We start from the raw sequence: 57,671 nt of genomic DNA, 5'->3' as shown, positions 1-57,671 counted from the left end.
TGATGCGCACGCTGTGCCGCATCTCCCTGTCGCCCGATTCCTGCGTGAAGCAGTCGGAGCTGCGCTTCCAGCGCTGGCGCGGCGGCATGCTGGTGATCGCCAAGTTCGTGCCGGGGCTGTCCACCGTGGCGCCGCCGCTGGTGGGTGCCATGGGCCTGCGCCCGGCCGCTTTCCTGCTGCTCGACGGGTTCGGATCGCTGCTGTGGGTGGGCGCGGCAGTGGCGCTCGGCCGCGCCTTCACCACCCAGGTCGACCAGGTGCTGGCCGCGATCGAGCAGGCCGGCGCGCTGGCGCTGCAGCTGTTGCTCGGCCTGCTGGCGCTGTATATCGCGATCAAGTGGTGGCAGCGCCATCGTCTGCTGGTGGCCTTGCGCATGGCGCGGGTCACGGTGGACGAGCTCAACCACGACATCGCCGCAGGTCGCCAGCCGGTGGTGGTGGACGTGCGTTCGGCGGCATCCCGGCTGCTCGACTCGCGGGTGATCCCCGGCGCCGTGCTGGCCGACCTGGACAGCGTGCACCGGGCGCTGGCAGAAGTGCCGCGCGATCGCGACCTGGTCATCTACTGCACCTGCCCCAACGAGGTGTCGGCGGCGAAAGCGGCGCGGCTGCTGACCTCGCTGGGCTTCCGCCGGGTGCGGCCGCTGCTGGGCGGGCTGGATGCCTGGGATGCCGCCGGCTACACGCTGGACCGGCTGCCGCCGCCGCAGCAGGGCGGCGCCCCTCGCGACGCGGCGGCCTGAGGGAATCTCACTGCAGTTGATCCTGCGCACCTTGGCGCGGGACGTTCCATGCAGCATGAAGCGGTCTGAGCGGGTGCCGCCCGTGCCCCGCGGGCACACGGGTAGCCGGTGTGCAGGCGTATGGATCGCTTGCGGAGGTCGTGGTGAGAGCCAGACAACAGGTACTGCTGGGTGCACTGGTCGGGGCGCTGGCGATCTTCGTGGCGGGCGGCGCGTTGACCGCTTGGGTGGTGTCGCGCACCCGGATCGACGCACAGGACGTCCGTGACAGCCAGTTTCGCCAGGCAGCCGGGCAGCTGCAGCTGGAGGTGTCGCGGCGACTGGCCATGCCGGCCTACGGGCTGATGGGGCTGCGCGGCACCGTGCTGGCCATGCAGCGGGTGCCGGATGCGCCGGCGTTCCGCCGGGCGATGCCCAGTGGCGACCTGGCGCGGGATTTCCCCGGCGTCTACGGCTTCGGCTTCATCGAGCCGGTGCCCGTCGCGCAGCTGGCGGCATCCACCGCCCGGTTGCGCGTGCAGCAGGGCAGCGGATTCCGCGTCGACTCGCAGGGGCGGCCGGCGTGGCTGTACGTGGTGCGGGCGATCGAGCCGATCGATCGCAACGCGGCAGCGCTGGGCCTGGACGTGGGCGCCGAGGCAGTTCGCCGGGAGGCCGTGCAGCGGGCGATTGCCAGCGATGCGCTGGCGGTGAGCGCGCCGGTGTTCCTGCGCCAGGGCAACGAGAAAGAGCGCGGCGCGCATTACTACCTGCCGGTGTTTGCCGGCGATCCGGATGCCCGCCAGTTGATCGGGCTGGTGTACGCGCCGGTGAACTACCCGCAGATGCTCTCTTCGCTCATCGGCGCGGGCCAGATGCTCGATTTCTCGCTCGTCGACATCACCGGCAGCGAGCCGGTCACGGTGTACCCGGGGCTGGATGCGGCACGCGCTCCCTACCGCGCCCGCTACAACCTGGTGCGGGTGCTCGAGGAGGGAGGGCGACAGTTGCAGCTGACCATCAGCAGCACCGCGGTGTTCGACCGCGCCGCCCGGGCGGACGAGGTCCAGGAGGGGCGCTTCGGCGCACTCGGCGTGCTGCTCAGCGCGATGCTCGCCTTGCTGATCTGGATGCTGGTGACCGGTCGACAGAGTGCCATCGACCTGGCCGGCTCGATGACTGCCGAGCTGGAGCGGCTGGCTACCGTGGCACGGCTGACCAGCGACGCGGTGGCGATCGTCTCCGCCGCCGGCGTGGTGGCCTGGACCAACCCCGCCTTCGCCCGCCTCACCGGCTACGTCGCCGACGAAGCGAGCGGGCGGCCGCTCGGTGAGCTGCTGGGCGGCGAGCCCGGGCTGCACGATGCGGCCGATGCCGTCACCCGCGCGGCCGCGCTGGACATGCCGTATCAGGGCGAGACCTCGATGCGCAATCGCAGCGGCAAAACGCTGTGGGTGGATGTGGACGTGCATCCGCAGCGGGGTAGCGGCGGCCAGTTGCAGGGGTTCGTGGTGATCCTCAGCAACATCACCGAGCGCCGTGCTGCGCAGGAGGAGCAACGCGAGAGCCTTGCGTTCCTGCAGCGCACCGGCGTGGTCGCCGGCATCGGCGGCTGGCAGATGGACCTGGCCACCCGCCGCCTCTACTGGACCGGGCAGATCCGGCGCATCTACGAGGTGCCGGACGACTACGAGCCGGAGTTCGAGAGCGCCATGCAGTTCTTTCCGCCGGAGGCGCGGCGGGTGCTTGCGGTGGAATTCGAGCGCGCGCTGGAGAGCGGCCAGGGCTGGGACCTGGAGCTGCCGTTCACCACCTTCACCGGGCGTGCGCTGTGGATCCGCACGATCAGTGCCGTGGAGATCGAGCACGGCCGACCGGTGCGCATGGCCGGGAGCTTCCAGGACATCACCGCGCGCAAGCGCGCCGAGATCGCCCTGGCCGAACATCGCGAGCTGCTGCGCGTGACGCTCAATTCTATCGGCGACGCGGTGGTCACCACCGATGCCCAGGCCCGGGTCACCTGGATCAATCCGGTGGCCGAGTCGCTCACCGGCTGGTCCGCCGCCGAGGTCAGCGGCCGGTCGATCGGGGAGGTGGTGCGCCTGGTCAACGAGGAGACCGGCGATCCGGTGCCCAACCCGGTGGAGTCGGCGCTGGCCGAGCAGCGCATCACCTCGCTGGCGCGCCATATCGTGCTGGTGGCGCGCGACGGGCGCGAGCGTGCCATCGACGACTCCGCGGCGCCGATCAGGAACGAGGCCGGGGTGGTGATGGGCGCGGTCATGGTGTTCCACGACGTCACCGCAGCGCGTGCGCTGAGCCGGGAAATTTCCCATCAGGCGCGGCACGACTCGCTCACCGGGCTGCCCAACCGGATGGAATTCACCGAGCGACTGGGCCGGTTCCTGGAACGCGCCGACCGTGATGGCGAATACGGCGCCGTGCTGTTCATCGACCTGGACCACTTCAAGATCATCAACGACAGCTGCGGTCACCACGCCGGCGACGAGGTGCTGGTGCAGGTGGCCGGCCTGCTGCAGGCGTGCGTGCGCAGTCACGACACCGCCGCGCGCCTGGGCGGCGACGAGTTCGCCGTGTTGCTGGAGGGCTGCCCGCCGGAGCAGGCCGAGCGCATTGCCCGCGCTGTCTGCATCGCGGTCAACGAGTACCGCTATGTCGCCAGCGCCGAGCAGAGTTTTCGCATCGGCACCAGCATCGGCGTGGTGCCGGTGGAAGGCGGTGGGCGCGCCATGGACGAGGTCATGCGCGCGGCCGACACCGCCTGCTATATCGCCAAGTCCGGCGGACGCAATCGCTTCCACACCTGGCGCGCCCAGGACAGCTCGGTGCAGGCACTGGTGGGTGATGCGGCGTGGGCCGCGCGGCTCGCGCGCGCGCTCGAGCACGAGGGTTTCGAGCTGCATGCGCAGCGCTTCGGCCCGCTATCGACGCGGGCGCACGACGCCGGCGGCCTGTGCGCCGAGGTGCTGCTGCGCCTGCGCGAGGACGATGGGCGGCTGATCGGGCCCGGCGCGTTCATGGCGGCGGCGGAGCGTTATCAACTGGCCAGCCGCATCGACCGCTGGGTGGTCAAGAGCGTGTTCGCGCGGCTCGGGCAGCTGCCGCCAGGGCATTCGTCGCCGGCGCTGGTGGCGATCAACCTCTCGGTCCAGTCCATCGGTGACCCGGGGTTCCACGAGTTCGTCAAGGCGCTGCTCGACCGTGCGACCTTCGACGTGCGCATGCTGTGCTTCGAGATCACCGAGGCGACGGCGCTCAGCCACATGGCCGACGCGCGGCAGTTCCTGCAGGCGATGCACGAACGCGGCGTGCGCATGGCGCTGGACGAGTTCGGCGCCGAGCTCGCCTCGTTCGGTTACCTGCGCAACTTTGCCGTGGACTTCCTCAAGATCGACGGCCGTTTCGTGCTCGGGCTCACCAGCGATCCGCTGGATCGGGTGTCGGTGCGCAGCTTTTGCGAGGTGGCCGCGGTGCTGGGCATGCAGACCATCGCCGAGTTCGTCGAGCGCGAGGAGCTGTTGCCGCCACTGGCCAAGCTGGCGGTGGATTTCGCCCAGGGCTTTGTGATTCATCGCCCCGAGCCGCTGGCGCATCTGCTGCCGGCCGTGCCGACCGCGCCCTAGCCGCTCAGGGAATCGGGCAGCGACCGTCCAGCGGCGCGTTTCGGGCAGCCTGCAGCTCGGCCGCCGTGGCAGGGCGCTCGCGTGCGGGGTCGAACACGATGGTGGCGCGCACCCCGCCGCCGTCGCTGGCGTGGATGTTGGCGGTGCCGACGAAACGCAGCAGGTCGCGGCTGCGCGCGTCATAGGCGACATCCACGTGCGGCAGGGCAAAGCCCACCCAGCTGGCCAGGCCCAGCCGGTACTGCCGCGCCGGACGGCCGCCGACGACGGCATCGTCGAGCCGCTTCACGTTGATGGTGAGCGTGCCCAGCCGGCCGGGCAGCACGAACGGCGCGCTGTCGTTGCCGCCGCGGCCGAGCGTGTCCCAGTGGCCGCGGATGTAGGCATCGAACCCGGCGTCGATCACCGGCGGCGGCGTGGTGTCCAGTGGGGCGCTCTTTTCCGCCGCGCCGCGGCGCTTGCGCACGAACACCTCGCGCCCACCGCCGGGCCGCTGGCGCACGCCCTCGCGATAGCCGGTGCGGCCGTCGTCGAGCTCGAAGTCCGGCGCCTGCGGCACGTCGGTGACATGCAGCAGCTTGCGCGCGAACGGCGCGCCGTTCGGGCACCGGTAGAGCACCAGCCGGGTCGGGCGGCCGCCGTCCTCGAACAGCCAGTGCGTTTCGCGATACATGAGATGTCCATCGCCCGTCGCAAACGCCTCGCCTTCACGCTGGACGATGCCGTCAGCGATTGCCGGCCGGGCGCCCGCGCCGAGGCAGGCGATCCCCAGGCACAGCGCCAGGCCGAGGGTGCGGGCGCGCAGCGAACGATTGGTCAAGAGGTGTCTCCATGGGTGATGGCGTCGCGGCTCGGTCCCGGCCGCGGCGGCGCCCGCGGGCGCTGGAACTGTCTACGCAACGGGGCGGGTGCCGGATGCGGCCCGCAACCCCACGGCGCAGCGCGGGGACACGCCGAAATCGGGACAGCCAGTTATGATGGGCAGCCCGTCGGGTGCTGCCGCAGCGTGCAGCCCCGCCACAACGACAGTCGGCCGGGCCATGCGCGCACCGGCCCCGCACAGTGAGGAAATCCCATGGCACGCGGCATCAACAAGGTCATTCTGGTCGGCAACCTGGGCGCGGATCCGGAAGTGCGCTACACCTCCAGCGGCACCGCGATCACCTCGCTCAGCGTGGCCACCTCCGAGAGCTGGACCGACAAGCAGAGCGGCGAGAAGCAGGAGCGCACCGAGTGGCACCGCGTGAAGCTGTTCGGCCGGCTCGCCGAGATCGCCGGCGAGTACCTGAAGAAGGGCCGCCAGGTCTACATCGAAGGCTCGCTGCGCACTGACAAGTACACCGACAAGGCCGGCGTGGAGAAGTACAGCACCGACATCGTGGCCAACGAGATGCAGATGCTCGGCGGCGGCAGCGAAGGCGGCGGCATGGGCGGCGGTGGCGGCGGCGGTTTCCAGCAGCGCAGCCAGGGCGGCGGCGGTCGCCAGGGTGGCGGCGGCGGTGGCGGCGGCAACCGTAGCGGTGGCGACTACAACCGCGGCGGCAATGACATGCCGCGCCAGGCGCCAGCCCCGGCCGACAACGGCAGCTTCGACGACGACGACATTCCGTTCTGAGGCATCGCGGTCACGCAAAAGCAAAACGGCAGCCGGAAGGCTGCCGTTTTTTTCTTGGGGCCGCCCGGTTTATCAGCCAGGGCATGCCGTGCGGGCAGCTTCAGGCGGCGAATCCCGTGCGGAACGCACCGCCGTGAGTCGCCAGTCGGACGCTGCGGCAACGGCTGGAAGCGACTTCGTACGCGGCCTTCAGCGTGGCGATCTCGTTCGCGCTGCGGCCCTCCGAACGCGCGGCCAGATAGATGCGGAAGGCGCGCCCCGCGGCGTTCTCCAGCCTTTCGCTCTCCCGCTCGCTTTCGCGCCGGACCATGCTCATGGGCATCTGATTGTCAGACTGCATGCGAGTCATAGATGTTCTCCCTTATGGCGCCGGCTGCCGGGAAACCGCGGCGCGTCACACGAGATTCTCACCGCGATCATGAAAGAACCGTCTATGGCATTGATCGGCGGATCCGCGGAGTGTGCCAGCGCCAGCCTCCACGGGCTTGTCCCGGCTGGCATCAGACGCCACCGCAGTGCCGCCGGCCGCAGCAAGGCAAGACGGCCGCCAGGCACGGCGGTCGCGGGCGCCCCGGGTCCGGTCACGGCAACGAGGCGCCGCCGGGGCGTGGCAAAGCTGCGGGGAGACGCTGCCGCTGCGCCTGTGCGTATCAGGAACCTGCCATGGCGCGGACCGCTGTCACACCCGCGGCGACGTCCTGGCGCGCGTCTGCGCAGCAAGCGGGCGGCGACTGCCGGGGCGTGGCTCAAGCGCGGGCAGCGGCGGAGGCAAGCCGCTCGGCATCAGTCAGCTGCAGCGCCACGGCACGGCCTTCGCGCCCGGAGGCGAAGCCCGCCTCGATCACGGCCATCGTCGCCAGCGCTTCAATCGGCCTCACCGGCCACGGCGCATGCCCCGCGATCGCATCGCGCAGAGCGGCGTAGTAGCGACGCTGGTCGCCGGCGGCCACCGGCAGTGCGCGCGCTTCGCCATGCGCGTCGATGGCAATGAGTGGATCGGCATCCTCGCCCCAGCCGATTGCGCCGGGAATCATGCCGGCCAGGATCTGGGCTTCCTGGCGGTCGGCGCCAGCCTTGATCAGGCTGCCGCGCGTGCCGTGCACCACGAAGCGTCGCGCGCCGCCGGCTACCAGCATGCTGGCGTGGAGGATCACCTGGCGCGCGCCGTAGTCCAGCCGCACGTGCGCCCAGTCGTCGCTCAGCCCGCCTGCGCGCTGGATCGCCAGCGCGCCATGCACGCGCTCGGGCAGGCCGAACAGCTGCAGCACCTGGTCGACCAGATGGGGACCGAGGTCGTACCAGATGCCCGCGCCGGGGCCGGCCGACTCGCGCCAGCGGTCGCGCACGGCGGGTCGGTAGCGGTCGATGTGCGATTCGAAATGCGTCACCTCGCCGACCAGTCCGTTATCGATGGCCTGTTTTACCGCCAGATAGTCGCTGTCCCAGCGGCGGTTGTGAAACACCGAGAGCTGGCCTGTGGAGCGATCGGCAAGGGCGACCAGCGCGCGCGCTTCGGCCCGGTCCAGCGCCATTGGCTTGTCGATCACCACGTGCCTGCCGGCGCGCAAGGCATCGGCGGCCAGCGGCGCGTGGGTGTCATTGGGGGTGGCGATCACCACCACGTCGAGGCTGTCGTCGGCGATGAGTGCGGCGGGCGTTTCGTGCACGCGGATGTGCGGCAGATCGGCGTGTACCTTGGCGGCATCGCGCGAGGCGACGGCCGCGAGCTCGAGGCCGGGCGTGGCGCGGATCAGCGGCGCGTGGAAGGTCTTGCCGGCGTAGCCGTAGCCGATCAGGCCGAGGCGGATGGGGTGGGGCATGCTCGTGGCCGTTTCGGTGCGGAATGTTGCGTGGCTTTTAGAGCAGATACGTTAAATGATGGGCTGTCGCCGTTGAGAAGCGTCTCCGGCTTTCGCGGGTATGACGGCTGTTGGTAGTGCGCTTAAGAGTGACGATTCGCCATGAAGCAAAGCTCTCCCCAGGGAGATAAGCCCTTTCAGGCGTGCGACGTCTAGTGTGGCGCCGAAATAAAGCAAGTCGTGAAGCGGCTGCGATCTCAATGAGTCTTTATTTCCCATCGGGATCATAGATAACCAAAGGGATTGCAACCCACTCGTGGAATGATGTGTTGGCCGAAAATACACGCAGCAATGCTCGGCAAGGCATCGACAGGCGATTAATTACTAAATGCGAAAGCCCCTTTAATGCAGAGATTCCGGGGACGAAGTACTCGTCCGTTGGTGAGAGGGCAAATTGGGTTTCTCCGCTCTTGATCGCGAAGAATGCTTCTTCGCCGATGAACTCCTCGGTCCTGCGAGGCTTTTTTGGATCTGGTCTGCCAATCAAAGTGATTGTGTGCGTGGTCCGAGATAAGCTGACCTTGCTGGTGAAAAATACTCCGTCAACCCAAAAATAACCTGATGACGAGTCCATTGTGTATGAGGAGTTATCGAATGAGGGGTACTTCTCCAGTCGCTTTGATAGCTTGTCAAGCATTTCTAGCGTGGAGACACTGTAAGACTTGCTCTCACTTGAGCTTCCGCCACCCGAAAATAATGGCAATGAGGCGGATGCTTGTATGCCGTGGGTGCGTGTAATGGACGTTGTCGGCGATACATCGAACTCTGTCTCGTACATTCGAGATACAAAGTCACTGTCGAGGTAGATCAGCTTCTCAGCTAACGACTTCTTCTTCATGCGCCTTACTTCACCGCAAACCGATCATTCCCGCGATCCGCATCGGGCAGATCGTGCTTCGCATCGAGCACCGCCGAGGTCACCGGCTGCTCGCCGTCCACGTGCACCACGTAGCTGGCGTGCTGCATCCAGGTCTCCACCGGCACGCGCACCTCGCGCTGGCTGCCGTCGGCGTAGGTCACCTGCAGCGTGTTCGGCAGCACCAGCTTGTCGCGGTTGGACACGGTGATGTCCGCGCCGTGCTTCCAGCCGCCCTCCGCTGGGGCGACATTGTCCACGCTCATGTCGAATTGCCAGTTGTGCGCGAACCAGCCGCGCCAGAACCAGTCGAGGTCTTCGCCGGTGTCGCTCGCCATGAAGCGGAAGAAATCCGACGGGCTCGGATGCTTGTACGCCCAGGTGGCGACGTAGCGACGGAACGCGGGGTCGAAGCGCTCCGGGCCGATGATCTGCTCGCGCAGCAGCACCAGGCCGAAGGCGGCCTTGAAGTAGGTGATCGGGTGGCGATATTTCTCCTTCACCGCGTCGGCGTAGGTCATCGGCGGCGGGGCGGCGGGATCGGCCAGGATCGCGGCGATCTGCTCGGCCGGCGTGCCCTTGCCCGGCGCGTATTCGCTGTCGCGCTTGGGCGCGAATTTGCCGCCGTCGAAGGCCTCGGCCTCGTACACGTCGACGAAGGTGTTGAAGCCCTCGTCCATCCACGCGTCGCGGCGCTCGTTGGAGCCCACGATCATCGGGAACCAGGTGTGGCCGATCTCGTGCGCGATCAGCATGCGCAGCACCGGTCCGGCGGCCTTCTTGTGATCGAAGGTGATGCCCGGGTATTCCATGCCGCCGGCGGTGCCGGCCTCGTTGATGGCCACCGGGTAGGGATACGGGAAATAGGTTTTGGAGAAGAACTCCACCGACTGCTTCAGGTTCTGCGTGGCCACGCCCCAAGCCTTGTCGCCGGCGCTTTCCACCGGATAGGCGGACATCGCCAGCGCGGTCTTGCCGCCGGGCAGGTTCATCCGTGCGGCATCCCAGATGAACGCCTTCGACGCGCCGAAGGCGACGTCGCGGGTGTGCTTCATGGCGAAGTGCCAGGTCAACGTGCCGCCCTGCTTCGGACGCGAGGCCGGGTCGGTCACTTCCGCGGCGGTGCGGATCATCACCGTGGCATCGCTGTGGCGCGCTTCATCCAGTCGCTTGAGCTGGGTCTTGGTCAGCACGTCCTGCGGATTGAGCAGCTCGCCGGAGCCGACCACGATCATGTCCGCGGGCACGGTGATGCGGTAATCGAAGTCGCCGTACTCGAGATAGAACTCGCTGTTGAGGAACGGCTGCGTGTCCCAGCCGCGCAGGTCGTCGTAGACGCACACGCGCGGGTACCACTGCGCCATCTCGAAGATGTCGCCCTGCTTGTTGGCGTTCCAGTCGGTGCGGCCGCCGAACTCGCCCGGCACGGTGTAGTCCCACGCGATGTGCAGTTTGAGCTTGCCGTCGTGTGCCTTCAGCGGGGCGGGCAGGGTGACCTGCATGCGGGTGTCGCTGATCACCCACGTGGCCTTCTGGCGGTGGCCGGCCGCGTCTTCCACTTCCACCGAGCGGATGTGCTCGCCGTCGGTGAACTCGGTGGGGAAGGTGTCGCCGCCGAACGCGCCGCGCGCGTCGCGGCGGTAACGGTTCTGTTCCACCTGCAGCCAGATCACGTCGAGCGCGTCCGGGCTGTGGTTGGTGTAGGTGATGGTCTCCGTGCCGCTGAACTGGCGCGTGGCCGGGTCGAGCGTGGCCTGGATCGCGTAGTCGGCGCGGTTCTGCCAGAACAGCGGACCGGGCTTGCCGCTGGCATCGCGCATGGCATTGGCCGGATGCGGGAAAGCGAACGGTGCGAAGGTTTCCTGCGGATCGAAGCGCGAGGCGGGCGCGGCCTCGGCGGCGAGCGCGCCGGCAGCGGCAGTGGCGAACAGGAGGGCGGCAGCGAGCGGGCGGAGCAGCGATGCGGTCATGCGTACCTCGTGATGGTCAGGGCGTGCCTCCCGCGCGGATCACGGCGAGCACGTCGTGGCAGGCGCCCATGGTGTGGTAATCGGTCTTGCCGGCGGGGCTCTTCTCGTCGCTCATCGCGCGGTTGTCGCGGGTGAGGATGCGGTACCAGGCGCCGTGGCGGTGGTCGATGAAAGTGTGCCACGCGTAGGCCCACAGCCGGGCATACCAATGGTCGTACACCGCGTCGCCCGTGCGCGCGTGCAGCCTCGCGGCGGCGGCGAGGCTTTCGGCCTGCACCCAGAAGTACTTGTCGTCGTCGCACACGCCGCCGTCGGGGGCGAAACCGTAGGCGATGCCGCCGTGGGCGTCGTCCCAGGCGCGCGCGAGCGCGGTGTCGAACAGGTGCCGCGCCGTGGGCGCGAGCCAGTCGACCGTGCGCCCCTGCGCTGCGAGCAGCGGCTCGAGCGTGAGCAGCAGCTTGGCCCACTCGGTCAGGTGGCCGGGCTGGAAACCCCACGGCCGGAACAGGTGCTTGGGGTCGTCGCGGTGGTAGTCCCAGTCGATGTTCCACTGCGCGTCGTAGTGCTCCCATACCAGCCCGCCGGCCTGCGCGGCCTGGCGTCGGGTGATGTGGTCGGCGAGGGTGAGCGCGCGATCGAGGTAGCGCGCCTCGCCGGTAGCCTGGTGCGCGGCGATCATCGCCTCGCACATGTGCATGTTGGCGTTCTGCCCGCGGTACGGGCTGAAGTGCCACTCCGCATCCGCCTCGTCGCGATAGAGCCCTGCGTCGGCATCCCAGAAGTGCTGCTCCAGCAGTTGCCAGGCTTCGTCCATCCAGGCGCGCGCTTCATCGATGCCGGCCTTCACCGCGGTGGCGTAGGCCAGCAGTACGAAGGCCATGCCGTAGGCGTGGCGGGTGGTGTCCTCGGGGCGGCCGTCGCGCACCGTCCAGGCGTAGCTGCCGTCGCGGGGATCGCGGTGCACCTCGCGCAGGTAGCGCAGGCCGTGGCGCGCCTCGGCGAGGTAATCCTCACGCTTGAACTCGATCGCCGCCATCGCGTAGTTGAAGACGAAGCGCGTGCTGCTCACCAGGTGCCGGTGGCTGCGCTCGTAGACGGTGCCGTCGTCGCGGAAGTAGTGGAAGAAGCCGCCCACTGGATCGTGCGCGTGGGCATCGTAGAACGTCATCGTCTGTGCGATGTGCTTGCGCAGGAACGCTTCGCTGCGAATGTCGGGCAGGGCAGGGATGGAATCGGCAACGGTCATGCGCTAACAGTCCACGCAAACGGGAAGAGGCGCGCATTCCCGCCCGCACGGCGGGAATGGCGGGACATCGGCAAGGCTCAGGCGGCGCTGCGTACCTTCGAGCCGCTGAGGCCGTAGAACACGATGTAGGCGTAGCACAGCAGCGGCAGCAAGAAGGCGTGCTGCAGACCAAAGCGATCGGCCAGCATGCCCTGCAGCAGCGGGACCAGCGCGCCGCCGACGATGGCCATGATGAGCAGGCTGGACGCCTTGCTCGTCATTGGCCCGAGCCGCTCGATGCCCAGAGCGAAGATGGTAGGAAACATGATCGAATTGAACAGGCCCACCGCGATCACGCTGTACATCGCCACGCTGCCCGTGCTCGCCATCGTCGTGGCGACCAGCACCGCGTTGATCGCTGCAAACAGAGCCAGCAGCTTGCGCGGCGGAAACCACGCCATGATTGCGGAGCCGGCAAAGCGACCAAGCATCGCGCCGCCCCAATACCAAGACACGTACTTCGCTGCCGTGGCTTCACTCAGGCGGCCTATTTCCGGCATCGATAAGTAGTTGACCATGTAGGTACCGAGCGATACCTCGGCACCTACGTAACAGAAGATGCCAATCACCCCGAACAGCACGTGGCGCTGCCGCAGCACTTCGGCGAAACCGTGCCGCGCGTGGTCGCCTTTGTCGGTGGATTCGGCCAGCGCCGGCATGCGGAACGCCCACACGAACACCGCCAGCAGGAACAGCGCCACGGCCAGCCCGATGTACGGATACTGCACCGACTGCGCCTGCTGCGCCTGGTAGGCAAGCTGGTCGGCTGGCGCAAGCGCGGCCAGTTCGGTGGGCGACTTCACCGCATTGGCGAGGATCACCACGCTGCCGAAATAGGGGGCCAGGGTGGTGCCGGCCGAATTGAGCGCCTGCGCCAGCGTGAGGCGGCTGGAACTAGTGGCTTCCGGCCCGAGCAGCGCCACGTAGGGATTGGCCGCCACCTGCAGCACGGTGATACCCGCTGCCAGCACGAACAACGCGCCGAGGAAGGCCGGATACAGGTGTAGCGCCGCGGCGGGCCAGAAGCCGAGCGCTCCCACGCCGGCAATCGCAAGTCCCGTGACAATGCCCTTCTTGTAACCGGCGCGCGCGACCAGCCATCCGGCCGGAAGCCCCATCAGGAAATAGGTTCCGAAGAAAGTGAACTGGATCAACGCCGCTTTGGTGTAATTCAGCTGGAACGTCGACTTCAGGTGCGGCACCAGAATGTCGTTCAGGCAGGTGAGGAAGCCCCACATGAAGAAGATTGTGGTGAGCACCCCCAGCGCGAGCGGGTACGTGGTGTAGCGGGCGTTGCCGGACGCGGTCGATGCGGCGGCAGGCGGAGCGGCAAAGGCCATGGCGTGGGTTCCGGATGGGCGAAGGTGCAAGCGTGCCACAAGCACCGACCGCTCCGGCGGGAGTCGGCAGAAGCCAGCAGCCGGGCGAATGTAACCGTTTCCACCCGCGCGCCCATCGCGCGCTGCAACATGGCCGGGCGGTGCTACCTTGGTCGCCTCATTTTTTGCCGCGAGTGACCATGAGCATGCTGCGCAAGCTGTGTTTTCTGATCCCCCTGCTGGCCGTCGCGACGGGCATCGCCACGGCGGCCGACCACGCCGGCGACGTCGATCCGCGCATCGGCACCGGCGGCGACGGCCACACCTTTCCCGGCGCCACGGTGCCGTTCGGCATGATCCAGCTCTCGCCTGACACAGCGATGCCGGACTTCAAGCACGGCTACAAGTGGGCGGCCGGTTACCAGTACGGCGACAGCAGCATCCTGGGCTTCTCGCACACGCACTTTTCCGGTTCCGGGCATTCGGACCTCGGCGACGTGCTGGTAATGCCGCTGGCCGGTGCGGTGAAGCTCGACCCCGGCGACGCGTCCGTGCCCGGCAGCGGCTACCGCTCACGCTTCAGCCACGCCAGCGAGGTAGTGCAGGCCGGCTACTACGCGGTGACCCTTGCCGACTCGGGCGTGCGCGCCGAACTCACCGCCGGCCGCCGCGTGGGCTGGCACCGCTACACCTTCCCGGCCGGTCAGCCGGCGCACCTGCTGCTGGATCTGCGTCCCAGCATCTACGACTACCCGGGCAAGGTGCTGTGGTCGAACCTGCGCGTGCGCGGCGACGGCAGCGTCACCGGCTGCCGCCTCACCAACGGCTGGGCGCCGGGGCGCACGCTGTGCTTCGCGATGCGCTTCTCGCAGCCGATGACCGCGCGCACGCTGTACGACCGCGACACCGATGCGCCGTACAAGGGCTTCAAGGGCCCCGGCCATCAAAACGAGGATCACGACGCGCAGGACGGCCGCGCGCTGGAGGGCGTGTTCGACTTCGGCACGCTGCGTAAGCCGCTGGTGGTGAAGGTGGCGATCTCCACGGTGAGCGAGGCCGGCGCGCTGGCCAACCTCGACGCCGAGGGCGCGGGCTGGGATTTCGATGCGCGTCGCCAGCAGGCGCATCGGGCCTGGAGCGACGCGCTGGCCGACGTCGACATCGACGCGCCCGCCACCGCGCGCACGCAGTTCTACACCGCGCTCTACCACGCGCTGCTCTCGCCCACGCTGAGCATGGACGTCGACGGCCGCTACCGCGGACCGGATCACCAGGTGCATACGGCGAAAGGCTTCGACTTCTATTCCACCTGGTCGCTGTGGGACGTCTACCGCGCGCAGCAGCCGCTGATGGTGTTGCTGCATCCGGACAAGAGCACTGACTTCATCCGTTCGCTGCTCGCCGCGCGCGCGGCCAGCCCGTTCGGCATCCTGCCGGTGTGGGCGTTCGGCGGGCTGGAGACCTGGTGCATGATCGGCTACCACGCGGTGCCGGTGATCGCCGATGCGTACATCAAGGGTGTGCGCGGCTTCGACGCTGACGAGGCGCTGCAGGCGATGGTGGCCAGCGCCAGCTACGGGCCGTACGGCGACCTCAGTGATTACATGAAACTGGGCTACGTGCCGATCGACCGAGAGCCCGAGGGCGCCTCCAAGACGCTCGAGTACGCCTACGACGACTGGACCATCGCGCAGATGGCCCGGGCGCTGGGCAAGCAAGACGTCGCCGCCCGGTTCGGCAAGCGCGCCGGCAACTGGCGCAACGCCTGGGACGCCAGGACCGGCTACATGCGCGCGCGGCTCGCCAACGGTGCGTTCCGCGAGCCGTTCGACCCGGCGGTGGCCGGCTACGGCAGCGACTACACCGAAGGCAACGCGTTCCAGTACTCCTGGTACGTGCCGCAGGACGTGCCCGGACTGATCGAGGCCATGGGCGGCAAGGCGCGCTTCATCGAGAAGCTCGACGGCGTGTTCGATGCGAAGGTGGACCCGGCGCACTTCAAGCACGTGGAGGACATCACCGGCCTGATCGGCTGGTACGCCCACGGCAACGAGCCCAGCCACCACCTGGCGTATCTGTATGACTATGCCGGCGCGCCGGAGAAGACCCAGCAGCGCCTGAAGCAGATCATGGACAGCCAGTACGCGGCGCGGCCGGACGGACTGGCCGGCAACGACGACCTGGGCCAGATGTCCGCGTGGTACGTGTTCACGGCGCTGGGTTTCTACCCGGTGACGCCGGCCAGCGACGAATACGCGATCGGGCGACCGTTCGTCGCCAAGGCCGTGCTGCACCTGGCCAATGACAAAACCTTCACGATCACCGCGGCACCTTTCGACGCTTTGCACCCCTATGTCGGCGAGATCACTCTGAACGGCCAGCCCCTCCCGCAGCCTTTTCTTCACCACCGCGACCTGGTCGCCGGCGGTGAGCTGCATTTCCGCATGACGGCCGCGCCGGCACGCGCGGACGCGCCGGTACGATGAGCATGGTTGTAGACGTAGCGGGCGGCAGCGGGCCGCCCTGCGCCTGCGAGTGGGCGCCAGGCGGGGCGATCGAACGTGCCAGAATGCCGCGATCCGTATCTTCAGGACGCGCCGCTACATGCCCATGAGGAACCCGAGCTTCCTGCGCTGGCGGGTGGTCGGCCTGCTGCTGTCGGTCATCGTGATCGTGGCGCTGCCCTATGCCGTGACCCGCAATACCTCGAACCAGGCGCTGGAGGCGTCCCACTGGGTCACCCACTCCGCCGAAGTGAAGTCGCTTACTTACCGCATCGCCTATCTCAGCCGCGATGCCGAAGCGGCGACCTATCGCATTCTGATGGGGGGCGACGTCAAGGAGGCACGCCAGCGGCTGGATCAGGCCACCAAGGAAGTGTCCCGGCTGATCTGGCAATTGCGCGACTACACCCGCGACAACGTCGACCAGCAGGCGCTGGTCGGTTCGCTCGAGACCACCGTCAACGGACGCGCCACGCTGATGTGGCAGGCGCTGTGGCGCTCGCAGCATGGCGACCCCGACGGGGCGCGGCAGGCGCTGGTCGATTCGGACACGCTGTTCGTGATCGGCGATGTGCTCGACAAGATCGTCACCACCGAAGATCAGCTGCTGACCGAGCGGCGCCAGGCGGCTGCTGCACAGTCGTTCAATTACAAGCTGGTGCTGGGCATTGGCGCGCTGGCGCAGCTGTTGCTGCTGGGCATCGTGGTGGTGGTGTCCGAGCGCCAGATCGGCGAGCGCCTGCGTGCGGAAGAGCGGGAAAGCCAGGCGGTGCGGCGCTCGCGGCAGATCGTGCAGGCGGTGCGTGAGCCGATCGTGCTGCTGGACGCCAAGCTCGACACCTTGCTGATCAACGCGGCCTTCGCCGAGCTGTACGGGCTGGAGCCGGACGAGCAGCGCTCGCTGCCGTTGTCGGAACTTGGCGGGGGGGCCTGGAACGATGGCCCGCTGCTGCAACGCCTGGCCGACGTGATGCTGCGCGACCGCGAGTTGTGGGACTACGAGCTCAGCCAGCGCACTGCCGACGGTGCCGACCGTCGGGTGGTGATCAACGCGCGGCGCCTGCAGCAGGACCACGACGAGCCGGCGCTGCTGATGACGGTGAGCGACATCACCGTGCGTGCGCTGGTGGAGAAGCAGGTGAAGGAGCTCAACCGGCAGCTCGAGGGCAAGGTGGAGCAGATTTCCGACGTCAACCGCGAGCTGGAAGCCTTCAGCTACTCCGTCTCGCACGACCTGCGCGCACCGCTGCGGCATATCGCCGGTTTCGCAGGCAAGCTGGAGCGCCATCTCGGCGAGCATGTCGATGAAAAGGCGCACCACTACCTCGAAGTGATCTCCAGCGCCGCCCAGCGCATGGCGCAGCTGATCGACGATCTGCTGGTGTTCTCGCGGCTGGGCCGTGGCGCCATGCGGATGCAGCCGGTAGACATGCAGTCGATGGTCGAGGAGGCACGCGCGCTGGTGGAGACCGACACCGCCGGGCGCCGGATCGAGTGGAAGGTGGCGCCGCTGCCGGTGGTGGTGGCCGACGAGAACATGCTGCGCACGGTGTGGCAGAACCTGCTCGGCAACGCGGTCAAGTACACCGGCCAGCGCGAACTGGCGAGGATCAGCGTCGAAACCTCCCGCGCCAGCAATGGCGACTATCAGTTCACCGTCGCCGATAATGGCGCCGGCTTCGACATGGAGTACGCCGGCAAGCTGTTTGGCGTGTTCCAGCGGCTGCACCGCGCCTCGGAGTTTCCGGGCAACGGCATCGGCCTGGCCAACGTCCGGCGCATCGTGGCCCGGCACGGCGGCCGGGTCTGGGCCGAGGGCGAGCCGGGGCAGGGTGCCCGCTTCCATTTTTCCCTGCCCGCGTCAGACGCCGGCGATTCCCGTAGACAGGACCGTTCATGAACGATCGTTTTATCCGCACCATCCTCCTGGTGGAAGACAGCCAGGCTGACGCCGAGATGGCGATGGACGCCCTGCGCGAGGCCAACCTCGCCAACCCGGTGGTGCACCTGGAGGACGGAGTCGAATGCCTGGACTACCTGTATTCGCGTGGCGCGTGGGCCAACCGCGACCGCGTCGAGCCGGCGGTGGTGCTGCTGGACATCAAGATGCCCCGCATGAACGGGCTGGACGTGCTCACCCAGATGCGCTCGGACGAGCGCCTGCGACGCATCCCGGTGGTGATCCTGTCCTCGTCCCGCGAGGAGAGTGATCTGGCGCGAAGCTGGGATCTGGGTGTAAATGCGTATGTGATCAAGCCGGTCGACGTGGACCAGTTCTTCGAAGCGGTGCGAACGCTCGGACAGTTCTGGGCCGTGCTGAACCAGGCGCCGGAACTGGACTGAACCAATTGCAGGATCCTGCGGCGTGCGGGGAGCACGGCGCAGGCGTCAAGGGATACCTCGGAAGCCATCCATGCCTCAAAGGCAGACTCGGGCGTTGCCCACCATTCGCGTGCTGCAGGTCGAAGACAGCGCGCTCGACGCCGAGCTGGTGCTCGGCGAACTCGATGCCGACGGCATCGACTACAGCGTGCAGCTCGTCGACGACGAGCAGCTCTACCTGCAGGCGCTGGAGCAGTTCCAGCCCCACATCGTGCTGTCCGACCTCAGCATGCCCGGGTTCTCCGGCCAGCGTGCGCTGGAGTTGCTGCGTGCCCGCGACGAGGACACGCCGTTCATCTTCGTGTCGGCCACGCTGGGTGAGGAGGCCGCCATCGAGGCGCTGCACAACGGCGCGACCGATTACATCCTCAAGCAGAACCCGGCGCGACTGGCCAGCGCGGTGCGCCGCGCGCTGGTCGAGGCGGACGCCCGCCGGGCCGCCCGGCGCGCCGAGTCGGAGCTGATCCGGGCCCAGCGCTTCGAGGCGCTGGCCATGCTCGCCGGCGGCCTCAGCCACGATCTACGCAACCTGCTGCAGCCGCTGCTGCTGGCCGGCGACAGCCTGCAGGACTACGCCGACGACCCGCGCCTGGCGCGGCTCGGTGCGCTGGTGCGCGACTGCGGCAAGCGCGGGCTGGACATGGTGCAGTCGATGCTCTCGTTCGCCCGCGGCGCGCGTCGCGCCGAGCAGGTGCGGCTGGGCGGGCTGATGGAAGCGCTCGACCTGCTGCTGCAGGGCTCCATGCCGCGTTCGATCAACATGGACGTGACGCTCGATGATCCCGATCTCTCCTTCGAGGGCAATCACACCGAGCTGCAGCAGTGCCTGCTCAACCTGTGCCTGAATGCGATCCAGGCGATGCCTGATGGCGGCCACCTGAAGATCGAGTCGGCGCGGGTCAGCCTGTCGCCGGATTTCTTCCTGCAGGGCGAGGAGCCGCAGGATGGCGACTACCTGCGCCTGACCGTGGCCGACACCGGGCAGGGCATGGATCCGGAGACGCTGGAGCGGCTGTTCGAGCCGTTCTTCACCACCAAGAAAGCCGGCACCGGCCTGGGCCTGCTGTCGTGCAAGCGGATCGTGGCCAGCCACGGCGGCGTGATGCGCGTGGACAGCACCCCGGGCCAGGGCACGCGGTTCCACCTTTACATCCCGCTGATGCAGCTGCGCGAGGATGCCGCCAGCCAGGAGGCCGGCGCCGAAGACAACCTGCAGGGCGAGGCGGAGAGCGTGCTGGTGGTGGTGGAGGAGGCCGCGCAGCTGTCGCTGCTGTCGGACATGCTCGATGCCTATGGCTACCAGTCGCACACCAGCCAGAGCGGCACGGTGGCGCTGCAGTGGATCGAGGCGCACGGGCTGCCGGACGTGGTGGTGATGGACGCGGAGATGAACCTGTTCACCGGCGTGCGCACACTGGCGGCGCTGGTCGAGCACGGTTACGGCGGCCCGGTGCTGCTGCTGGCGCGGCCGGAATCGCCGCCCAACCTGGAGGAGCTGCCCGCGCTTGACCATCTGCACGTGGTCAACAAGCCGGTAACCACCAAGGCCCTGCTGCGCACCATGCGTACTGCCCTGAAAAACAGCACGGCCACCTGAGCGGTGGCCGTGGGCACGGGCGATCCGCCGGGGCGGATCAGTCGATGCCGAGCTTCTTGAGCTTGTAGCGCAGCGCGCGGAAGGTGATGCCGAGCTTCTTGGCGGCCGCGGTCTTGTTGTAGCGCGACTCCTCCAGCGCCTTCATGATCGCGGTGCGCTCGAGGTTGCTGATGTAGTCATCCAGCGCCACGCCGCCGGCCGGTGCAGTCAACGGGGGTGCGATTGCGGCGGGGCCCAGGCCCGCTGCGGCACCCACGCCGGCTTCATGAGCCGGCCTTGCGCTGCGCTGGGGCAGCATCAGGTCGGCCGCGTCGATGCTCTCGCCGTCGCTCATCGCCATCGCGCGCTCGAGCACGTTCTCCAGCTCGCGCACGTTGCCGGGAAAGTCGTAGTCGTCCAGCGCCTGCTGCGCCGCCGGCAGCAGCTTGCCCGGCGCGGTGCCGCTCTTGGCGGCGAGCTGGCGCAGGATGTGCGCGGCCAGCAGCGGCACGTCGCCGCGACGCTCGCGCAGCGGCGGCACGCGCAGCTCGATCACGTTGATGCGGTAGAAGAGATCCTGGCGGAACTGGCCCTGTTCGACCAGCGCGGCGAGATTCTTGTGCGTGGCCGAAAGAATGCGCACGTCCACCAGCACTTCCTCGCGCGCGCCGATCGGCCGCACGGCTTTTTCCTGGATCGCACGCAGCAGCTTCACCTGCATGTGCAGCGGCAGCTCGGCCACCTCGTCCAGGAACAGCGTGCCGCCGTTGGCGGCCTGGAACAGCCCCTCCTTGTCGCTGACTGCGCCGGTGAAGCTGCCCTTGCGATGGCCGAAGAATTCGCTCTCCATCAACTCGGTGGGAATCGCGCCGCAGTTGACCGGGATGAACGGGCCGCTGGCCCGCGGCCCCTGCTCGTGGATCAGCCGCGCCACCAGCTCCTTGCCCACGCCCGACTCGCCGGCGATGTACACCGGGGCCTGGTTGCGGGCGAGCTTGCCGATGGTGGTGCGCACCTGCTGCATCACCGCCGACTCGCCGATCAGCCGATCCATCGCGCTGGCGCCGGTGCGGGTGCTGCTCTCGCTGCGCTTTTCCTCGGCCAGCTTCAGCGCCGTGCGCACCAGGCGCCGCAGCATCTGGATGTCGACCGGTTTGGAAACGAAATCGAAGGCACCCGCCTTGAGCGCGCTGACCGCTGCATCGACGTTGCCGTAGGCCGTGATCATCGCCACCGGTGTGTCGGGGTGCTCGTCGGCGATCAGCTCGATCACTTCATGGCCGGTGCCGTCGGGCAGCCGCATGTCGGTGAAGCACAAATCGTAGCTGCGCTCGGCCAACGCGCGGCGGGCTTCGGCCACGGTGCCCACGGCGTCCACCTGCAGGTCCATGCGCCCGAGGGTGATGGTCAGCAGCTCCCGGATATCACGTTCGTCGTCGATGACCAGTACGGTCTGTAGGCTCATGGTTCAAGGCATTGGGGGACTGTCGGGCAGGATACTCGCCGCGCCTGCGGGCGGCAAAGCGCGGTGGCTGGCGCTGCGACGGGTTCGGCACTGCCGTCGCGATGCCGCGCGTGAACGACGCGGCCGCGCGGCCGCCGCGGTCATCGTGCGTGGCGCGTCAGCGTGACCTTGCCGGCGGCATCGCGCGCGATGGTGATGTCGTAGCGTTGCCCGCGGAAGCTCACCTGCCTGAGCGTCACCGAGCGCCAGCCCGGCGGCAGCACCGGTGCATAGGCCGCTTCCAGCCCGGCGTCGTCGATACGCAGGCCGCTGAGACCGTAGACGAAGCTCTGCACGAACCCGGCCGAGGTGGCCAGCAGGTAGCCGGCATTGTTGGCGACGGTCTCCGTGCGCACGTTGAACGGCGGCTTCAGGAAGCCGACCAGGTTGCGCTCGATCCATGCCTTGGCGGCGTCGGCATCGCCGAGCTCTGCGGCGCCCACGGCCAGCATCACCATCATCATTTCGTTGGGATCGTCGCCATGCACCTTCAGCTCGTGCAGCTGGAAGTCGAAGTCGTTGCGGCGCACCTGTGGCGACATCGGCAGATCCAGGTTGGGGTACATCAACCAGGCCAGCGAGGAGCCCATCCAGGTGATCTTGTCGTGCGGCACGGAGGGGTCGAAGTCGTGGTGCCGTTGTGCCGCGGCATCGAACGGAATCAGCATGCCGTCGGCGATTTCGCGCCAGCGGGGGTCCGGTGTGGCACCGACCGCGCGTGCCGCCTTTACCGCGATGCGCAACGCCTTTTGCGCGGCGGCATTGGTGAAGGCGTCGTTCGGCACGTCGTTGTAGGCCTCGTCGGGCGAGGTGACGTGGTGGATCTCGTAGCGGTCGTGCACCGGGTCGTGGGTCACCCGGCTGGCCCAGAACTGCGCCACGCCCTCGATCACCGGCCAGCCGTACTGTTTCAGCCACGCCTGGTCGCCGGTGGCCAGGTAGTACTGCCATTGCGCGATGGCGATATCGGCGTTGACGTGGATCTCGCGATACACGTCGTAGGCAAAGTGCGGGGTCTGGTCGACGCCGGTCTCCGGGTCTGCCTCCCATGGGTACATGGTGCCGCGCGCACCGTACTGCGCCGCCCGCGCCCGCGCCGGCCCCATGGTGCGGGCTCGGAACATCACGATCGGCCTGGCCCGCTCCGGATGCAGCAGCAGCAGCGCCGGGAACACCCACGAGTCGCTGTCCCAGAACGCGTGCCCGGCGTAGCCCGGGGTAAGTGCGCAGGCACCCATCGGCCAGGCGGTACCGACGGTGCTGTTGGACAGCAGGTAGTAGAGGTCGGAGTGGATCGCCCGCTGCACGGCCGGGTCGCCGTCCACCACGATGTCGGATTCCCACAGCCGGTGCCACGCGGCCACGTGGGCGGCGCGCAGCGCGCCGAAGCCTCTGGCGCGCGCTTCCATCGCCAGCGCCCGGTCGGCAGCGGCGTCGCCGCCCCAGCCCTGGCGAGAGGCGGCAATGTACTTGGTGAACACGTAGCGCTGTCCCTGGCGCACCCGCGCGGTCACGTCCAGCGAGAGCTTGTGCGGGCCGCGCACCACGGCGGCGGCGGTGATCTCCAGGCCCTGCGGCAAGTCGATTGCCGCGGCCTCGGCCATGGCCGGACCCTGTTCGGCGCGACCGTCGACGGTCAACGTGCGGTCGCCGGCGTCGCCGCCGGCGGCCAGGATGCGCACCATGCCGGGATACCACACCGGCGCCCGATCCGGGGTGGGCACGGGCTTGTTCTGCAGCGTCTGGCCGCTGGCGATCACGGCGTCGATCATCTCGTCGCCGCTCATGCGGGCGATCGGAAACCGCGGCTGGTGCTCGGACCACAGCCGGATCGGAAAGGTGAGCCGGATTTCGCCGCTGAATTGCGGCGTGATCGCCAGCTGCGTCGCCGCCAGGTGCGGATCGGCCTGGCTGACGAAGCTCACTACCTGCACGTCGGTTGCCTTGCCGGCGTACTGGAACCGGTAGCGCGTGGTGAGCGTGGCGTCGTGCAGGTTCAGCGTCTGCGCGTAGCCGGCAAAAATCGACGCGTCCAGCCGCGTGGCGTTGAGCCAGCCGCCACCGGGGTTGTAGTCGATCTCGCTCCAGCCGGGAATGGCGGCCGGCCGCGAAATGTCGCCCTTGGCGTAGTCCATCAGCGCGACCATGTAGCCCATGGCCGGCTCGGTGCCGCGCACCGTGGTCATGGTCGAGAAGTAGCCGTTGGCCAGGTAGCTGGGGAAGTAGTGGTCGAAGTCCTTCGCGGTGCCGGTGAGCAGGAAGCTCGGGTCGGTGGCGGCGCCCGTGTCGGCGGCGCGCGCGCCAGTGGCGAAGACGGCGCACAGCGCCAGCAGGCATGACGGAAGGCGGTGCACGGCCATGGTGAGTCTCCTGGCAGGGGCGGCGTGCGACGCCGCCGGATGATTTTCGATGAGCCGGCTGACTGGCCTATTTCGCGCCCAGCCCGACCGCCACCGGCGTCAGCGTGCCGGCGCGTTCGGTCTCGCGGCGGAAGAAGAACAGCGTCACCAGCACCAGCGTCATCGGCACCAGCGAGAAGTAGAACGCGTGGATGCCGCCGAAGCGGGCGAACACCATCGCGGTGATGCGCGAGCCGAGCGTGCCGCCCAGGGCGGAGAAGATCACGATCAGCCCGGTCATCGCCGCATGCGAGGGCTTGGGCAGCGAGCTCAGGGCGACGGAGTTGATCACCGGGTAGATCGGCGCCATCAGCAGGCCGATCAGCGGAATCAGGTAGGCCGCCACCGGCGCGCTGCTCCAGCCCACCGAGGCGTCCACCGTGACCCCGCGCGCCAGCGGCAGCACCAGCAGCACCAGCGCGGCCATCGCCAGCACGCAGCCGTTGAGCAACCGGTGCCAGCTCACCCGGCGTAGCGCCTGCCCAGCTGCGAGCCGGCCCACCGCCGTAGCGCCCGCCAGGATCGAGGCCATCTGGATGCTCATCGCATTGGGCAGCTTGAGGATCTCGTTGTTGAAGGTGGGCAGCCAGGTGCTGAAGCTCTGCTCGATCAGCACGTACAGGAACGCCGACAGCAGGAACACGTACACCAGCGGCCGCACCAGCAGCCGCAGCATTTGCCCGACCGATCCGGCGGGCGATGGCCGCGTATCGTCGCGCGCGGCCGACTCGTCCAGCGGCGACACTGCCAGCAGCGCGATCACCGCGCCGCACATCAGTGCCAGCAGCCAGTACACCCGCAGCCACGCGGGGTCGGCCGGGTTGGCCGGATCGATGAAGGCGCTGTACAGCCAGCCGCCAGCGAGCACGCCGACCATGAACAGGCCTTCGATGGTGTTGGTCAGCCGCGAATGCTCGGCGCGGTCGGCGGTGAGCAGGCCGATCGAGGAATAGACGGCCACCTTCGCCAGCGCAAACGCCACGCCGACGCAGGCAAAGAGGAATTCGGTGGTGTGGAAACCGGGAAACATCGGCATCAGCAGGCAGGCGCCGCCGACGATGGTGAGCGCGCCCATCATTGCCCGGCGATAGCCGAGCAGGGGCAGGAACGAGGCCACCACGAACGAGGTGACCGCAATCGGCAGGTCCTTGAACAACTCCAGCAGGCTGGCCTGCGGCTTGTCCACGCCGAAGCTGGCCATCGCCTGCAGGATCACCGTGCCGACGCTGTTGAGCAGGATCGCGAACACCATGTAGATCAGCGCCAGCGCGGCGACCATGCGGAATCGTTTCATGCGGCTCTCGATCGGTGGATCGCGAAAACAGCGCTGCGTAGCGCGCGAGGTGCACGCGCTACGCAACGTACGAAGTAACGCCTGGGCGCGTTGGGGCAGGTGGTTCGGCCTCTGCCCCGACGCGCCGGCCCATCAGAACAGGTACTTCACCTGCACGTTCACTTCGCGGCCTTCCAGCGGACGGGCCAGGATCACGCCGTCGGTGCCGTTGGCGGCGCCGAAGATGCGCGAGTTGCTTTCGGTCAGGCCCAGCTCGTTGGTCATGTTGGTGCCCTGCAGGCGCAGCTGCCAGTTCTGCTCGATGTTCGCCACCACGCCGAAGTCGACGGTGTTGTACGAGCCCAGCTGCTGCAGTGCTGTCTGGTCCTGCGTGTGCGGGCCGACATGGGTGTAGGTGACGAACGCGGTGACGTCGCCCCAGGCGAACGGCAGCGTGTAGCTGGGCGTGAACGCGTAGTGCAACTTGGGCTGGCGCTGCAGCTGCTTGCCGTTGATGAACGCGCAGCCGTCGCCGGTGACCTGGTTGACGTACTTCAGGCACGAGTTGTTGTGCGAGTAGTGGCCGTCCAGGTAGTTCGCCACCAGCTGCAGCTTGAGGTGCTCGATCGGGATGACGTAGCCGGTGAAGTTGATGCCCTTGGAATCGGAGCCGTAAAGCGACTGCGCGCCGACCGGCGCGCCGGCGCCGTCGGTCGGCTGGTAGGTGAGGCCGTTGAACTGGCGGTGGTACACGCTGATGTCGGCGTAGAGCTTGTCGGACTGGTACTTGTAGCCCGCCTCGAAGTTCTGCACCTTCTGCAGCGGCGGCGTGTTGCCGGTGGTGTTGCCGCGCAGCGCGTTGTCGAAGTCGCCGAAATGCGCGCCCTTGTTGGCGCGGAAGTACACGCTCATGTTGTCCGCCAGCGTGTAGTTCACGCCGAAGGTCCACGACGGGTGGGTCTTGTCGTAGTTGGTGGTGGAGAAGGTGCCGTTACACACCGGCACCGAGTTGTTGTAGAGCGTGTTCTGGTTGCCGTCGAGATCCACGTTGCTCAGGTTGCACACCACGTTCTGCGCATCCTGGTTCTCGATGCGACCGGACAGGTCGAACAGCCACTTGCCCACGCGCCACGAGTCGGACAGGTAGAACGCCTTGTTGGTCGCCTTGCCGCGCTCGGTGATGTTGTAGCCGCCGTTGTCGAGGAAGCCCTGGTTGTCGGTGAGCTGATAGTTCTGTCCGCCATCGAGGTAGCTGACGGTGATCGGCGTGGCGTTGGGCGTGTTGGTCATCAGCATCTGGTTGCCCAGCGCCCACTTGTCGTCGTCGGTGTAGTGGGCCAGGTACACGCCGGCGGTGAGCGTGTTGCCCTCGAACAGCTCCTTGCTCAGGCGGAAGTCGTTGCTCATGTTCTTCAGGTGCTTGTGGATGTACCACCAGCCCTGCGAGATCACGCTCTGGCCCGGGTCGACCGCGCCGCCGCCCACGTAGTTGGCGCTGGCAACACTGGTGTCGGGTGTGCTGGCGTCGAGGAAAGCGCCCAGGCTCAGCGGGTTGTTGCCCGAGAACAGCGCGTTGGTGTCGACATCACCCTGGTTGATGAGGAACTTGTCCGACAGGTTCCAGCCGTCGCCCAGGCTGTAGTCGAAGTTGCCGCCGAAGAAGCTCATCTTCGCGCCGCGGCCGTTGGCCAGGTTGGCGCTGGTGCCGCCGCCGGGATAGCCGGCCAGGAACACGTGCTGGATCGCCTTGCTGTAGTACGTGTCGGTGAGCGGATCGAAGCCCGGGTAGGCGCTGAAGTTGTCGGTGCCGCGCTGGATCAGCGGGATCGGCGTGATGAACTGGTTGCGGTCGTTGAGCACGCGCGCGTACAGCGTCATGGTGCCGTTGTCGCTGTCGTGGGTGAGGGTGCCGGTGTACTGGCCGCCCTTGTCGGCGGCGAACTGCGGATCGCGTACGCCGTCGGACACCCGGTAGAAGCCGCCGACGCTGCCGTACCAGTCGGTGGCAATCGGAAAGCCGAAGAAGCCGTCGACGCGGCGCAGGTTCTCGTTGCCGTAGGTAACGCCGATGCTGCCGGACGGCACCTCGGTGCCCTGCTTGAGGATGAAGTTCTCGGTGGCGCCGATCTGGCCGTCGGCGAACACCACCGACGGACCGCCGAGCACGATTTCCGCCCGGTCGACGGTGTCGTCGAGGCGGAAGATCGTGGTCTGCTCGAAGAACGACAGCGTGGGCATGCCGTACAGCGGCGAGCCCATCAGCTGCACCGTGTTGAACGGCGCGTCGCCGCCACCCGGGAAGCCGGCGATCTCGATGTTGGCGCCGGTCTGGCCGCCGGTCGATTCCGGCCACAGGCCCGGCGCGATCTTCAACAGGTCGGCCGTGCTCTTGGGGTTGGCCATCTTGATCTGCTCGGCGGTGGCCGTGGTGATCGAGTAGCTGGCGTCGATCTTGCGCAGGCCGCCGGTGGCGGCATTGCCGGTCACCACCACCTGGTCGAGGTTCTTCGCCTTGCTGGCGTCGGCCTTGGCCTGCGCCTTGCTCGTGGTGCCGGTGCCGGCGTCCTGCGTGGTCGTGTCCTGTGCCAGCGCGAATGCGGGCAGCAGGGTGGCGGCGATCGCCGTCGATAGCGCCAATCGGGTCAGGTGCTTGGTGTGCATGTGCGGTAACTCCCCATCAGTCTTGTGTGACAGCTTTGTTTTGAGATGACGCGCCGCCCCCCGGCGCCGCGCCGGTTCGCCGTTAGGTTGTGTACTGAGCGATGTCGAACGCGGCGACGTTCGGTAACTGCACATCCGCATGCGCCAGGGCAGGCGAATCGCCCACCGCCACCGCGGTCATCCCGGCCGCGAGAATGCTGTCCACGCCAGCCTCGGCGTCTTCCACGCCCAGGCATTCGTGCGGTGCGACGCCCACCCCGCGCGCAGCGTCCAGGAAGATCGCCGGATCGGGCTTGGAGCGGGCGATGCGTCCGGCGTCGACCACGTAGTCGAACAGCTCGGCGATGCCGAGCCGCTCCAGCAACATCGGCGCGTTGCGGCTGGCCGAGGCCAGCGCGATCTTCAGCCCGGCCGCGCGGGTCGAGGCGATCGCGTCGCGGGCGCCGGGCAGCAGGTGCTGTGGACCGAACTGCGCGATCTGGTCGCGGTAGTAGGCGTTCTTGCGCTCGGCAAGGGCGTGTTTCTCCTCCTCGCTGTAGCCGCGTTCGGCGCGCTCGAGCAGGATGTCCAGCGAACCGCGGCGGTCCACGCCCTTCATGCGCTCGCCGGTGGCGTCGTCGAACGGCACGGCAATCTCCGCCGCCAGCTGCTTCCACGCCGCGTGATGCACCACGGCGGTATCGGCGATGACGCCATCCAGATCGAAGATCACCGCCTTGAGCGGGCGCGGCAGGCGCGCCGGATGCAGCGGCAGGTCCAGCTGCCCACCCGGTGCCAGCGTGTGCACGCTGCCGTGGTGGCGAAACTGCAGCGGCGCGGTACCGCCGAGGCTGTAGCGCACCGTCTCGCGGCTGACCTCCACCCGCAGCTGCGCGTTGTGCCAGCGCAGCCCGAAGCGATAGCGCGTCCAGCGTGCCGGCAGGGTTGGGGCAAGGCTCGGCAGGCCGTCGACCACGCGCAGCCCGCCAAAGCCCCAGGTGAGCGCGAGCCAACTGCCGGCCATCGCCGCCATGTGCACACCGTGCGCGGCGTTGCCGTGCAGGTCGTCCAGGTCCACCCGCAAGGTGTCCAGGAAATAGGCGTAGGCCTTGTCGTGTCGGCCTACTTCGGCGGCCAGTACCGCGAAGGTGGAGGCGGACAGGGTGGAGTCGTGGACGGTCACGCCTTCGTAGTAGTCGAAGTTGCGCCGCTTGGTCTGGCGGTCCACGTCGTTGCCTGCCAGCACCAGCGCCAGCAGGGTGTCGGCCTGCTTGCAGACCTGGTGCCGGTAGATGGTCAGCGGATGCATCTCCAGCAGCAGCGGACGCTTGCCGTGGGCGCGCGTGCGCTGGCACAGGCGCGGCTTGTCGAGAAAGGCGTCGTCCTGCGGGAACACGCCCAGCGCCGCGTCGACGGGGAGGTACATCGCGTCGGCGGCACGCTGCCAGCGGTCGATCTCGTCCTCGTGCAGCGCCAGGCGGGCGGCCAGTGCGGCCCAGTCCTGCGGGTACGCGTCGGCCAGCCAGCGTGCGGTGGCCGCCGCGTCGCGCAGGTGCTGCTGCGCCATGCGGTTGGTGTAGTGGTTGTTGTCCACCAGCGCCGAGTACTCATCCGGCCCGGTCACCGAGTGGATGCAGAAGGCACCGCCGCGGCGCGGGTTGAAGTGGCCGATGTCCAGCCACACGCGCGCCGTTTCCACCAGCATCTCGGCGCCCTGCTCGCGCAGGAAGTCGTGGTCGCCGCTGGCGTCCACGTACAGCCGCACCGCCCAGGCCACCGCGGCGTTGATGTGGTACTGCGCCGAGCCGCTGGGAAAGTAGGCCGAGCACTCGTCGCCGCTGATGGTGCGCCAGGCATACAGGGCACCGCGCTCGTGGTTCATCTCGCGGGCATGGGCACGCGCGCGGTCGAGCGTGCGGTAGCGATAGACGAGCATGCCGCGGGCCAGCTCCGGCGCCGCGTTCACCAGTGCCGGCAGCATGAAGGCCTCGGCGTCCCAGAAGTAGTGGCCCTCGTAGCCTTCGCCGGTGAGGCCCTTGGCGGCGGCGGAGCTGTGGCCATCGCGGCCGCTCGACTGGAACACGTGGAACAGGTTGAAACGCAGCGACTGCTCCACCCGCGGGTCGCCCTCGATGGCCAGGTCCGCGCGCTCCCACAGCGGCGCCAGCGCGCGCTGCTGCAGCGCCAGCAGGCCGTCGAAGCCCTGCGCCAGCGCGTGCTCCAGCGCCCCTTCGGCGCGGGCAAGCAATGCATCGGCGCTGTCCTCGGCGTGCGGTTCGCTCCAGGCGTAGGCCACGATCTTTTCCAGCGTCACCGAGGTGCCCGGGGCCAGCTCGCCTTCGTGGATCTGCGCCACGCCGTTGGCCGCCTGGCCCCCGTAGCGGCAGTGCAGCTGGCGATCCAGCCGGTGCTTCTGCACGCAGGCCACGCGCACGCCGCTGTGGCTGGTGCGCTGGACCAGCCACGCGCGCGCCTCGTCGGCGTCGGACTGCTCGGTGTGGAAACCGCCGTCCACCCGCACACCGATGCGCGGGTCTGCACCCTGCTCGATGGCGTCGCGCGCGGTATCGATGGACGACTCCAGCGTGATCGCGCCGTTGTAGTCGACCGACTCGACGCGGTAGCGAATTGCCATCAGCCCCGGGTGGTCCAGCGGCACCAGCCGCTCGGCGTGGATCTCGATCGTCTCGCCGGCGGGGGAGCGCCAGCGCAGCATGCGGCGATAGCAGCCCTGGCGCAGGTCGAGCTCACGACTGAAACCCAGCCACTCGCCCTCGGCCAAGCGCACCGGGATGTCGCCCAGGCGCAGGTGGATGCCGATGGCGTCGGCCACCGGGATGCGCGTGTCGGTATGCGCGGCAAAGCCCGGAAAGCGCTCGTGGTACTCGATCGGCGTGCGCTCCCAGGCGCCGGCCAGGAAGCTGCCGTGCGAGCCGCCCGGCGCTTCCTCCAGGCCACCGCGCACGCCCAAGGCGCCGTTGGCCAGCGCAAACAGGCTTTCGTCCTGCGCGAAATCGGCCGGATGGGTGCCGTGACGCACGATGCGCCACGGGTCGACAGGGGTGTCCGGGAGCCGCGAGGAGTGCGAGGCGGCAGGTGTGGCGGTCGGTACCGGCGAAGCTGCCGGTGCGGTGTCGAGCTTGTCCAAGAATCCCCCGGCGTGGCGTGTGTTCTGTTGCGGCATTGCCAGATCGGCCGGCAAGGCGGCGTGAACATGACAGTAAATGGTATCGATATCAAGACATCGATAACATTGCCGCGGCGCAGCATGAAGGAGTCCCCGTCGGCAACGAGCGCGAACCACGTGCCGGCGCGTTGCGCGCTGCCGCGCGGGGCCCGGTGGCCCCGGAGTTTGACGCGGTGCGACGGGTTAGACGAAAGGTGCAGAAATCGACACACTGGCGACACGCCGGCACGGCAGCCTGCGGCTGAACACGTTGACCCCGGTATGGAGCCCCAGCAGTGAGTCGATCCCGCAAACCCGCATCCGCCGGCGGCAGCCTCACCATGGCGGACCTCGCGGAGCTGGCCGGGGTGTCCAAGATCACTGTCTCGCGCGCGCTCGCCGACAGCCCGCTGGTGACCCCGGAAACGCGCGAACGGATCCAGTTGCTGGCGCGCGACCACGGCTACAAGCTCAACGTGAGCGCGCGCAACCTGCGCCTGCGCCGCAGCCACACCGTGGCGGTGATCGTGGAGATGAAGCCCTCCAGCGACCGCACCATGCTCGATCCCTATCCGCTCACCCTGCTCGGCGGCATCGCCCAGGAACTCACCGCCGCCGGCTACAGCGTGCTGCTGACCACCCGCCAGGGCGCGGCGGCGGCGGCGGTGCAGGCGGCCGATGGCCTGATCCTGCTCGGTCAGGGCGTGCGGCAGGATGCGGTGCGACGGTTCGACAAACTGGGCCTGCCGATGGTGGTGTGGGGCGCGCGCGGCGACGACGATGCCCACGCCGTGGTCGGCTCGGACAATCGCATGGGCGGGAGGCTGGTCGCCGAGCACTTCCTGCGCCAGGGGCGGCGGCACCCGGTGTTCGTGGGCAATCCCAGCCACCCGGAAATCTTCGAGCGGCTGACCGGTTTCGTCGACACGCTGACCGCGCACGGAGTGAAGCCGCTGCTGTTGCGGCGCGACGAGTTCACGCTGGCCTCGGGCATCGATGCGGTGCACTCGCTGGCCGCACGCGGGGTCACCTTCGATGCGCTGTTTGCCTGCAGCGACCTGCTGGCGATGGGAGCGATTCGCGCGGTGCAGGAGCAGGGCCGCAAGGTGCCGGACGACGTGTCGGTGGTGGGTTACGACGACATGCCGATGGCGGCGGCGTTCCAGCCGGCGCTCAGTTCGGTGCGGCAGGACTGGCAGGAGGGCGGCACCCTGCTGGCGCAGAAGATGCTGGCGCTGATCCGCGGCGAAGCCACCGATTCACAGGTGCTGCCGGTGGCGCTGGTGATGCGCGCTACCTGAGCTTTTCCTCTGCCGCGCTCGACTCGGAGCCGGTCTGTCGCGCGTGGGCGGGGGTGAGCGTGATGCGGAAACAACTGCCGCCGCCGGCAACCCGCACGTACTCCAGCAGCGCCTGGTTGGCCTCGGTCATCTGTCGGGCCAGGTACAGCCCCAGCCCGGTGCCGTATTCGTGGGTGGTGTAGAACGGCTCGAAGATCTGCGCCGCCACCTTGGGTGCGATGCCGGGGCCGCGGTCGATCACCTCGAGCGTGGGCACGCCGTGCTCGCCCGGGCGCGTCACCACCATCACCCGCGCCGGTTCGCCGGGCATGCGTCCGTAGCGCAGGGCGTTCTGCACCAGGTTCCACACCACCTGCTGCAGCTGCTGCGGATCGGCCACGGCGGCCACCGGCGCGCTGGAGTTGATCACCCGCAGCGAATCCTCGCCGATGTCGTTGCCCTGGCGGTATTCCTCCACGAAGGCATTGGCCCAGTGGCCCAAGTCCAGCGTCTCCGGGCGCGAGCGCTCGCGCCGCGACAGCTGCAGGATGTTCTCGATGATCTCGTTCAACCGCACGCAGTGGTTGTTGATGATCTCCACCATGCGCTGGTCGGCCGCGGGCATGTCGCGCGACTCCGCCAGCAGCTGGGCCGAGTAGCGGATCGCCGCCAGCGGGTTGCGGATCTCGTGGGCGATCGAGGCCGACAGCCGGCCCAGCGAGCTGAGCGTGAGCTCCTCGGCCCGGCGCGACAGCAGCGAGGTGTCGTCGAGGAAGATCAGCACGTGCGAGTCGTCGTTCGGCGCCAGCCGGGTGAAGCGCGGCACCACTTCGGGCACGCCGTCGGCCAGCTGGGTAGCGGTCTCGTCGAGCTTGCCGGAGGTCATCCAGTGGTACAGCCGGCGCGACAGCTCCGGCGCCAGCTGGCCGAGGTCGCGCTTGTCGGCGGACGGGTTGCCCAGAAGCATCCAGGCCGACTCGTTGAGCTGGTGGATGTGGTTGGCATCGTCCACCAGCAGCACGCCGGTCTTCATGCGCCGGATGATCAGCTCGTTGACCTGGGCCATGTTGGCCAGGTCGGTGCTGCGCTGTTCGGCGAGCGCCTCGGTGGCCCGCAGCTGGCGGCCGAGCACGTGGCACAGCGAGGTGCTGGCGAAATAGGCCAGCCCGAACAGGCCCGCCTCCAGCAGTTCATGGCTGTCGATCGAGCTGCCGTCCGGCGTCTCCAGCAGGGTGTGCCCGAGCATGCCCAGCGTGGCCAGCGAGGCGAAGAACAGCGACAGCCGCAGCGGCAACACCAGCGCGCCGGCGCTCAGGTTGACCGCCAGCATCATGGCGATGCCGATGCGCGCATCGTGCATCGCGATCACCGCCATCACGGCGACCCCGATGTCCACCACCAGGGTCAGCGACACGGTCAGCGGGGCGATCGCGGTGAGACGGCGCGTCAGCAGCAGGATCGCCAGCGCCACCAGCAGATAGCTCAGCACCACGGCGTGGGCGAAATCAGGACGCGTCAGCCGCAGCCACTGCATGCCGAGCGGGCTGAACGCCAGCGCCACGTACACCGCCGCCTGCGCCAGGCGGAAGTAGTTCAGGAAAAAAAGCTCGTGGCGCGTGGCCGTGGTGGCGCGACGGTTGCCCGAGGCGGGCGGCAGGGCTGCGCTGGACACGTCGAAGGGCACTCCACGGCGGATATCGGGGCTCGCGGGCGAGTATAGACGTGCGATCGCGCGTTGCGCAGCGCGCCGTGGAGCGCTCCTGCCGGCACCCGCCCTTTCCATCCGGCCCCGCTGCTGCGAAAATGCGCGGCCGTACTGCGCCGTTTTGCAATGGCCGGTGGACGCGCTCTGTTGCCGCCCTCCGCCCGTTCCACCCAGCGCTTTGCACGCCGGCAGCGCCCTCCAACCGCCGTCCGATCTCCCGAGCCCGCGCTGTCTTGTTGTTATGCGTGCGGTCGACCTGTCCCCCATTCACTCGAGGTATCGAATGAATTTCCACGAGTACCAGGCCAAAGAGCTGTTCGCGCAGTACGGCATTGCCGTTCCGCCGGGCAAGGTTGCCAATTCCCCCGACGCCGCCGTCGATGCCGCCAAGCACCTGGGCGGTTCGCAGTGGATGGTCAAGGCGCAGATCCACGCCGGCGGCCGCGGCAAGGCCGGCGGCGTCAAGTTCTGCCGCAGCCTCGACGATGTCCGCGCCGCCGCCAAGGGCATGCTCGGCGCCAACATGGAAACCTACCAGTCGGCCGGTCGCGCGCTGCCGGTGAACCTGGTGCTGGTCACCGACGCCACCGACATCGCCAAGGAGCTGTACCTGTCGATCCTGGTCGACCGTGACTCCAAGGCCGTCTCGTTCATCGCCTCCAAGCACGGCGGCGTGGATATCGAGCAGGTGGCCAAGGACACCCCGGAAGACATCCACACCATCGTGGTCGACTTCGTCGAAGGCCTGCAGCCGTACCAGTGCCGTCAGCTCGGCTTCGCCATGGACCTCAACGGCAAGCAGGTCAACCAGCTGACCAAGATCATGCTGGGCCTGTACAAGCTGTTCAACGAGCAGGATCTCGCTCTGGTCGAGCTGAACCCGCTGGCGATCCTCGAGGACGGCAACCTCGCCGCGCTCGACGGCAAGGTCAACTCCGACGACAACGCCGAGTTCCGTCATCCGAACCTGGCCGCGATGCGCGACCTGAGTCAGGAAGACGCGGCCGAGGCCGCCGCCGTGCAGCACAACCTCAACTACGTGACCATGGACGGCACCATCGGCTGCATGGTCAACGGCGCCGGCCTGGCGATGGCCACCATGGACGTGATCAAGCTGGCGGGCGGTGAGCCGGCCAACTTCCTCGACGTCGGCGGCGGCGCCACCAAGGAGCGCGTGACCGAGGCGTTCAAGCTGATCCTGTCCTCGGACAAGGTCAACTGCATCCTGGTCAACATCTTCGGTGGCATCGTGCGCTGCGACCTGATCGCCGAGGGCATCATTGCCGCGGTCAAGGAAGTGGGCCTGACCATTCCGGTGGTGGTGCGCCTGCAGGGCACCAATGTGGAGAAGGGCCGCGAGCTGCTGGCCAACTCCGGCCTGGCGATCACGCCGGCCGACGATCTCAACGATGCGGCGCAGAAAGCCGTGGCTGCGGCCAAGGCCTGAGGAGCAATCGAAACATGAGCGTTCTCGTCAATAAAAACACCAAGGTGCTGGTGCAGGGCTTCACCGGCCAGCAGGGCACCTTCCACGCCGAGCAGGCGATCGACTACGGCACCAAGATCGTCGGTGGCGTGACCCCGGGCAAGGGCGGCACCGAGCATATCGGCCTGCCGGTGTTCAACTCGGTCGATGAGGCCGTCGCCGAGACCGGCGCCGATGCGTCGGTGATCTTCGTGCCGCCGCCGTTCGCGGCCGACTCGATCCTCGAGGCGATCGATGCCGGCATCAAGGTGATCGTGGCGATCACCGAGGGCATCCCGGTGCTGGACATGCTGCGCGTGAAGAACGTGCTGGCCCAGCATCCGGAAACCGTGCTGATCGGGCCGAACTGCCCCGGCATCATCACCCCGGGCGAGTGCAAGATCGGCATCATGCCGGGCCACATCCACATGCCGGGCAAGGTCGGCATCGTCTCGCGTTCGGGCACGCTGACCTATGAAGCGGTGTTCCAGACCACCAACGAAGGCCTCGGCCAGAGCACGGTGATCGGCATCGGCGGCGATCCGATCAACGGCCTGAGCTTCATCGACTGCCTGAAGCTGTTCCAGGACGATCCGCAGACCGAAGGCATCATCATGGTCGGCGAGATCGGTGGTTCGGCCGAGGAAGACGCGGCCGAGTTCATCGCCGAGTACGTGACCAAGCCGGTGGTGTCGTTCATCGCCGGTGCCTCGGCTCCGGCCGGCAAGCGCATGGGCCACGCCGGCGCGATCATCTCCGGCGGCAAGGGCACGGCGGAAGCCAAGTTCGCCGCGCTGGAGAAGGCCGGCGTCACCACGGTGAAGTCCCCGGCCGATCTGGGCAAGACGCTCGCCAGGCTGATGAAGTAAGCCGGCGCCGCTTCGGCATCGACGCAAAAGGCCGCGCACCGCGCGGCCTTTTTTGCTTTGTGCGGCTATCAGCGTTCGCGGCGGCGCGCCGGTGGCCCGACACTCTCAGGTTCCCCGGCCCCTTCGTTCACTCCGGCACAAAAAAGCCGGCGATCGCTCGCCGGCTTTCCGAAGTTCCCGAACCCGTCGTTCAGTGGTGGCCGGAGAACGGCACCAGCTTGCGCAGGGTAGACGACGGGTGCGGCCACTTCGCGTCGGTCAGGTACGGGTGGTCGGGGTAGTTCAGCGCCAGCACCTTGCGCACCTGCTCGGCCTGCTGCTTGCGATCGAGCGAATCGTAGCTGCGGGCCAGGATGGCCAGCGCGTCGGCCGTCTGCGGCGACTGCTGGTAGTGCTCCACCACGTACTGGGCGCGATCGGCCGAGGCCACGAACGCCTTGTTGCGCAGGTAGAACTCCGCCACGTTGATCTCGAACTGCGCCAGCACGTTGCGCAGGTAGATCATGCGCTGGCGGGCGTCGGCGGCGTAGGCACTGTCCGGGAAGCGGCGGGTCAGCTCGGTGAAGTCGTCGAACGCCTTCAGGTTGTAGCCCTGGTCGCGGCGGCTCTGCGAATCGTCGCGCGAGATGTAGCGCTCGATGATGCCGGAGGTGCGGTCGAAATTGATCAGGCCGCGCAGGTAGTACGCGTAGTCGACGTGGGGGTTGGTCGGGTAGGTCTTGATGAAGCGGTTGACGGTGGAATAGGCGTCTTCCGGCTCGTTGTCCTTGTACTGGGCGTAGGCCAGCTCCAGCTGGGCCTGCTCGTTGTACTCGCCCGAGGGGAAGCGCGCGATCAGACGCTGATAAGCTTTCGCGGCGGCGGCGTAGTCGCCGTTTTCCAGATCGGTGTGGGCCTTCGCGTAGAGCTGGGCCAGCGGCATCGTGTCGATGGTGGCCTTCTTCTGGCCGAACATCGAGCAGGCGCTCATCGACAAGGCGAGGCCGAGCACGATGATCAGTTTGGATATACGCATGGGCAAAGGATTCAGATGTTTGATCGAAAAGGCATGATAGCCGAAACCAGTCGGGCCCCGCGGGGCACCGCATGACCACGATCCGGCACGAAGCGGCGGTGCCGCTGTCGGCGGCAGGCCGCAGGTTCGACCAGACCGTGGCCGAGATGTTCCCCGACTATTCGCGTTCGCGACTGGCCGGCTGGATCAAGGCCGGAGCGATCACCCTGGACGGCGTTACCGCGCCGCCGCGGCAGTTGCTCAAGGGCGGCGAGCAGGTCCGGCTGGAAGCGGAGTTGGCGGTGGAGGTCACCACCTCCGCCGAGGCCATCGCGCTCGACATCGTGCACGAGGACGAGCACCTGCTGGTGCTGAACAAGCCGGCGGGGCTGGTGGTACATCCGGGCGCGGGCAACCCGGCCGGAACCCTGCTCAACGCGCTGCTGCACCACGATCCGTTGCTGGCCGAGCTGCCGCGCGGCGGCATCGTGCACCGGCTGGACAAGGACACCTCCGGCCTGATGGTGGTGGCCAAGACCCTGGCCACGCACACGGCGCTGGTCGACATGCTGTCGCGCCACGACGTGGAGCGTCAGTACGAGGCGCTGGTGCTCGGCACGCTGGTCGCCGGCGGCACCGTGGACGCACCGATCGGGCGCCACATGGGTGATCGCTTGCGCCAGGCGGTGCGCGACGAGGAGGACGGCAAGCGGGCAGTGACGCATTACCGGGTGCGCGAGCGGTTCCGTGCCCACACGCTGGTGCAGTGCAACCTGGAGACCGGTCGCACCCACCAGATCCGCGTGCACATGGGCCACATCCACCACCCGCTGGTCGGCGACCCGCTGTACGGCGGCGGGCTGCGTCTGCCCAAGGGCGCTGGCGAAGGACTGGTGCTGGCGCTGCGGGCGTTCCGGCGCCAGGCGCTGCACGCGGAGCGACTGGCGTTCGTGCATCCGGCGAACGACGAGCCGATGGCGTTCGAGGCGGCCCGGCCGGCAGACTTCGCCGCGCTGATCGCGGCTGTGCGAGCCGATACCGAGGAGCGCGGACTTGAGCACGACTGAGCCGCGCGCGGATCGGCGGGTGCCCTTGCCACGCGATCCCTCGCCGCCTGACGCAGTGGCGCTGGCATGAGCGAGGGAGGGTATGCGCCGGAGTGGGTGGCCGCGCCGGGCGTGCGTGCCGCGGTCAGCACGCGCCAGATGGATGGCGTGTCGCAGCCGCCCTACGCGCAGTTCAATCTGGGGCTGCGCAGCGGTGAGGCGCCGGATGCGGTAAGGGAAAATCGGCGGCGACTGGCCGGGTTGCTCGCGCTGCCGAACGAGCCGGTGTGGCTGCAGCAGGTGCATGGCACCGACGTGGCAGTCATTGCCAACCGCCTGCCGCCGGCTGAACCCGTGGCCGATGCCGCGGTGACGCGCGAGCTGGACCGGCCGCTGGCGATCCTCACCGCCGACTGCCTGCCGCTGTTGTTGTGCAGCGACGACGGCGCAGTGGTGGGCGCCGCCCATGCGGGCTGGCGCGGGCTGGCCGCGGGCGTGATCGAGCGTACCGTGGCATCGATGGAGGTGGAGCCGGCGCGTGTGCGGGTCTGGCTCGGGCCGTGCATCGGGCAGCCCAGTTACGAGGTGGGCGAGGAAGTACGCAACGCCTTCGTCGACGCCGACAGCGGTGCGGCCGCGTGCTTCCTCGCCACCCGCGCGGGCCACTGGCGTTGCGATCTGGCGGCGCTCGCACGACGTCGGCTGCGAGCGCTTGGCGTGACTGCCCTGGCTGGCGGCGGGTTCGACACGTTTACCGACGCGCGTTTCTACTCGTACCGCCGCGACGGTGCTGCCAGCGGCCGTTTCGTCAGCCTGATCTGGCGCTCCGGCACAGCGACCTGAGCACGCCGCTCAGGCGGCCAGGCGCTCCAGGAACGAATTGCACCACGCGGTGATGTCCTGCTTCTGCAGCACGTCCATCATCGCGCGCCAGCGCTGGCGACGCTCCCGCAACGGCATGTCCAGTGCGCGTTCCAGCGCCTGGGCGACCTCGGCCGGATCGGCCGGGTTGACCAGCAGCGCATCGGTCAGCTCCTCGGCGGCGCCGGCGAAGCGCGAGAGCACCAGCACGCCGGGGTTCTTCGGATCCTGGCAAGCCACGTATTCCTTGGCGACCAGGTTCATGCCGTCGCGCAGCGGCGTGATCAGCGCCACGCGGGCGGTGCGGTAATAGCCGGCCAGCAGCCGGTGCGGGAACGACTGGTTGACGTACCGGATCGGCACCCAGTCGGGCGCGGCGTATTTGCCGTTGATGTGCCCGGCGGCCCGCTCCAGCTCGCGCCGGATCTGCCGGTACTCCGGCACGCTGCCGCGCGAGGGCGGCGCGATCTGCAGGAAGGTGATCTGCCGGTGCAGCTGCGGCGCGCGCTCGAGCAGGTGGTCGTATGCCTTGAACCGCTGCGGCAGCCCCTTGGAATAGTCCAGTCGATCCACTCCGATGATCAGCGCGCGTCCCTGCAGGCTCGCGCGCAGCTGGTGGATCTCTTCCAGCGACGCTGCCTCGCGCGCGGTCTGCGCGGCGAGGTCGGTCTCGATGCTGATCGGAAACACGCCGGCGCGGAAGCTGCGGCCGTTCGGCGCGCGCAGGCGTCCGCCCGGGCGCATGGCGCCGCCGATCTCGTGCAGAAAGTAATCTTCCAGCGCGCGCAGGTCGCGCGCCGTGTGCAGGCCCACCAGGTCGTACGCGGCGAGTTTCTCGAACAGCGAGCGATGCTGCGGCAGTCCGATCAGCAGGCCGGCGGCCGGCAGCGGCGTGTGCAGGAAGAAACCGATGCGGTTGGTCACGCCAAGCTCGCGCAGGCGCTCGGCCAGCGGGATCAGGTGGTAGTCGTGCACCCAGAGCGTGTCGTCCGGCTGCAGCAGGTCGACCAGCCGGTCGGCGAACAGCGCGTTGACCCGGAAGTAGGCGTCCAGATGCTCGCGCTGGTAGTCCACCAGATCCGGCCGGTAATGCAGCAGCGGCCACAGCGCACGGTTGGCGAAACCGGCATAGAACTGGTCGTGGTCGGCGCGGGTGAGGTCCATCGTGGCGTAATCGATGGTGCCGTCACGCACGTGCTTGACCGCACCGGCGTCGGCGCTGACCTTGCCGCTCCAGCCAAACCAGAGCCCTCCGCGTTCCTTCATTGCCACCCGCATGGCCGAGGCAAGGCCGCCGGTCGCAGTCTGCTCCGGCAGCGCGACGCGATTGGACACGACCACCAGGCGGCCGGGTTTCTTGGAATGGTTCACAGCGCGTCCTCCCAGCGGCGCGACAGCCGCATCGCGGCCTGGATCAGGCCGACCATCGAGTAGGTTTGCGGGAAATTGCCCCAGTGCTCGCCGGTGGCCGGTGCGATGTCTTCCGACAGCAGGCCCAGCGGATTGCGGTGGGAAAGCATCAGTTCGAACATCGCCCGCGCGCGCTCGTGGCGGCCGGTGGCGGCGAGCGCTTCGATGTACCAGAACGTGCAGATGTTGAAGCTGGTTTCCGGCGCACCGAAATCGTCCGGCGCGATGTAGCGGAAGAGGTAGTCGCCGCGCCCCAGCGCTGCGCCGACCGCATCCACGGTGGCGACGAAGCGTGGGTCCATCGCGTCGATGAAGCCGATGTCCGCCAGCAGCAGCAGGCTGGCGTCCAGGTGCTCGCCATCGTAGGCGTCGACGAAGTGGCCTCGCGCCTCGTTCCAGCTGCGCGCGAGGATCCGCTCGCGCAGCGCCACGGCGTGGCCGTGCCAGTTGCGTGCACGGTCGTCCAGGCCCAGCTCGGTGGCGATGTGCGCCAGCCGGTCGCAGGCGGCCCAGCACATGGCGGCCGAGTAGGTGTGCACCGCGGCACGTCCGCGGAACTCCCACAGTCCGGCATCGGGCTGCTCGGCCATGCGCAGCGCCAGCCGGCCCATCCGCTCCAGCCGCTCGAAGGTGCGTGTGTCGCCGCGCTGCTCCAGCCGACGGTCGAAAAACAGCTGCGCCGACGCCAGCACGACCGAACCGTAGACGTCGTTCTGCCGCTGCCGCCAGGCGTCGTTGCCAACCCGCACCGGGCCCATGCCGCGGTAACCCGCCAGATGCGGCTCGGTGCGTTCGTGCAGTTCGCGCTCGAACGCGATGCCGAATACCGGGCCAATCTCGTCGTCGTCCTCGGCCGATACCAGGTTGAACACGTAGCGGATGTAGTTTTCCATCGTGCGGGTGGCGCCCAGCCGGTTGAGCGCGCGCACGGTAAAGGCGGCGTCGCGCAGCCAGCAGTTGCGATAGTCCCAGTTGCGCTCGGTGTCGGCCGCCTCCGGAATCGAGGTGGTCAGCGCGGCCACGATGGCGCCGGTCGGCTCGTACTGGCACAGCTTGAGCGTCACCGCGGCACGGATCACCGCCTCCTGCCATTCGTACGGCACCGACAGGTAGCGCACCCAGTCGCGCCAGTACTGGCGCGTGCGCTGCAGCGCCAGCGCGATGAAATCGGCCGGGCTCTCGTCGAGCGTCTCGTCCGGCCCGAACACGAAGTGCACTGGTCGGTCCAGCCCGAACGGCAGCGCGCGTTCGATCATCGGCACCGGCACGTCGCTGGTCATGCGCAGGGTGATGTCGCTCAGCCGGTAGCGCAGGTGGTTGCTGCCCGAGGTAGGGGTCGCCGCTTCGGCACCGTAGCCGCGCAACGGCCGCATCAGCACGCGAATGCGCGGGGACCCGGCCAGCGGCCGCACCTGCCGCGCGATCATCACCGGGTGGAACAGCCGCCCGTGCGCGCGATAGCGGGGGCAGAAATCGATGATCTCGATGGCGCCGCCGTGGCGGTCGTACAGCCTCGTCACCAGCACCGCCGTATTGGGCTCGTACTGCTGCTCGCTGCGGGCCATGTCGTGCAGCTCGATGCTCCAGTCGCCCCCCTCGCGCTCGGGCGAGAGCAGGGCACAGAAGCTCGCGTCGCTGTCGAAGGTGGGCAGGCATGCCCACACGATGCGGGCCTGGGGGTCGATCAGCGCAGCGACGCAGCCATTGCCGATCACACCCAGCTCAAGATGATGGGGCTGGCTCGGTGTCCGGGGCAGGGACATGCGGGGAGGCTCCTTGCATCAGGGCGTCGTGTACGCGAAGCAACCAATGCTGCACGGCAGCAGTGCTAGGCAGCGTGAAGCGGGCGGCGGTCGGCCGCCGCGCACCCACCAGGACGCCATCTCCGCCTTCGCGGGCCGCGGCATCGAAGGCGTGTTCGTCGGTGAGGTCGTCGCCGACGTACACCGGCCGCCGCCCGGCAAACGGCGGCTGCCGCATCAGCTCGCGCAGCGCCTTGCCCTTGTCCATGCCGGCCGGCTTGATCTCCATCACCAGGTTGCCGGCCTGCAGCTCGTAGCCCGGGGTGCCCTGCGCCAGCAGCTCGGCGGCCTCGCGCATGGCGTCGAAGCGTTGCGGCATGCGCCGGCAGTGCAGCGCGATGGCCGCGCCCTTGTCTTCCAGCTGCACGTCCAGCTGCTGCGCCAGCGACGCCGCGCGCTGCACAAGCTGCTCGCGCGCCGTGGCGTCGACCGGATGGTCGTGGCGTCGGCCGTCGGCGTGGCGCAGCTGCAGCCCGTGCAGGCCGGCCATCGCCCACGGCCGGGCGAACAGTGCGTCGAGGTCATCCAGCGCGCGGCCACTGACCAGCGCCATTGCCCCGCCGAGCATCCGGTGCAGGCCCTGCAGCAAGGTGAGGAGCGGCTCCGACACCTGGACCGCGGCCGGATCGTCCTGGAAATCAAGCAGGGTGCCGTCCACGTCGAGAAACAACGCCCAGTGGGCATCGGGCGCTGGCAGTGGCGGTGCGGGAAGGGTGTCGGGGGCGGTGATCGGCGCTGGCGTGTTCATTGCGCCAGCCTAGCGACGGCGGCGTGAAAGGCGGGGCTATCCGCTTGAATCGCCCCGGCTTGTCCGCATCTTGCGCTGCAGTGGCGGCCGCGCCGCCAGAACCTTTGAGAGGGGAACACCCATGCGGATGGACAAGCTCACCTCGCGTTTCCAGCAGGCGCTGGCCGACGCGCAGTCGCTGGCGGTAGGCCGCGACAACAACATGCTCGAACCGGTGCACGTGATGGTCGCCCTGCTCGACCAGCAGGGTGGCTCCACCGCGCCGCTGCTGACCCAGGCGCAGGTCAACGTGCCGGCGCTGCGCCAGCGCGTGGGCGAGATGCTGCAGCGGCTGCCGCAGGTCAGCGGGCAGGAAGGCAACATCAACGTCGGCAATGACCTGTCGCGCCTGCTCAACCTCACCGACAAGCTGGCACAGCAGCGCGGCGACCAGTTCATCGCCAGCGAGCTGTTCGTGCTGGCGGCGCTGGAGGACAAGGGGGAGCTGGGCAGCGCGCTCAAGGCCGCCGGTGCACAGAAGGCGGCCATCGAAGCGGCGATCGAGAAGCTGCGCGGCGGCGAAAAAGTGCAGAGCGAGAACGCCGAGGAACAACGCCAGGCGCTGGAAAAGTACTGCATCGACCTCACCGAGCGTGCCGAGAGCGGCAAGCTCGATCCGGTGATCGGCCGCGACGAGGAAATCCGCCGCACCATCCAGGTGCTGCAGCGGCGCACCAAGAACAACCCGGTGCTGATCGGCGAACCCGGCGTGGGCAAGACGGCCATCGTCGAGGGCCTGGCCCAGCGCATCATCAAGGATGAAGTGCCCGAAGGGCTGCGCGGTCGCCGTGTGCTGTCGCTGGACATGGGCGCATTGATCGCCGGTGCCAAGTTCCGCGGCGAGTTCGAGGAGCGACTCAAGGCCGTGCTCAGCGACCTGTCCAAGCAGGAAGGCCGGGTGATCCTGTTCATCGACGAGCTGCACACCATGGTCGGTGCCGGCAAAGCGGACGGCGCGATGGATGCCGGCAACATGCTCAAGCCGGCGCTGGCGCGCGGCGAGCTGCACTGCATCGGCGCCACCACGCTGGACGAGTACCGCAAGTACATCGAGAAGGACGCGGCGCTGGAGCGGCGCTTCCAGAAGGTGTTCGTGGGCGAGCCCACGGTGGAAGACACCATTGCGATCCTGCGCGGCCTGAAGGAGCGCTACGCAGTGCATCACGGGGTGGAAATCACCGACCCGGCGATCGTCGCCGCGGCGACGTTGTCCAACCGCTACATCCCCGACCGCCAGCTGCCGGACAAGGCGATCGACCTCATGGACGAGGCGGCCAGCCGCATCCGCATGGAGATCGATTCCAAGCCGGAGGAACTCGATCGCCTCGAGCGCCGGCTGATCCAGCTGAAGATCCAGCGCGAGATGCTGAAGAAGGAGAGGGACGAGGAGTCGAAGAAGCGCCTCGCCGACCTGGAAAGCGACATCGAAACGCTGGAGCGCGAGTTCTCCGACCTCAACGAGATCTGGAAATCCGAGAAGGCCGCGCTGCAGGGCGCAACCAAGGTGAAGGAACAGATCGAGGCGGCGCGCGTCGAGCTTGAGGCCGCCCAGCGCCGTCAGGACTACGCCGCCATGAGCGAGATCCAGTACGGCCGCCTGCCGGAACTGGAGAAGCAGCTCGCCGCGGCGCAGGCCGCCGAGCAGCAGGGCGACTTCAAGCTGGTGCAGGACCGCGTCACCGCCGAGGAGATCGCCGAGGTCGTTTCGCGCTGGACCGGCATCCCGGTCTCGAAGATGCTCGAGGGCGAGCGCGAGAAGCTGCTCAAGATGGAAGACGCGTTGCACACCCGCGTGGTCGGGCAGGAGGAGGCGATCAAGGTGGTCGCCGATTCGGTGCGCCGTTCGCGCGCCGGGCTGTCCGACCCCAACCGCCCCAGCGGCTCGTTCCTGTTCCTCGGCCCCACCGGCGTGGGCAAGACCGAGCTGTGCAAGGCGCTGGCGGAGTTCCTGTTCGACTCGGCTGATGCCATGGTACGCATCGACATGAGCGAGTTCATGGAGAAGCACGCGGTCAGCCGGCTGGTCGGTGCGCCGCCGGGCTACGTCGGCTACGAGGAGGGCGGTTATCTCACCGAGGCGGTACGTCGTCGCCCGTACAGCGTGATCCTGCTGGACGAGGTGGAGAAGGCGCATCCGGACGTGTTCAACATCCTGCTGCAGGTGCTCGACGACGGTCGCCTCACTGACGGCCAGGGACGCACGGTGGACTTCCGCAACACGGTCATCGTGATGACCTCCAACCTCGGCTCGCACCAGATCCAGGAGCTGGCGGGCGACGATTCGGCCGAGGCCTACACGCAGATGAAGGCCGCGGTGATGGGCGTGGTGCAGGCGCACTTCCGGCCGGAGTTCATCAACCGGCTGGACGACATCGTGGTGTTCCACCCGCTGACCAAGCCGGAGATCCGCCAGATCGCGCGGATCCAGTTGCGCAGCCTGGAGAAGCGGCTGGCCGAGCGTCAGCTCGGGCTCACCATCAGCGAGAAGGCGCTGGACCTGCTGGGCAACGTTGGCTTCGATCCGGTGTACGGGGCGCGGCCGCTGAAGCGGGCGATCCAGCAGCAGGTGGAGAACCCGCTGTCGCGCGAGATTCTCGAGGGCCGTTTCCCGGGTGGTACCACGGTGGCGGTCGATGCCGAGGGCGGACGCCTGGTGTTCGACAAGACCTGATTTTCCTCGTCAGGCGCCCAACAAGAAGCCCGCCTTTCGGCGGGCTTCTTTCGTTGCCTGCATCAGGCCATGCGGCTTACCAGTGGTAGGCCACCGACGCGTAGTAGTAGGCGCCGCTGAAACCGTACGGCGACGAGTTCGGATACGGCAGGATGATGTTGAAGGCGCTAGTGCGCGGCTGGTTCTTGTCCGGGTACTCGTTAGTGACGTTGTTGCCGCCCACGCTGAAGGTCCAGTCGTTCCAGTTGTAGGCCGCCGACAGGTCCAGCAGCACGGCGGAACCGAAGGTCTGGTCGCCGCTGGGCACGGAGGCGAACGTGGTCCACTCGCCGTAGCGGGTCAGCTGGCCGTGGAAGGTCCAGTTGTTGACGGTCCAGTCGCCGGCCACGAACGCCTTGGTCTTGGGGGTGCCCTTGGTGATGCGGCCCTGCTCGGCGCGATCGATGATCGGCAGGTCAAGCCCGGCCAGACCGAGCTGCGGCGGGTTCGGCGCGATGTTGCGGATGGTGGTCTTGTTGTAGTTGAAACCACCCGTGAGCTTGACCGAGGAGTTCTGCAACTCGATCGGATAGGTCGAGACCAGATCCACGCCGCGGGTGCGGGTATCGACCGCATTGGTGAAGAAGCGACCGCCGCTGACGAACGGGATGCCGACCGAGGTCAGGTAGTTCTGCACGGCGTCGCCGACCAGGTTGCCGCTGAGGATGATGCGATGGTCGATGTCGATCTGGTACAGGTCCAGCGTGGTGTACAGGCCGCTGGTCGGTGTGAGCACCAGGCCGAAGCTGTAGTTGCGCGACTTCTCCGGCTTCAGCGCCTGGGCTCCCAGCGCCTGCGCCGCCGGATCGGTCACCGGGAAGGTGCGGATGGTGTACGGCACCAGCACGCCGTTGCCCTGGTTGACGAAGTTGATCGCGGTGGAGGAGTAGTACTCCTGCTGCAGCGACGGCGCGCGGAAGCCGTTGGACACCGTGCCGCGCAGCGCCACCGTGTCGTTGAACGCGTAGCGGCCGGAGGCCTTGGCCGAGGTGGTGCTGCCGAAGTCGCTGTAATGCTCGTAGCGCGCGGCCAGGCCGGCGGAGAACTTGTAGGTCAGGTCGCTTTCCAGGTCGAGGTACACGGCGCGGCTGTTGCGGCCGTGGGTACCTGCGTCGCCTGGCCGGTAGCCGGGGAATACCTGTGCGCCGGCACCGGCATAGGACGCCTGGTCGCCTTCCTTGATGGTGAACTTTTCGTGCCGGTACTCGACGCCCCAGGCGACCGTCAGCGGACTCTGCAGGCCAGCCACGTCGAAGTCCCGGCTGAAGTCGCCGTTGAAGGAATCCTGCCGGTTGGTCAGCGTGCCGATGTAGAACCCGGTCGGCGAGTCGGCGCCCAGCGAGTAGTTGTAGGTATCGGCGGTGTTGAGCTTCCAGTGGTTGCCGCCGGTGTTGGCGCTGAGGTCGTAGTTCCAGTCAGCCACCTTGCCGCGCAGGCCGAGGACCTCGGAATCGTCGCGGATCGCGCTGTTCTCGATCGGCAGGTAGCCGTTCGGGTAGACCGCGTCCGCGCCGGAGCCATTGGTGTTGTACTGCGACAGCGAGCGGAAGAAGCCGCCTGCACTCACGTTGCGCTTGTTGAACAGGGTGAACGCATACAGCTGCGCGTCCGGCGTGAGGTCGTACTGGGCGTTGATCGCGGCCTGCTTGGAGCGGGTCAGCGGCAGGCCGTAGTGGAAGGTGGTGGTGTTGTAGGTGGGGTCGGCCGGGTAGCGCTGGTCCGGACCGGCGCGGTTGGTCGGGTCCTGGTGGGTGACGTTGGCGCTCAGGTGCACCCAGCCCTTGTCGCCGAGGTTGAATCCGCCGTCGACGCCGCCCTGCCAGGTTTCGCCATCGCCGCCGTCGTACTGGCCCCGGCTCAGCGACGCCGAGCCGTGCCCGGCGCCGCCCTTGAGGATGATGTTGATCACGCCGGCGATCGCATCGGAGCCGTACTGGGCGGCAGCGCCGTCGCGCAGCACCTCGACGTGGTCGATGGCGTTGACCGGGATCGCGTTGATGTCCACCGGCGACGAGCCGCGGCCGAGCGAGCCGTTGACGTTGACGATGGCGGTCGGGTGCTGGCGCTTGCCGTTGATCAGCACCAGCGTGTGGTCCGGCGCCAGACCGCGCAGCTGCGCCGGCTGGGTGGCGTCGGTGGCGTCCGTGACCGACGGCTGCGGGAAGTTGAACGACGGCAGCAGCGTGCGCAGTGCGGAGGCCAGGTTCGGCGCGCCGGTGCCCTCGAGGTCTTTCGGCGTGAGCACGTCGATCGGCGCCAGGGAGGTCGATTCGGTGCGGTCGAACGAGCGGGTGCCGGTGACCACTACCGTCTGCAGTTCGGTGGTCTTCTTGGTTGCCGGCTCGGTGGCGTCCTGCGCCAGCGCAGCCTGCGACAGCGCGAGCAAGGTGGCCGCGGCCAGGGTGGTGCGGGTCAGCAAGCGTCGTGTGGACATGTGGAGTTCTCCCCGGGGGTCGGTCTGGCCGCTACGGCGCGGCAAAAATCCCTGCAACGAGGCGTCACCGCTGCGGTGTTCCGCATTTTGTTGCGATGCGCCATGAGTCCCTAGTTGTCCGAAACTAGGTAGCCGTCGCGCACGTGTCAACCAGACATTCGTCATGGTGCTGCGCCGCGAGGCGATGGCCGGCGCGCTACCATGACCCTTGAAAAGGGCGACGGCGCCGCCATCGTCGCGCGCAGTTCGCGCCACCCACGAGAATCCGATCCATGCCCATCTATGCCTTTGCCTGCACCGCCTGCGGCCATTCGTTCGATCGCCTGCAGAAGCTGTCCGACGCCGATCCTGCCCAATGCCCCGCGTGTGGCGCGGCGCAGGTGCAACGCCAGGTGACCGCGCCATCGTTCCGGCTCGCCGGGAGCGGCTGGTACGAGACCGACTTCAAGAAGGACGGCGACAAGAAGCGCAATCTGGCTGGCGACGCGGGCGCCGCACCCGCTGCTGCCCCGGCGGCCGCTCCGGCTCCTGCCGCTGCGCCCGCCCCGGCCCCGGCCGCTGCCGCCAGCAGCGACTGAGCGGCACACGGTTCAAACCCGGTTTGGGATCCGCGCGATAGCGTGCACCCGTCCAATCACGAGGGGACCTGCATGCGAACCATCCCTGCCACCGCCGGCGGCGTCCTGGCCGTCGCCGCCTTGTGGGCGCTAGCCGCCGCGCCGCTGCGGGCCCAGTCCTGGAACGACCCGGTGCGCTGCGTCAGCAACGACGGTCACTACGCACGCTGCGTGATGCCATGGCGCGACGCCCGCCTGCTCAAGCAGGAGTCGAAGGCCGCCTGCATCCGCGGGCAGAGCTGGGGAGTGGAACGCGGCGTGCTGTGGGTCGATCGCGGCTGTCGCGGGTTGTTCGGGGCGCAGGAGTGGCGCGAGTACGGCGACGACCGGGACCGCGACGACCGGGACTACCACGGCCGCTGGCACGACCGCGACGATCGCGATGATCGCGATGATCGCGACGGAGGCCGCCACGGCGGCTGGCGGCCGGGCCCTGGCTGGGACCGGCAGATCCGCCTGCAATGCGACAGCAACCAGAAGCGCTACCAGCTGTGCCAGGTGGATCTGGGCGGGCGGGGACATGCGCGGCTGGTGCGCCAACTGTCGGACGCGCGCTGCACCGAGGGCTACAGCTGGGGTTTCAACCGCGCCGGTGTGTGGGTCGCCCACGGCTGCCGAGGGCAGTTCGTGATCGACCGTCGCTGGTGACGGGCGAGTCCGGATAAGCCGCTGCGGTTGCGCCGACGCGGCGCCCGGCAGCGGCGGCGGTGGTAACATCGGCGGCCTTTTCCTCGCCCCACGCCGCCGCCGCGGCCCGGAGTTTCAAGCGCATGCGCACGCATTACTGCGGACTCATCGACGAGTCCCTGGTCGGCCAGACCGTCACGCTATGCGGCTGGGTCAACAAGACCCGCCTGCAGTCCCACGTCGCCTTCATCGACCTGCGCGATCACGAAGGGCTGGCCCAGGTGGTGGTGGAGCGCGAGAACGCCAGCGCGTTCGCGGTGGCGGGCGAGGTGGGCTACGAGTACTGCCTGCGCGTCACCGGCACGGTCCGCGCACGGCTCGCCGCCAATGACAAGCTGAAGACCGGCACGGTCGAGCTGCTGGCCGACAAGGTGGAGATTCTCAACGCCGCGAAGGATCTTCCCTTCGCGCTGCACGAGAACCCGAACGAGGACATGCGGATGACCTACCGCTACCTCGACCTGCGCCGCCCGGAGATGCAGGCGATGATGCGCAAGCGCATCAAGCTGGTACAGGAGCTGCGTCGCTACCTTGATCAGCGCGGCTTCCAGGACATCGAGACGCCGATCCTGACCAAGGCCACGCCGGAAGGTGCGCGCGACTACCTGGTGCCCAGCCGCGTGCATGCCGGCCAGTTCTACGCGCTGCCGCAGTCGCCGCAGCTGTTCAAGCAGATCCTGATGATGGCGGGCTTCGACCGCTACTACCAGATCGCCCGCTGCTTCCGCGACGAGGACCTGCGCGCCGACCGCCAGCCGGAATTCACCCAGCTCGACCTTGAGTTTGCGTTCGTCGAAGAGCAGGACGTGCAGGACTTCGTGGAGGAGCTGATCCGCCACGTGTTCCGCGAAGTGCAGGGCGTGGAGCTGGACGCCGCCTTCCCGCGCATGACCTGGGAAGAGGCGATGCGCCGATTCGGCTCGGACAAGCCCGACCTGCGCATTGCGCTGGAGCTGGTCGACGTGGCCGACGCACTGAAGCACGTCGAGTTCAAGGTGTTCGCCGAGCCGGCCAACGATCCGGCCGGTCGCGTCGCCGCGCTGCGCGTGCCCGAGGCCGCCACGCTGTCGCGCAAGGAGATCGACACGCTGACCGAGTACGTCGCCCGCTACGGCGCCAAGGGCCTGGCGTGGCTCAAGGTGGAAGACCTGGCCAAGGGCCGTGAGGGCATCAACTCGCCGGTGGCCAAGTTCCTCGACGACGCGGCGCTGGACGGTTTGCTCAAGGCCACCGGCGCGCAGACCGGCGACATCGTGTTCGTCGGCGCCGGCAAGTGGAAGGCGGTCACCGACTTCATGGGCGCGCTGCGGCTGAAGGTCGGCAAGGACCGCGGCCTGGTCGAGAACAGCTGGAAGCCGCTGTGGGTCACCGACTTCCCGATGTTCGAATACGACGAGGAGGAGCAGCGCTTCGTCGCCCTGCATCACCCGTTCACCGCGCCCAAGGTCGACGACATCGCCGCCCTCAAGGCCAACGCGGCCAACGCGGTGAGCCGCGGCTACGACATGGTGCTCAACGGCAACGAGATCGGCGGCGGCTCGATCCGTATCCATCGCCCCGACATGCAGAGCGCGGTGTTCGAGCTGCTGGGCATCGGCGCGGAGGAGGCCGAGATGAAGTTCGGCTTCCTGCTCAAGGCGCTGAAGTTCGGCGCGCCGCCGCACGGTGGCCTGGCGTTCGGCATCGACCGCATCGCCGCGCTGATGGCCGGCACCGAGTCGATCCGCGACGTGATCGCCTTCCCCAAGACCACCAGCGCGCAGGACCTGATGACCGATGCGCCGTCACCGGTCAGTGCGCCGCAACTGAAGGAGCTGCACGTGGCCGTGGCGGCAACGGAGCCGGCCCGGGGCGGTTGATGCGCGTCTCCCGGGCCACCCCGACCTCTCGTCGACCGCTCGCTGCGCGAGCGTCCGTGGGGACATGCGGCCGCGGAACCGCCCGGCGATGATCGAGCACGTGATCCTGCTGCACGGGCTGTGGATGCGCGGCTTCGCCCTGGCCATGCTGCACCGACGCATGATGGAGGCGGGTTTTCGCGTCCATCGTTTCGATTATCTCAGTGTCGCCAACACCCAGGAGCGCATCCTGGAGCAGCTGCACGGGCGCATCACCGAACTGGGCGAGCAGGCGGCGGCGGTGCACCTGGTCGGGCATAGCCTGGGCGGGCTGCTGGCACTGGAGGTTTGCCGCGCGCCGGCGCTGCCGGGCGGGCGGGTGGTGTGCCTGGGGTCGCCATTGATGGGCAGTGCTGCGGCGCGCGAATTCTCCGGCCTAGGCCGCAGCGGCGAGGCGTTGCTGGGCCACAACCGCGAGCTGCTGGAAAGAGGCTACGAGTGCTGGGACGGTCCGCGCGAAGTCGGCATGATCGCGGGCCGCTCACCGATCGGGCTGGGCGCCGTGCTGGCCCATATCGAGGGCGAGCACGACGGGACCGTGGCGGTGGCGGAGACCCGTCTGCCGGGGCTGGCCGACCACTGCGTGGTGGACACCAGCCACACCGGGCTGCTGTTCTCCGCCGACGTGGCGCGCCTGACCGCCCGCTTCCTGCGCTCGGGGCGGTTCGCCGACGCCAGCATGCCGGCGACCCCGTCGTCCTGACCCGCACGGCTGGCTTCCACTGCACCGCGGTGGATGGGGTAAAATTCCGCGTTCGCTCACACGCCAGGTTGTGCAAAGTCATGGGTAGAGGCCCGTCCATCGAAGGTCGCAAGAACGCCGAAGACGCCAAGCGCGCCAAGGTGTTCACCAAGCTGATTCGCGAGATCACCGTCGCGACCCGCGCCGGAGTCGCCGATCCGGCCGCCAACCCGCGGCTGCGCGCGGCGGTGGACAAGGCGCTGGCAGCCAACATGACCAAGGACACCATCGAGCGCGCGATCAAGCGCGGCTCGGGTGCCGACGGCGGCGCCCACATGGAAGAGCTGCGCTACGAGGGCTACGGCCCGGCCGGCATCGCGCTGATCATCGAGTGCTTCACCGACAACCCCACCCGCACCGTGGCCGACGTGCGCCACGCGCTCACGCGTCACGGCGGCAACCTCGGTACCAGCGGCTCGGTGGCGTTCCAGTTCACCCGCTGCGGCGAGCTGGTGTTCGCCACCGGCGGCGATGAGGCGGCCGAGGAAAAGGTGCTCGAGGCGGCACTGGAAGCCGGTGCCGACGACGTCATCAACGAGAACGGCGAGAGCACCGTGGTGTGCGCGCCGGAAAGCTTCGAAGCGGTGCAGCAGGCGCTGATCGGTGCAGGGCTGGAGTCGGCCCATGCCGGCGTGGTCATGCGCCCGAACAACCGCGTGGCGGTGCCCGACGATGCGCTCGAAACCCTGCACGACCTGCTCGAGCGGCTCGATGCGCTGGACGACGTCAGCGAGGTTTATCACAACGCCGCGCTGCCGGCCGAGGCCGCCGGGTAGGCCAGGGCACCGGCCGTCACGGCCTGCCGCTGCGCCCGCCATTTGCCATGACCCGCATCCTCGGCATCGACCCGGGCAGTCAGCGTACCGGTGTGGGCATTCTGGATGTCGACGCCCAGGGCAAGCTGTCGCACGTGTATCACGGTGCGCTGGCCGTGGCCGGCGAGGCGACGTTCCCGCTGCGGCTGAAACGCATCTTTGACGGGCTGTGTGACATCATCGCCGCCCACAAGCCGGACGAGTGCGCCATCGAGCGCGTGTTCATGGCGCGCAATCCCGACTCGGCATTGAAACTCGGGCAGGCGAGGGGCGCTGCGATCTGTGCGGTGGTCAGTCAGGGGATCGTGGTGCACGAGTACGCAGCAACCGAAGTAAAGCAGTCCGTGGTCGGCAGTGGTCGCGGCGACAAGACCCAGGTGCAGCACATGATCGGCATCCTGCTGGGGCTCAAGGGCCCGCTGCAGGCCGATGCCGCCGATGCCTTGGCCATCGCCGTCACGCACGCACACACCCGCGCCAGCCTCGCCCGCGTGGGGATTCCGCGCACGGCCTGGAGGCGCGGGCGATGATCGGTCGCCTGCGCGGCACCCTCGTTTCCAAGCAGCCGCCGTGGCTTCTGATCGACGTCGGTGGCGTGGGTTACGAGCTGGAGGCGCCGATGTCGACCATTTACGACCTGCCTGCCACCGGCAAGGAAGTGACCCTGCTTACCCATCACGCGGTGAAGGAAGACAGCGTCGCGTTGTACGGCTTCATGCATGAGACCGAGCGCACGCTGTTCCGCAACCTGCTCAAGGTCTCGGGCATCGGCGCCAAGATTGCGCTGGCGGTGCTCTCGGGCGCATCCACCGCGGACTTCGCCCGGCTGGTACATGCCGGCGACGTGGTGGCGCTGACCAAGATCCCCGGTATCGGCAAGAAGACCGCCGAGCGCATCGTGGTGGAGTTGCGCGATCGCGTGGACGGCCTCACGGTGAGCCTGCCGGGGATGCCGGCGAGCGCCGGCGCACCGCTGGACGCTGCCGGCGAAGCCACGGTCGCGCTGCAGCAACTGGGCTACAAGCCGGTGGAAGTCACCCGGCTGGTGCAGAAGGTCGCCGCCGACGGCGACAGCGCCGAAGCCATCATTCGCAAGGCACTGCGCGCCGCCCTCGGCGGCTAGGCAGTCAGGAGCCCCATGAACGAGCAACCGCAAGTATCCGCCGCGGGCGAGTCGCACGGCGACACCGGATCCCACGGCAGCCGCCGCGCCCTGATCCTCGGCGCCATCGGCGTGGTGTTCGGCGACATCGGCACCAGCCCGCTGTACACCATGCACGAAACCTTCCTGCCCGAGCACGGCCTGCATCCGCGGCCGGCCACCGTGCTGGGCATCCTGTCGCTGGTGACCTGGTCGCTGATCATGGTGGTGGCCGTGAAATACGTCAGCCTGGTGATGCGGGCGGACAACAAGGGCGAAGGCGGCATCATGGCCCTGATGACCCTGGCCCAGCGCGCGGTCGGCCAGTCCACGCGCATGCGCAAGCTGGTGGTGCTGATGGCATTGCTGGGCGCCGCATTGTTCTTCGGCGACGGCGTGATCACGCCATCGATCTCGGTGCTGTCCGCGGTGGAAGGCCTGGAGGTGGCTGCCCCGGGGCTGTCGCACTGGGTGGTGCCGGTGACGGTCGCCGTGCTGCTGGGTCTGTTCTGGATGCAGCGCCATGGCACGGCCAAGGTCGGCGCGGTGTTCGGTCCGATCATGGTGCTGTGGTTCCTCAGCCTGGGCGTGATCGGCGTGTGGAACATCATCCAGGCGCCAGGCGTGCTCTACGCGTTGAATCCCTGGTATGCGGTGCAGTTCTTCATGACCCACGGCGCCGCTTCGGCGCTGGCGCTGGGCTCGGTGGTGCTGTGCGTGACCGGTGCCGAGGCGCTGTACACCGACATGGGCCACTTCGGCCGGTTTCCCATTCGCGCCGCCTGGTTCTTCTTCGTGATGCCGGCGCTGTTGCTGAACTACTACGGCCAGGGCGGCCTGCTGCTGGTCGATCCCGCGGCGATCGACAATCCGTTCTACCACTCGGTGCCTACCTGGGCGCTCTACCCGATGATCGCGCTTGCCACGGCATCCACGGTGATCGCCTCGCAGGCCGTGATCTCCGGCGCGTTCACCGTGACGCGGCAGGCGATCCAGCTCGGCTTCGTGCCGCGCATGCAGGTGGTGCATACCTCGCGCGAGGCGATCGGGCAGATCTTCCTGCCGTGGGTGAATCGCGCGCTGATGGTGGCGGTGATCGCGACCGTGGTGAGCTTCCAATCATCCAACGCGTTGGCCGGTGCTTACGGCATCGCGGTGACCGGCACCATGGCCATCGATACGGTGCTGGTGATGATCGTGGCGCGGCGCATGTGGCACTGGAGCCGGCCGCTGGTGCTGGTCACGGCCATCGCGCTGCTGGCGATCGACCTGAGCTATTTCGGCGCCAACACGCTGAAGATTCTCCAGGGCGGCTGGTTCCCGCTGGTGCTGGGCCTGATCATGTTCGTGGTGATGACCACCTGGCGGCGCGGCCGCGATCTGGTGGTGCGCGAGATCAAGCAGGGGGGCCTGGCCCTCAAGCCATTCATCGCCAACATCGGCGAGCACCCGCCGCTGCGGGTGCCGGGCACGGCGGTCTTCCTCACTGCCAACCAGGATGCCGTGCCGCATGCGCTGTTGCACAACCTCAAGCACAACAAGGTGCTGCACGAGCGCAACGTGCTGCTGACCGCCGAGACGCTGGAAACTCCGGTGGCCGAAGCGGAAGAACGCATCCTGCTGGAAGAACTCGGGGGCGGTTTCTACAGCCTGACGTTGCGCTTCGGTTTTGCCGAGGATCCGAACATCCCGCTGTCGCTGGCGGCGTGCTCGCGCAGTGGACTGCCGTTCGACCTGATGGACACCACGTTCTTCCTGTCGCGCGAGAACATCGTGGCCGATGCGCGTCGACCCGGCATGGCTCTGTGGCGTGACAAGCTGTTCGCGTTCATGGCGCGCAACGCGATGCCGGCGACGGCGTTCTTCCAGATTCCCGGCAACCGCCTGATCGAGCTGGGCGCCCAGGTGGAGATCTGAGCGGCCGGTTCGGACCGGCACGATCACGGTGGCAGTGGCGCACCCTTTACGCGATGGCTCCGGGTCCGGCCCGTTGGCAGGGCACCGCGCTCCGGGCAGCGCTCCTACGGCCGCGTTGCGGCCTGCCATAATGCCCGCATGACTGATCGCATCATCACCGCTGCCGCCCAGCTCGACGACGACGCGCTGGAGGCGACCATCCGGCCCCGCAGGCTGGATGAATACCTCGGCCAGGAGGCGGTGCGCGAGCAGCTTTCCATCTATATCGAAGCGGCCAAGCGCCGCAGCGGCGCGCTCGACCATGTGCTGATCTTCGGCCCGCCCGGGCTGGGCAAGACCACCCTCAGCCACGTGATTGCGAACGAGCTGGGCGTGAACCTGCGCTCCACGTCCGGCCCGGTGCTCGAGCGCGCCGGCGACCTGGCTGCGCTGCTGACCAATCTCGAGCCGCACGACGTGCTGTTCGTCGACGAGATCCACCGCCTGTCGCCGGTGGTCGAGGAAGTGCTGTATCCGGCGATGGAAGACTTCCAGATCGACATCATGATCGGCGAGGGTCCGGCTGCCCGTTCGATCAAGCTGGACCTGCCGCCGTTTACCCTGATCGGGGCCACCACGCGGGCCGGCATGCTTACCGCGCCATTGCGCGACCGCTTCGGCATCGTGCAGCGGCTGGAGTTCTATACCGCCGACGAGCTCACCGCGATCGTGCGGCGAGCGGCCCATATTCTCGGCATCCGCTGCGAGGTGGACGGAGCGCAGGAAATCGCCCGCCGCTCCCGCGGCACCCCGCGTATCGCCAACCGGCTGCTGCGCCGGGTGCGCGACTATGCCGAGGTGCGTGCTGCCGGCGTCATCACGCTGGAGGCAGCGCAGGCGGCGATGGGCATGCTCAAGGTCGACCCGCAGGGGTTCGATGAGCTGGACCGTCGCCTGCTCACCCTGATCATCGAAAACTTCGATGGCGGCCCGGTGGGCGTGGAGTCACTGGCGGCGGCACTGAGCGAAGATCGCGGCACCCTGGAAGATGTGGTGGAGCCATATCTCATCCAGAAGGGCTACCTGGTACGCACCGCGCGCGGCCGCATGGCCAGCGCCAAGGGCTGGCGCCATCTGGGGCTGGTCCCGCCGGCGCGCCAGGCGCTGGCCGCGGACCTGTTTGCCGCGGAACCCGGCGAGCCTTGAGCCCGCTGCGGGCCGAGCGCCGCCGTCGAAGCTGCCGGTGGCTGCCGCGATCATCCCGTTCGAGGAGCGATTCATGACCCCCTTTCACTGGCCCGTCCGCGTCTACTGGGAAGACACCGACGCCGGTGGCGTGGTCTATCACGCCAGCTATCTGCGCTTCATGGAGCGCGCCCGCAGCGAATGGCTGCGCAGCCTCGGGGTGGACCAGTCGGCCTTCAAGCAGCGTACCGGCCTGGCGTTCCTGGTGCGGGCGATGCGGATCGATTTCCATCGCGCTGCCCTGCTGGACGATGAACTGGACGTAACAGTGGAAGTCAAAGAACGTCGCGCTGCCAGTATCCTTTTCGGCCAGGCCATCCAGCGCAACGACGGTACCGGGCTCATCACGGCCGAGGTACGCGTGGCGTGCGTGGATGTCGAGCGGATGGTGCCGGTGCGGATCCCCGACGACGCCATCCCCGGCTTCACTTCCTGATCCTCTTCCGCGGAGATTTCCCAAGCAATGAACGGTGGACTGAATATTTTCAAGCTGGTCGCGGAAGCGAGCCTGCCGGTACAGCTGGTGATGCTCGTGCTGCTGGCGTTCTCCTTC

The 57,671-nt window shown here is 68.2% G+C and carries 42 protein-coding genes (2 of these 42 cut by a window edge); 24 read left to right on the top strand and 18 right to left on the bottom strand.

Annotated elements, in window-relative coordinates:
- Both VFG40_RS14020 and VFG40_RS14015 read left to right on the top strand, forming a co-directional pair.
- On the top strand, positions 1-743 hold the 3' portion of the coding sequence (locus tag VFG40_RS14020) for a DedA family protein/thiosulfate sulfurtransferase GlpE (RefSeq protein WP_324898544.1). 235 nt of this gene lie to the left of the window's left edge; the window shows 743 of its 978 coding nt (coding positions 236-978); its start codon lies off the left edge, out of view; it ends in the stop codon at positions 741-743.
- Between the two features lie 143 nt (positions 744-886).
- Positions 887-4,366 carry an EAL domain-containing protein gene (locus VFG40_RS14015; RefSeq protein ID WP_324898542.1) on the top strand — a complete coding sequence of 1,160 codons (3,480 nt, stop codon included), beginning with the start codon at positions 887-889 and terminating at the stop codon, positions 4,364-4,366.
- Between the two features lie 4 nt (positions 4,367-4,370).
- Here the strand turns inward: VFG40_RS14015 and VFG40_RS14010 are convergent, their stop codons facing one another.
- A complete protein-coding gene (locus VFG40_RS14010) occupies positions 4,371-5,186 on the bottom strand; it encodes a hypothetical protein (protein WP_324898540.1) in 816 nt (271 codons plus the stop codon).
- A 255-nt stretch (positions 5,187-5,441) separates the two neighbouring features.
- On the opposite strand from VFG40_RS14010, the gene VFG40_RS14005 reads away from it, so the two are divergent.
- A complete protein-coding gene (locus tag VFG40_RS14005) occupies positions 5,442-5,981 on the top strand; it encodes a single-stranded DNA-binding protein (RefSeq protein WP_324898538.1) in 540 nt (179 codons plus the stop codon).
- A gap of 100 nt (positions 5,982-6,081) precedes the next feature.
- Here VFG40_RS14005 and VFG40_RS14000 read toward each other — a convergent pair whose 3' ends face one another.
- The 6 genes from VFG40_RS14000 to fucP all read right to left on the bottom strand — a co-directional run bounded on the left by VFG40_RS14000 (position 6,082) and on the right by fucP (position 13,291).
- Positions 6,082-6,330, bottom strand: a complete 249-nt coding sequence (locus VFG40_RS14000) for a hypothetical protein (RefSeq protein WP_324898531.1) — start codon at positions 6,328-6,330, stop codon at positions 6,082-6,084.
- 397 nt (positions 6,331-6,727) lie between these two features.
- A complete protein-coding gene (locus VFG40_RS13995; protein WP_324898529.1) occupies positions 6,728-7,801 on the bottom strand; it encodes an oxidoreductase in 1,074 nt (357 codons plus the stop codon).
- Positions 7,802-8,048: 247 nt separating this feature from the next.
- Positions 8,049-8,678 (bottom strand): hypothetical protein, encoded by a 630-nt coding sequence (locus VFG40_RS13990; protein WP_324898527.1) that lies wholly within the window; start codon positions 8,676-8,678, stop codon positions 8,049-8,051.
- A 5-nt stretch (positions 8,679-8,683) separates the two neighbouring features.
- A complete protein-coding gene (locus tag VFG40_RS13985) occupies positions 8,684-10,666 on the bottom strand; it encodes a M1 family metallopeptidase (protein ID WP_324898525.1) in 1,983 nt (660 codons plus the stop codon).
- Between the two features lie 16 nt (positions 10,667-10,682).
- Positions 10,683-11,912 (bottom strand): AGE family epimerase/isomerase, encoded by a 1,230-nt coding sequence (locus VFG40_RS13980; RefSeq protein WP_324898523.1) that lies wholly within the window; start codon positions 11,910-11,912, stop codon positions 10,683-10,685.
- A 77-nt stretch (positions 11,913-11,989) separates the two neighbouring features.
- On the bottom strand, positions 11,990-13,291 hold the full coding sequence (gene fucP, locus VFG40_RS13975; protein ID WP_324898521.1) for an L-fucose:H+ symporter permease: 1,302 nt from the start codon (positions 13,289-13,291) through the stop codon (positions 11,990-11,992).
- Between the two features lie 185 nt (positions 13,292-13,476).
- Here fucP and VFG40_RS13970 point away from each other — a divergent pair, with 185 nt between their 5' ends.
- From VFG40_RS13970 to VFG40_RS13955, 4 genes are all read left to right on the top strand, one after another.
- Positions 13,477-15,756: a GH92 family glycosyl hydrolase gene (locus tag VFG40_RS13970; protein ID WP_324898655.1), complete on the top strand. Its 2,280-nt coding sequence runs from the start codon at positions 13,477-13,479 to the stop codon at positions 15,754-15,756.
- A gap of 118 nt (positions 15,757-15,874) precedes the next feature.
- Positions 15,875-17,674 carry a sensor histidine kinase gene (locus VFG40_RS13965; protein WP_324898519.1) on the top strand — a complete coding sequence of 600 codons (1,800 nt, stop codon included), beginning with the start codon at positions 15,875-15,877 and terminating at the stop codon, positions 17,672-17,674.
- Positions 17,671-18,117, top strand: coding sequence for a response regulator (locus VFG40_RS13960; protein WP_324898517.1), 447 nt, complete (start codon positions 17,671-17,673; stop codon positions 18,115-18,117). The genes VFG40_RS13965 and VFG40_RS13960 overlap by 4 nt, the downstream gene beginning before the upstream one ends.
- 70 nt (positions 18,118-18,187) lie before the next feature.
- A complete protein-coding gene (locus VFG40_RS13955) occupies positions 18,188-19,753 on the top strand; it encodes a hybrid sensor histidine kinase/response regulator (protein WP_324898515.1) in 1,566 nt (521 codons plus the stop codon).
- 37 nt (positions 19,754-19,790) lie between these two features.
- On the opposite strand, the gene VFG40_RS13950 is transcribed toward VFG40_RS13955, so the two are convergent.
- The 5 genes from VFG40_RS13950 to pgmB all read right to left on the bottom strand — a co-directional run bounded on the left by VFG40_RS13950 (position 19,791) and on the right by pgmB (position 30,696).
- A complete protein-coding gene (locus tag VFG40_RS13950; protein ID WP_324898513.1) occupies positions 19,791-21,197 on the bottom strand; it encodes a sigma-54-dependent transcriptional regulator in 1,407 nt (468 codons plus the stop codon).
- Positions 21,198-21,337: 140 nt separating this feature from the next.
- Positions 21,338-23,596, bottom strand: coding sequence for a glycosyl hydrolase family 95 catalytic domain-containing protein (locus VFG40_RS13945; protein ID WP_324898511.1), 2,259 nt, complete (start codon positions 23,594-23,596; stop codon positions 21,338-21,340).
- 67 nt (positions 23,597-23,663) lie between these two features.
- Positions 23,664-24,929, bottom strand: coding sequence for an MFS transporter (locus VFG40_RS13940; protein ID WP_324898509.1), 1,266 nt, complete (start codon positions 24,927-24,929; stop codon positions 23,664-23,666).
- A 132-nt stretch (positions 24,930-25,061) separates the two neighbouring features.
- Positions 25,062-27,569 (bottom strand): TonB-dependent receptor, encoded by a 2,508-nt coding sequence (locus VFG40_RS13935; protein ID WP_324898507.1) that lies wholly within the window; start codon positions 27,567-27,569, stop codon positions 25,062-25,064.
- 82 nt (positions 27,570-27,651) lie between these two features.
- Positions 27,652-30,696: a beta-phosphoglucomutase gene (pgmB, locus tag VFG40_RS13930; RefSeq protein WP_324898505.1), complete on the bottom strand. Its 3,045-nt coding sequence runs from the start codon at positions 30,694-30,696 to the stop codon at positions 27,652-27,654.
- A gap of 359 nt (positions 30,697-31,055) precedes the next feature.
- On the opposite strand from pgmB, the gene VFG40_RS13925 reads away from it, so the two are divergent.
- Positions 31,056-32,015 (top strand): LacI family DNA-binding transcriptional regulator, encoded by a 960-nt coding sequence (locus VFG40_RS13925; RefSeq protein ID WP_324898653.1) that lies wholly within the window; start codon positions 31,056-31,058, stop codon positions 32,013-32,015.
- On the opposite strand, the gene VFG40_RS13920 is transcribed toward VFG40_RS13925, so the two are convergent.
- Positions 32,008-33,666, bottom strand: a complete 1,659-nt coding sequence (locus tag VFG40_RS13920; protein ID WP_324898503.1) for a sensor histidine kinase — start codon at positions 33,664-33,666, stop codon at positions 32,008-32,010. The two genes, VFG40_RS13925 and VFG40_RS13920, sit on opposite strands and share 8 nt — an antisense overlap.
- Positions 33,667-33,982: 316 nt before the next feature.
- Here VFG40_RS13920 and sucC point away from each other — a divergent pair, with 316 nt between their 5' ends.
- Positions 33,983-35,146, top strand: a complete 1,164-nt coding sequence (sucC, locus tag VFG40_RS13915; RefSeq protein ID WP_324898501.1) for an ADP-forming succinate--CoA ligase subunit beta — start codon at positions 33,983-33,985, stop codon at positions 35,144-35,146.
- A gap of 14 nt (positions 35,147-35,160) precedes the next feature.
- Positions 35,161-36,033: a succinate--CoA ligase subunit alpha gene (sucD, locus tag VFG40_RS13910; protein ID WP_324898499.1), complete on the top strand. Its 873-nt coding sequence runs from the start codon at positions 35,161-35,163 to the stop codon at positions 36,031-36,033.
- 190 nt (positions 36,034-36,223) lie between these two features.
- On the opposite strand, the gene bamD is transcribed toward sucD, so the two are convergent.
- A complete protein-coding gene (bamD, locus tag VFG40_RS13905) occupies positions 36,224-37,048 on the bottom strand; it encodes an outer membrane protein assembly factor BamD (protein WP_324898497.1) in 825 nt (274 codons plus the stop codon).
- A 71-nt stretch (positions 37,049-37,119) separates the two neighbouring features.
- Here bamD and rluD point away from each other — a divergent pair, with 71 nt between their 5' ends.
- The gene (gene rluD, locus VFG40_RS13900) at positions 37,120-38,094 is read left to right on the top strand and encodes a 23S rRNA pseudouridine(1911/1915/1917) synthase RluD (RefSeq protein WP_324898495.1); all 975 of its coding nucleotides are present in this window, start codon (positions 37,120-37,122) and stop codon (positions 38,092-38,094) included.
- A gap of 66 nt (positions 38,095-38,160) precedes the next feature.
- Positions 38,161-38,916 (top strand): peptidoglycan editing factor PgeF, encoded by a 756-nt coding sequence (gene pgeF / locus VFG40_RS13895; RefSeq protein ID WP_324898493.1) that lies wholly within the window; start codon positions 38,161-38,163, stop codon positions 38,914-38,916.
- A gap of 9 nt (positions 38,917-38,925) precedes the next feature.
- On the opposite strand, the gene otsA is transcribed toward pgeF, so the two are convergent.
- The 3 genes from otsA to otsB are packed head-to-tail and all read right to left on the bottom strand — an operon-like array spanning position 38,926 to position 42,894.
- Positions 38,926-40,305: an alpha,alpha-trehalose-phosphate synthase (UDP-forming) gene (otsA, locus tag VFG40_RS13890; RefSeq protein ID WP_324898491.1), complete on the bottom strand. Its 1,380-nt coding sequence runs from the start codon at positions 40,303-40,305 to the stop codon at positions 38,926-38,928.
- Complete coding sequence (locus VFG40_RS13885; RefSeq protein WP_324898489.1) at positions 40,302-42,107, bottom strand: glycoside hydrolase family 15 protein; 1,806 nt, start codon at positions 42,105-42,107, stop codon at positions 40,302-40,304. The genes otsA and VFG40_RS13885 overlap by 4 nt, the downstream gene beginning before the upstream one ends.
- Positions 42,067-42,894, bottom strand: coding sequence for a trehalose-phosphatase (gene otsB / locus VFG40_RS13880; RefSeq protein ID WP_324898487.1), 828 nt, complete (start codon positions 42,892-42,894; stop codon positions 42,067-42,069). The genes VFG40_RS13885 and otsB overlap by 41 nt, the downstream gene beginning before the upstream one ends.
- 121 nt (positions 42,895-43,015) lie before the next feature.
- Here otsB and clpB point away from each other — a divergent pair, with 121 nt between their 5' ends.
- A complete protein-coding gene (gene clpB, locus VFG40_RS13875; RefSeq protein ID WP_324898485.1) occupies positions 43,016-45,604 on the top strand; it encodes an ATP-dependent chaperone ClpB in 2,589 nt (862 codons plus the stop codon).
- 76 nt (positions 45,605-45,680) lie between these two features.
- On the opposite strand, the gene VFG40_RS13870 is transcribed toward clpB, so the two are convergent.
- Positions 45,681-48,077, bottom strand: a complete 2,397-nt coding sequence (locus tag VFG40_RS13870; RefSeq protein ID WP_324898483.1) for a TonB-dependent receptor plug domain-containing protein — start codon at positions 48,075-48,077, stop codon at positions 45,681-45,683.
- A 272-nt stretch (positions 48,078-48,349) separates the two neighbouring features.
- Here VFG40_RS13870 and VFG40_RS13865 point away from each other — a divergent pair, with 272 nt between their 5' ends.
- The 11 genes from VFG40_RS13865 to tolQ all read left to right on the top strand — a co-directional run.
- Complete coding sequence (locus tag VFG40_RS13865; protein WP_324898481.1) at positions 48,350-48,655, top strand: FmdB family zinc ribbon protein; 306 nt, start codon at positions 48,350-48,352, stop codon at positions 48,653-48,655.
- A gap of 72 nt (positions 48,656-48,727) precedes the next feature.
- Positions 48,728-49,342, top strand: coding sequence for a DUF3011 domain-containing protein (locus VFG40_RS13860; RefSeq protein ID WP_324898479.1), 615 nt, complete (start codon positions 48,728-48,730; stop codon positions 49,340-49,342).
- Between the two features lie 122 nt (positions 49,343-49,464).
- On the top strand, positions 49,465-51,240 hold the full coding sequence (aspS, locus tag VFG40_RS13855) for an aspartate--tRNA ligase (protein ID WP_324898477.1): 1,776 nt from the start codon (positions 49,465-49,467) through the stop codon (positions 51,238-51,240).
- A gap of 88 nt (positions 51,241-51,328) precedes the next feature.
- Positions 51,329-51,982, top strand: a complete 654-nt coding sequence (locus VFG40_RS13850) for an esterase/lipase family protein (protein ID WP_324898475.1) — start codon at positions 51,329-51,331, stop codon at positions 51,980-51,982.
- 80 nt (positions 51,983-52,062) lie between these two features.
- The gene (locus VFG40_RS13845; RefSeq protein ID WP_324898473.1) at positions 52,063-52,797 is read left to right on the top strand and encodes a YebC/PmpR family DNA-binding transcriptional regulator; all 735 of its coding nucleotides are present in this window, start codon (positions 52,063-52,065) and stop codon (positions 52,795-52,797) included.
- A 47-nt stretch (positions 52,798-52,844) separates the two neighbouring features.
- Positions 52,845-53,366 carry a crossover junction endodeoxyribonuclease RuvC gene (ruvC, locus tag VFG40_RS13840; protein WP_324898471.1) on the top strand — a complete coding sequence of 174 codons (522 nt, stop codon included), beginning with the start codon at positions 52,845-52,847 and terminating at the stop codon, positions 53,364-53,366.
- Positions 53,363-53,959 carry a Holliday junction branch migration protein RuvA gene (ruvA, locus tag VFG40_RS13835; protein ID WP_324898467.1) on the top strand — a complete coding sequence of 199 codons (597 nt, stop codon included), beginning with the start codon at positions 53,363-53,365 and terminating at the stop codon, positions 53,957-53,959. The genes ruvC and ruvA overlap by 4 nt, the downstream gene beginning before the upstream one ends.
- Positions 53,960-53,974: 15 nt before the next feature.
- The gene (locus VFG40_RS13830) at positions 53,975-55,894 is read left to right on the top strand and encodes a potassium transporter Kup (protein WP_324898466.1); all 1,920 of its coding nucleotides are present in this window, start codon (positions 53,975-53,977) and stop codon (positions 55,892-55,894) included.
- A 138-nt stretch (positions 55,895-56,032) separates the two neighbouring features.
- Entirely contained in the window at positions 56,033-57,079 is a 1,047-nt protein-coding gene (ruvB, locus tag VFG40_RS13825; RefSeq protein ID WP_324898464.1) for a Holliday junction branch migration DNA helicase RuvB, read from the top strand.
- 73 nt (positions 57,080-57,152) lie between these two features.
- Positions 57,153-57,554 (top strand): tol-pal system-associated acyl-CoA thioesterase, encoded by a 402-nt coding sequence (gene ybgC, locus VFG40_RS13820; RefSeq protein WP_324898461.1) that lies wholly within the window; start codon positions 57,153-57,155, stop codon positions 57,552-57,554.
- 27 nt (positions 57,555-57,581) lie between these two features.
- Positions 57,582-57,671: the start of a protein TolQ gene (tolQ, locus tag VFG40_RS13815; RefSeq protein ID WP_324898459.1), read on the top strand. It continues 597 nt past the right edge of the window; the window shows 90 of its 687 coding nt (coding positions 1-90); its start codon is at positions 57,582-57,584; the stop codon falls past the right edge of the window.

The organism is Dyella sp. (assembly GCF_035685805.1).
Taxonomy (GTDB): domain Bacteria; phylum Pseudomonadota; class Gammaproteobacteria; order Xanthomonadales; family Rhodanobacteraceae; genus Dyella_A.
The sequence above is the reverse complement of the archived record's forward strand: the minus strand, read 5'-3'. Positions and strand labels throughout refer to the sequence as shown.

Coding starts and splice junctions, on each gene's coding strand:
- VFG40_RS14005 (WP_324898538.1), top strand. CDS start 5,442: ATGGCACGCGGCATCAACAAGGTCATTCTGGTCGGCAACCTGGGCGCG.
- VFG40_RS14000 (WP_324898531.1), bottom strand. CDS start 6,330: ATGACTCGCATGCAGTCTGACAATCAGATGCCCATGAGCATGGTCCGG.
- VFG40_RS13995 (WP_324898529.1), bottom strand. CDS start 7,801: ATGCCCCACCCCATCCGCCTCGGCCTGATCGGCTACGGCTACGCCGGC.
- VFG40_RS13990 (WP_324898527.1), bottom strand. CDS start 8,678: ATGAAGAAGAAGTCGTTAGCTGAGAAGCTGATCTACCTCGACAGTGAC.
- VFG40_RS13985 (WP_324898525.1), bottom strand. CDS start 10,666: ATGACCGCATCGCTGCTCCGCCCGCTCGCTGCCGCCCTCCTGTTCGCC.
- VFG40_RS13980 (WP_324898523.1), bottom strand. CDS start 11,912: ATGACCGTTGCCGATTCCATCCCTGCCCTGCCCGACATTCGCAGCGAA.
- fucP (WP_324898521.1), bottom strand. CDS start 13,291: ATGGCCTTTGCCGCTCCGCCTGCCGCCGCATCGACCGCGTCCGGCAAC.
- VFG40_RS13970 (WP_324898655.1), top strand. CDS start 13,477: ATGCTGCGCAAGCTGTGTTTTCTGATCCCCCTGCTGGCCGTCGCGACG.
- VFG40_RS13965 (WP_324898519.1), top strand. CDS start 15,875: ATGCCCATGAGGAACCCGAGCTTCCTGCGCTGGCGGGTGGTCGGCCTG.
- VFG40_RS13960 (WP_324898517.1), top strand. CDS start 17,671: ATGAACGATCGTTTTATCCGCACCATCCTCCTGGTGGAAGACAGCCAG.
- VFG40_RS13955 (WP_324898515.1), top strand. CDS start 18,188: ATGCCTCAAAGGCAGACTCGGGCGTTGCCCACCATTCGCGTGCTGCAG.
- VFG40_RS13950 (WP_324898513.1), bottom strand. CDS start 21,197: ATGAGCCTACAGACCGTACTGGTCATCGACGACGAACGTGATATCCGG.
- VFG40_RS13945 (WP_324898511.1), bottom strand. CDS start 23,596: ATGGCCGTGCACCGCCTTCCGTCATGCCTGCTGGCGCTGTGCGCCGTC.
- VFG40_RS13940 (WP_324898509.1), bottom strand. CDS start 24,929: ATGAAACGATTCCGCATGGTCGCCGCGCTGGCGCTGATCTACATGGTG.
- VFG40_RS13935 (WP_324898507.1), bottom strand. CDS start 27,569: ATGCACACCAAGCACCTGACCCGATTGGCGCTATCGACGGCGATCGCC.
- VFG40_RS13925 (WP_324898653.1), top strand. CDS start 31,056: ATGGCGGACCTCGCGGAGCTGGCCGGGGTGTCCAAGATCACTGTCTCG.
- sucC (WP_324898501.1), top strand. CDS start 33,983: ATGAATTTCCACGAGTACCAGGCCAAAGAGCTGTTCGCGCAGTACGGC.
- sucD (WP_324898499.1), top strand. CDS start 35,161: ATGAGCGTTCTCGTCAATAAAAACACCAAGGTGCTGGTGCAGGGCTTC.
- bamD (WP_324898497.1), bottom strand. CDS start 37,048: ATGCGTATATCCAAACTGATCATCGTGCTCGGCCTCGCCTTGTCGATG.
- rluD (WP_324898495.1), top strand. CDS start 37,120: ATGACCACGATCCGGCACGAAGCGGCGGTGCCGCTGTCGGCGGCAGGC.
- pgeF (WP_324898493.1), top strand. CDS start 38,161: ATGAGCGAGGGAGGGTATGCGCCGGAGTGGGTGGCCGCGCCGGGCGTG.
- VFG40_RS13885 (WP_324898489.1), bottom strand. CDS start 42,107: ATGTCCCTGCCCCGGACACCGAGCCAGCCCCATCATCTTGAGCTGGGT.
- otsB (WP_324898487.1), bottom strand. CDS start 42,894: ATGAACACGCCAGCGCCGATCACCGCCCCCGACACCCTTCCCGCACCG.
- clpB (WP_324898485.1), top strand. CDS start 43,016: ATGCGGATGGACAAGCTCACCTCGCGTTTCCAGCAGGCGCTGGCCGAC.
- VFG40_RS13870 (WP_324898483.1), bottom strand. CDS start 48,077: ATGTCCACACGACGCTTGCTGACCCGCACCACCCTGGCCGCGGCCACC.
- VFG40_RS13865 (WP_324898481.1), top strand. CDS start 48,350: ATGCCCATCTATGCCTTTGCCTGCACCGCCTGCGGCCATTCGTTCGAT.
- VFG40_RS13860 (WP_324898479.1), top strand. CDS start 48,728: ATGCGAACCATCCCTGCCACCGCCGGCGGCGTCCTGGCCGTCGCCGCC.
- aspS (WP_324898477.1), top strand. CDS start 49,465: ATGCGCACGCATTACTGCGGACTCATCGACGAGTCCCTGGTCGGCCAG.
- VFG40_RS13850 (WP_324898475.1), top strand. CDS start 51,329: ATGATCGAGCACGTGATCCTGCTGCACGGGCTGTGGATGCGCGGCTTC.
- VFG40_RS13845 (WP_324898473.1), top strand. CDS start 52,063: ATGGGTAGAGGCCCGTCCATCGAAGGTCGCAAGAACGCCGAAGACGCC.
- ruvC (WP_324898471.1), top strand. CDS start 52,845: ATGACCCGCATCCTCGGCATCGACCCGGGCAGTCAGCGTACCGGTGTG.
- ruvA (WP_324898467.1), top strand. CDS start 53,363: ATGATCGGTCGCCTGCGCGGCACCCTCGTTTCCAAGCAGCCGCCGTGG.
- VFG40_RS13830 (WP_324898466.1), top strand. CDS start 53,975: ATGAACGAGCAACCGCAAGTATCCGCCGCGGGCGAGTCGCACGGCGAC.
- ruvB (WP_324898464.1), top strand. CDS start 56,033: ATGACTGATCGCATCATCACCGCTGCCGCCCAGCTCGACGACGACGCG.
- ybgC (WP_324898461.1), top strand. CDS start 57,153: ATGACCCCCTTTCACTGGCCCGTCCGCGTCTACTGGGAAGACACCGAC.